Origin of the sequence: Nonomuraea jiangxiensis (assembly GCF_900099965.1) — a bacterium.
GTDB lineage: Bacteria > Actinomycetota > Actinomycetes > Streptosporangiales > Streptosporangiaceae > Nonomuraea > Nonomuraea jiangxiensis.
On sequence record NZ_FNDJ01000003.1, the window covers coordinates 1 to 57,671 of the forward strand.

36 protein-coding genes (1 of these 36 running past the window's edge) are annotated in these 57,671 nt (G+C 72.9%); 21 read left to right on the top strand and 15 right to left on the bottom strand.

Going from position 1 to position 57,671, the window contains the following annotated elements; genetic code table 11:
* Window positions 1-1,320 (top strand): carboxyl transferase domain-containing protein (locus BLS95_RS06430; protein WP_281249953.1); only part of this gene is annotated, 1,320 nt, incomplete at its 5' end.
* Window positions 1,321-1,585: 265 nt separating this feature from the next.
* Window positions 1,586-3,439, top strand: coding sequence for a gamma-glutamyltransferase (gene ggt / locus BLS95_RS06435; RefSeq protein ID WP_090929963.1), 1,854 nt, complete (start codon window positions 1,586-1,588; stop codon window positions 3,437-3,439).
* Between the two features lie 51 nt (window positions 3,440-3,490).
* On the opposite strand, the gene BLS95_RS58905 is transcribed toward ggt, so the two are convergent.
* The gene (locus BLS95_RS58905; protein ID WP_143043606.1) at window positions 3,491-3,751 is read right to left on the bottom strand and encodes a hypothetical protein; all 261 of its coding nucleotides are present in this window, start codon (window positions 3,749-3,751) and stop codon (window positions 3,491-3,493) included.
* Window positions 3,752-4,727: 976 nt separating this feature from the next.
* On the opposite strand from BLS95_RS58905, the gene BLS95_RS06445 reads away from it, so the two are divergent.
* From BLS95_RS06445 to BLS95_RS06475, 8 genes are read left to right on the top strand one after another with little or no spacing between them, the layout of a single operon-like run.
* Window positions 4,728-5,984 carry a thioesterase domain-containing protein gene (locus BLS95_RS06445; RefSeq protein ID WP_090929965.1) on the top strand — a complete coding sequence of 419 codons (1,257 nt, stop codon included), beginning with the start codon at window positions 4,728-4,730 and terminating at the stop codon, window positions 5,982-5,984.
* A 12-nt stretch (window positions 5,985-5,996) separates the two neighbouring features.
* Window positions 5,997-10,979: a non-ribosomal peptide synthetase gene (locus BLS95_RS06450; protein ID WP_090929966.1), complete on the top strand. Its 4,983-nt coding sequence runs from the start codon at window positions 5,997-5,999 to the stop codon at window positions 10,977-10,979.
* Window positions 10,976-16,465 (top strand): type I polyketide synthase, encoded by a 5,490-nt coding sequence (locus tag BLS95_RS06455; protein WP_090929967.1) that lies wholly within the window; start codon window positions 10,976-10,978, stop codon window positions 16,463-16,465. The genes BLS95_RS06450 and BLS95_RS06455 overlap by 4 nt, the downstream gene beginning before the upstream one ends.
* 1 nt (window position 16,466) lies before the next feature.
* Window positions 16,467-16,658 (top strand): MbtH family protein, encoded by a 192-nt coding sequence (locus BLS95_RS55460; RefSeq protein ID WP_176993054.1) that lies wholly within the window; start codon window positions 16,467-16,469, stop codon window positions 16,656-16,658.
* Window positions 16,659-16,674: 16 nt separating this feature from the next.
* Complete coding sequence (locus BLS95_RS06460) at window positions 16,675-19,812, top strand: non-ribosomal peptide synthetase (RefSeq protein ID WP_176993055.1); 3,138 nt, start codon at window positions 16,675-16,677, stop codon at window positions 19,810-19,812.
* Window positions 19,809-26,513, top strand: coding sequence for a non-ribosomal peptide synthetase (locus BLS95_RS06465; protein WP_090929969.1), 6,705 nt, complete (start codon window positions 19,809-19,811; stop codon window positions 26,511-26,513). The genes BLS95_RS06460 and BLS95_RS06465 overlap by 4 nt, the downstream gene beginning before the upstream one ends.
* A complete protein-coding gene (locus BLS95_RS06470) occupies window positions 26,510-30,571 on the top strand; it encodes a non-ribosomal peptide synthetase (RefSeq protein ID WP_090929970.1) in 4,062 nt (1,353 codons plus the stop codon). The genes BLS95_RS06465 and BLS95_RS06470 overlap by 4 nt, the downstream gene beginning before the upstream one ends.
* Window positions 30,549-31,817, top strand: coding sequence for an MFS transporter (locus BLS95_RS06475; protein WP_090929971.1), 1,269 nt, complete (start codon window positions 30,549-30,551; stop codon window positions 31,815-31,817). The genes BLS95_RS06470 and BLS95_RS06475 overlap by 23 nt, the downstream gene beginning before the upstream one ends.
* Before the next feature lie 155 nt (window positions 31,818-31,972).
* Here the strand turns inward: BLS95_RS06475 and BLS95_RS06480 are convergent, their stop codons facing one another.
* From BLS95_RS06480 to BLS95_RS06510, 7 genes are all read right to left on the bottom strand, one after another.
* On the bottom strand, window positions 31,973-33,010 hold the full coding sequence (locus tag BLS95_RS06480; RefSeq protein ID WP_090929972.1) for an LLM class F420-dependent oxidoreductase: 1,038 nt from the start codon (window positions 33,008-33,010) through the stop codon (window positions 31,973-31,975).
* A 64-nt stretch (window positions 33,011-33,074) separates the two neighbouring features.
* Entirely contained in the window at window positions 33,075-34,208 is a 1,134-nt protein-coding gene (locus BLS95_RS06485; RefSeq protein ID WP_245764887.1) for a cytochrome P450 family protein, read from the bottom strand.
* A complete protein-coding gene (locus tag BLS95_RS06490) occupies window positions 34,196-35,521 on the bottom strand; it encodes a cytochrome P450 family protein (RefSeq protein ID WP_176993056.1) in 1,326 nt (441 codons plus the stop codon). Before BLS95_RS06490 ends, BLS95_RS06485 begins: the two co-directional genes overlap by 13 nt.
* Complete coding sequence (locus BLS95_RS06495; RefSeq protein WP_218135638.1) at window positions 35,518-36,096, bottom strand: GTP-binding protein; 579 nt, start codon at window positions 36,094-36,096, stop codon at window positions 35,518-35,520. Before BLS95_RS06495 ends, BLS95_RS06490 begins: the two co-directional genes overlap by 4 nt.
* Complete coding sequence (locus BLS95_RS06500; protein WP_090929974.1) at window positions 36,077-36,427, bottom strand: DUF742 domain-containing protein; 351 nt, start codon at window positions 36,425-36,427, stop codon at window positions 36,077-36,079. Before BLS95_RS06500 ends, BLS95_RS06495 begins: the two co-directional genes overlap by 20 nt.
* Window positions 36,424-36,879: a roadblock/LC7 domain-containing protein gene (locus BLS95_RS06505; protein ID WP_090929975.1), complete on the bottom strand. Its 456-nt coding sequence runs from the start codon at window positions 36,877-36,879 to the stop codon at window positions 36,424-36,426. Before BLS95_RS06505 ends, BLS95_RS06500 begins: the two co-directional genes overlap by 4 nt.
* A gap of 7 nt (window positions 36,880-36,886) precedes the next feature.
* The gene (locus tag BLS95_RS06510) at window positions 36,887-38,596 is read right to left on the bottom strand and encodes a hypothetical protein (protein ID WP_090929976.1); all 1,710 of its coding nucleotides are present in this window, start codon (window positions 38,594-38,596) and stop codon (window positions 36,887-36,889) included.
* 896 nt (window positions 38,597-39,492) lie between these two features.
* Here BLS95_RS06510 and BLS95_RS06515 point away from each other — a divergent pair.
* The 3 genes from BLS95_RS06515 to BLS95_RS06525 all read left to right on the top strand — a co-directional run bounded on the left by BLS95_RS06515 (window position 39,493) and on the right by BLS95_RS06525 (window position 41,116).
* A complete protein-coding gene (locus tag BLS95_RS06515) occupies window positions 39,493-39,831 on the top strand; it encodes a hypothetical protein (protein ID WP_090929977.1) in 339 nt (112 codons plus the stop codon).
* 102 nt (window positions 39,832-39,933) lie between these two features.
* Window positions 39,934-40,701: a hypothetical protein gene (locus BLS95_RS06520; protein ID WP_090929978.1), complete on the top strand. Its 768-nt coding sequence runs from the start codon at window positions 39,934-39,936 to the stop codon at window positions 40,699-40,701.
* A 4-nt stretch (window positions 40,702-40,705) separates the two neighbouring features.
* Window positions 40,706-41,116 (top strand): YbaB/EbfC family nucleoid-associated protein, encoded by a 411-nt coding sequence (locus BLS95_RS06525; RefSeq protein WP_090929979.1) that lies wholly within the window; start codon window positions 40,706-40,708, stop codon window positions 41,114-41,116.
* 67 nt (window positions 41,117-41,183) lie between these two features.
* Here the strand turns inward: BLS95_RS06525 and BLS95_RS06530 are convergent, their stop codons facing one another.
* The 3 genes from BLS95_RS06530 to BLS95_RS06540 form a co-directional block, all read right to left on the bottom strand.
* Complete coding sequence (locus BLS95_RS06530) at window positions 41,184-42,617, bottom strand: MFS transporter (protein ID WP_090929980.1); 1,434 nt, start codon at window positions 42,615-42,617, stop codon at window positions 41,184-41,186.
* A gap of 71 nt (window positions 42,618-42,688) precedes the next feature.
* Entirely contained in the window at window positions 42,689-43,168 is a 480-nt protein-coding gene (locus BLS95_RS06535) for a MarR family winged helix-turn-helix transcriptional regulator (protein WP_090929981.1), read from the bottom strand.
* Window positions 43,169-43,211: 43 nt separating this feature from the next.
* The gene (locus tag BLS95_RS06540; protein ID WP_090929982.1) at window positions 43,212-44,306 is read right to left on the bottom strand and encodes a threonine aldolase family protein; all 1,095 of its coding nucleotides are present in this window, start codon (window positions 44,304-44,306) and stop codon (window positions 43,212-43,214) included.
* Between the two features lie 144 nt (window positions 44,307-44,450).
* Between BLS95_RS06540 and BLS95_RS06545 the strand changes: the two genes are divergently transcribed.
* Genes BLS95_RS06545 through BLS95_RS06555 form a run of 3 tightly spaced genes read left to right on the top strand, consistent with a single transcriptional unit; the run spans window position 44,451 to window position 46,416 of the window.
* A complete protein-coding gene (locus BLS95_RS06545) occupies window positions 44,451-44,825 on the top strand; it encodes a BlaI/MecI/CopY family transcriptional regulator (protein ID WP_090929983.1) in 375 nt (124 codons plus the stop codon).
* Window positions 44,826-44,882: 57 nt separating this feature from the next.
* Window positions 44,883-45,479 (top strand): TetR family transcriptional regulator, encoded by a 597-nt coding sequence (locus BLS95_RS06550; RefSeq protein ID WP_245764888.1) that lies wholly within the window; start codon window positions 44,883-44,885, stop codon window positions 45,477-45,479.
* Window positions 45,480-45,525: 46 nt separating this feature from the next.
* A complete protein-coding gene (locus tag BLS95_RS06555) occupies window positions 45,526-46,416 on the top strand; it encodes an SDR family oxidoreductase (RefSeq protein ID WP_090929984.1) in 891 nt (296 codons plus the stop codon).
* Here BLS95_RS06555 and BLS95_RS06560 read toward each other — a convergent pair.
* The gene (locus BLS95_RS06560) at window positions 46,413-47,609 is read right to left on the bottom strand and encodes an MFS transporter (protein WP_090929985.1); all 1,197 of its coding nucleotides are present in this window, start codon (window positions 47,607-47,609) and stop codon (window positions 46,413-46,415) included. The two genes, BLS95_RS06555 and BLS95_RS06560, sit on opposite strands and share 4 nt — an antisense overlap.
* 266 nt (window positions 47,610-47,875) lie before the next feature.
* On the opposite strand from BLS95_RS06560, the gene BLS95_RS06565 reads away from it, so the two are divergent.
* On the top strand, window positions 47,876-50,482 hold the full coding sequence (locus tag BLS95_RS06565; protein ID WP_090929986.1) for a DUF7824 domain-containing protein: 2,607 nt from the start codon (window positions 47,876-47,878) through the stop codon (window positions 50,480-50,482).
* 2 nt (window positions 50,483-50,484) lie between these two features.
* Window positions 50,485-51,387, top strand: a complete 903-nt coding sequence (locus tag BLS95_RS06570; protein WP_143043607.1) for a hypothetical protein — start codon at window positions 50,485-50,487, stop codon at window positions 51,385-51,387.
* A gap of 63 nt (window positions 51,388-51,450) precedes the next feature.
* On the opposite strand, the gene BLS95_RS06575 is transcribed toward BLS95_RS06570, so the two are convergent.
* The 3 genes from BLS95_RS06575 to BLS95_RS06585 form a co-directional block, all read right to left on the bottom strand.
* Window positions 51,451-53,055: an amidase gene (locus BLS95_RS06575; RefSeq protein ID WP_218135639.1), complete on the bottom strand. Its 1,605-nt coding sequence runs from the start codon at window positions 53,053-53,055 to the stop codon at window positions 51,451-51,453.
* Window positions 53,056-53,111: 56 nt separating this feature from the next.
* Window positions 53,112-53,849 (bottom strand): SDR family oxidoreductase, encoded by a 738-nt coding sequence (locus BLS95_RS06580; protein ID WP_090929989.1) that lies wholly within the window; start codon window positions 53,847-53,849, stop codon window positions 53,112-53,114.
* A 143-nt stretch (window positions 53,850-53,992) separates the two neighbouring features.
* On the bottom strand, window positions 53,993-54,805 hold the full coding sequence (locus tag BLS95_RS06585) for a helix-turn-helix transcriptional regulator (RefSeq protein WP_090929990.1): 813 nt from the start codon (window positions 54,803-54,805) through the stop codon (window positions 53,993-53,995).
* A 434-nt stretch (window positions 54,806-55,239) separates the two neighbouring features.
* Between BLS95_RS06585 and BLS95_RS06590 the strand changes: the two genes are divergently transcribed.
* From BLS95_RS06590 to BLS95_RS06600, 3 genes are all read left to right on the top strand, one after another.
* Window positions 55,240-56,184 (top strand): LLM class flavin-dependent oxidoreductase, encoded by a 945-nt coding sequence (locus tag BLS95_RS06590; RefSeq protein WP_090930467.1) that lies wholly within the window; start codon window positions 55,240-55,242, stop codon window positions 56,182-56,184.
* A gap of 136 nt (window positions 56,185-56,320) precedes the next feature.
* Window positions 56,321-57,181 (top strand): TauD/TfdA family dioxygenase, encoded by an 861-nt coding sequence (locus BLS95_RS06595; protein WP_090929991.1) that lies wholly within the window; start codon window positions 56,321-56,323, stop codon window positions 57,179-57,181.
* Between the two features lie 25 nt (window positions 57,182-57,206).
* On the top strand, window positions 57,207-57,671 hold the 5' end (the start) of the coding sequence (locus BLS95_RS06600) for a pyridoxal phosphate-dependent aminotransferase (RefSeq protein ID WP_218135640.1). It continues 1,095 nt past the right edge of the window; 465 of the gene's 1,560 nt are visible here — the first part of the coding sequence; its start codon is at window positions 57,207-57,209; its stop codon lies off the right edge, out of view.

Genomic DNA, 57,671 nt, shown 5'->3' on the forward strand with positions numbered 1-57,671 from the left:
ACCGAGAACATGGACTGGGTCGCGGCCGCGCTCAAGCGGATCGTCACGTTCACCCAGGCCGGCGGCGAGATCAACGTGGTGGTCTCCGGGATCAACGTCGGCGCCCAGCCGTACTGGAACGCCGAGGCGACGATGCTCATGCACACCAAGGGCATCCTGGTGATGACGCCGGACTCGGCGATGGTGCTCACCGGCAAGCAGGCGCTGGACTTCTCCGGCGGCGTCTCGGCCGAGGACAACTTCGGCATCGGCGGCTACGACCGGGTGATGGGGCCGAACGGCCAGGCACAATACTGGGCGCCCACCATTCCGGCCGCCCGCGACGTGCTGATGGCCCACTACGACCACACCTACGTCGTGCCCGGCGAGACGTCACCGCGGCAGGCCCACACCACCGACCCGGTGGACCGCGACGTCTCTCCGTTCCCGCACGCGATCGCGGGCAGCGACTTCACCACCGTCGGCGAGATCTTCTCGTCCGAGTACAACCCGGACCGCAAGAAGCCGTTCGACATCCGTACGGTGATGCGCGCCCTGGCCGACCAGGACCACCCGGTGCTGGAGCGGTGGGCGGGCATGGCCGACGCCGAGACGTCGGCGGTGCAGGACGCGCACATCGGCGGGTGGCCGGTATGCCTGATCGGTATCGAGTCGCGCTCGGTGCCGCGGCGCGGCTTCCCGCCCACGGACGGGCCGGACACCTACACCGCGGGCACGCTGTTCCCGCGCTCGTCGAAGAAGACCGCGCGGGCGATCAACGCGGCGTCCGGCAACCGGCCGCTGGTGGTGCTGGCGAACCTGTCCGGGTTCGACGGCTCGCCGGAGTCGCTGCGCAAGCTGCAGCTGGAGTACGGGGCCGAGATCGGCCGGGCGATCGTCAACTTCGACGGGCCGATCGTGTTCTGCGTGATCTCCCGTTACCACGGCGGCGCGTTCGTGGTCTTCTCCAAGGCGCTCAACCCGAACATGACCGTGCTGGCGCTGGAGGGCTCGTTCGCCTCGGTGCTCGGCGGTGCCCCGGCGGCGGCCGTGGTGTTCTCCGGTGAGGTGAACAACCGCACCGCGACCGACCCGCGGGTGACCGAGCTGCAGACGCGGGTCGCGGCGGCCAGCGGCGCCGAGCGGGCGGCGCTGAACGCCCGGCTCGCCGAGGTGCAGTCCGCCGTGCGGGCGGAGAAGCTCGGCGAGGTCGCCGCGGAGTTCGACCGGGTGCACAGCATCCAGCGCGCGGTGGAGGTCGGCTCGGTGGACGCGATCATCAGCGTCGCCGAGATGCGGCCGCGGATCATCAAGGCCATCGAACACGGCATGAAGCGCTGACGTCTCGGTAACCACGTCAGGTTCCCGCGCTCGTCCCGAACCCGGGCGAGCGCGGGTGACCGAAACCTCTCGTACGGGTTGCCCGAAAAGCGCTGCCGTTGATGCCGGTGTACTCCCCGGGCTGGTGCCGGGTGCAGGGTGCCATCGAATGTGATGAGTCCCGACAAGGGGCCCGACTAAGTGTTCATTGCACCAGTCTGGATCACATGTCACATTCTGTATACGGTATGTGAATTTCACCGGCACCAGGCAGAGAGGGAGATCCATGAGGCGCACGGGTCGGCTATTAGCAGCCGCCGCCTTCCTCGTCCTGCTCAACGCGGCCCCCGGAATGGGGCTCGCCCAACCTCAATCAGGCTCCGAAACTCCTTTCGGAAAGCCGAACGCCGCAACGCCCAATCCCGGCGCGAACAACAAAGCGGTTCCGGCGACCCGCCCCGCCGGATACCTGGACCAGACGCGCTCGGAGGTGCTGGCCCGCAACGGGATCGCCGCCACGAGCAACCCGCTGGCCACCGCCGCCGCGGAGCGGATCCTGCTCGCCGGCGGCAACGCGGTGGACGCCGCCGTCGCCGCGTCGGCGACGCTGGGCACCGTTGAGCCCATGAGCACGGGGCTCGGCGGCGACCTGTTCGCGATCGTCTGGTCGGCGAAGGACAAGAAGCTCTACTCGCTGGCGTCGAGCGGCTGGGCGCCCAAGGCGTGGACCGTCGACTACTTCAAGAACACGCTCGGCGTCGACGAGGTCCCCGGCCGGGGAATCAACTCCGCGGTCATCCCGGGCACCGTCTCCGGGTGGGACGCGCTCCTGAAGCGCTTCGGCAGCATGGGGTTCAAGGAGGTGCTGGAGCCGGCCGCCTCCTACGCGGAGGACGGCTTCCCCATCCACGAGGTGATGCACGGCCAGTGGCGGTCGACGGTCAACTCGCTCAGGGAGGACCCCGACTCGGCGAAGACCTGGCTCCCCGGCGGGCAGGCCCCTCAGCTGTACAGCGTCTTCCAGAACCCCGACCTGGCCCGCGCGCTGCGCCTGATCCAGAAGGACGGCCGGGACGCCTTCTACAAGGGCCCGATCGCCAGGGCCATCGTGGAGAAGTCCCAGACCGCCGGCGGGGTGATCGCGGCGGACGACCTCTCCGAGTACCGGTCGGAATGGGTGACGCCGCTCTCCACCGAGTACCACGGCTACCAGGTGCACCAGTTGCCGCCGCCCGGGCAGGGCTTCGCCGCCCTGGAGATGCTGAACATCCTCGACGTGTGCGCCCCGCGGCTCGGCTTCGACCTGGCCGAGCTGGGACCGCGTGAGCCGCGCTACTGGCACCTGCTCATCGAGGCGAAGAAGCTCGCCTACTCCGACCTGCACCGCTACAACGCCGACCCCAAGTTCGACCCGGCCCCGCTCGACCGCCTGCTCTCCAAGGAATACGCGGCGACGCTGTGCGACCGGATCGATCCCGACCGGGCGACGCCGCTCGACGTCAACGGCGCCGACCAGGGCAGCACCGTCTACTTCGCCACGGCCGACCGCTGGGGGAACATGGTCTCCCTGGTCAACAGCGTCTACTCCACCTTCGGGTCCAAGGTCACCGTCCCGGGCTACGGGTTCGTCCTGGCCAACCGGGGGTCCGGGTTCACCCTCGACGAGGCCCATCCCAACGTGGTGGAGCCGCGTAAGCGGCCCTTCATCACCATCATCGCCAGTTTCATCACCAAGGATCGTCAGCCGGTGATGGCGTTCGGCAACATGGGCGGCGGCACCCAGCCACAGGCCCACGCGCAGCACATCGTCAACATGATCGATCTCGGCATGAACGTTCAGGCCACGACCGACGTCGCCCGCTTCGACCACAGCCAGGAGAACGACGTCACCAGCCTGGACACATACCTGTTCGATCTCGTCGGGCCGAAACTCCAGGAGATGGGCCACCGGCTCAACCGGGCCAACGGCCACGCGGGCGGCTATCAGGGCATCCTCTTCGAGCCGGACCCGCGCCTGCCCAAGCCCATCCTGCCCAGGGGCGACGGCCCCCGTACCGGTGAAGCCTACGAACGCCCGGTGAACGGCGTCTACCGGGCCGGCTCCGACCCGCGCAAGGACGGCCACGCCGGAGGCTGGTAACCACCCTCGACCGACCACCGGCGCACACCGCCGCCGGTGGTCGGCCCTCTTTCACGCCGACCGCACCGGCAGCTTGGCCAGGAACAGCGGGTAGAAGGGGATCTCCGCCCCGCTGTGTGCCAGGCAATAGTGCGGCCCATGGCCGAAGCCCACGTGCGACTCCCGCCGCGAGCCCCGCTCACGGGTCAGGTCGAGCCGGCCAGGGCCGTCGAAACGGCGCGGGTCGTAGTTGGCGCTCATCCCCTCCTGAACGCCGATCAGCTCGCGGATGACCGCGATCGGCAACGGGCAGGCGAAAGCTGTGCGGCGCACGGGCTCATCAAAGCGAACGGCTTCCGTCCCGTGTTCGTGGATATCGCGGTTCCGCCGGCAGCCGTGCGGGAACCGGCGTTCGCTTCTCGGATGAATTGGTCTTATTCAATGGGCCGCCCGGCGCGGTCGCCGGGAAATGAATTCGGGATTGCATATTCGGATTAATAAGCCGAATATCCGGCCGCGAGGACGGGGCCGAGCGTGGGCGTCGTCCCGATCGCGCACGTCGAGCCGGAGTTTCGGTGTGCCCCGAGCCGGGGTTAGGGCGACAAGACAATCGGGCCGCCCGATACTTGAAAGTTTCACCGCTACTTGACACGCCCGGCGACAAAGGAGTCCGGAGGCGAGTGAACACAGCGCGGGACGCCGGCGATCCGGGACGGCCGGCGGTGCTTCTTACTTTGCCGCACAGAGCTTGTGTCGAGTCGTTGTCAGGGGACGACAGAAGGCCGTGCCACACTTCGACAGGCCCTGCCCTTCCCCTTCGGCGGTTCGTGATGAACATCTCAAACCAGACAAAACCGCCACTTATCACGCCAAAGCGTTGCGGAGGAGTTTCGGTCGCCCGAATCCTGGTTACGGTCCTATTGGGGTTCGGCCGCATCTATCATCGCATGCCCGGCGGTGCAAGAGTCCCCCGGGGGTGAATCCAGTTATCCGCCAGGAGGTAAGGGGCGCCCCCTAATACGCCGTTGACTCCACCCCGAGAACATCGATATAAGAGTTGATGTCGTGCAACGGCGTGAGATCACACGCTTTGACAAGACAGATCGCACAACTCCCTATTTCGATGTTGTTTCGAGGAAATTGTCGAGGAGCGCCGTAACATGGCGGTTGACGACCTCTCTATTCAGCGACGAATCACCCAATCGACATCGTTACCCAGGCCGCGGGCACCGCGGGTGGCGACCTCCCCCAGGGGAGGTGCTGGGCGATCAGCGGCCAGCTAGCCGCGGCGGCGCAGGACCCCCACCCCATGGATCCACGCCCCGCCCGCACGTTGTTCTGCCTGCCGTACGCCGGAGGAGGCGCCAGCGCCTACGCCGGGCTCCTCCGCGAACTCGCCGACCTCACTGTGGTCCCCATCCAGCTCCCCGGCAGGGAGAACCGCATCGCCGAACCGCCGGCCTTCACCATCGACGAGATCGCCGACGAGGTGGCCCCCGCCACGGACGAGCCGTACGCCCTGTACGGCCACAGCATGGGCGCCCGCCTGGCCTTCGAGGTGGTCCGCGAGCTGCGCCGGCGCGGCCTGCGCCAGCCGTCGAGACTGTACGTCGGCGGCGCGCACGCGCCGGATCGCCGGGTGCCGCTGGCGGCGGCCGTCGACCTGCCCGAGGACGCCTTCATCGACCAGCTCGTCCGCAGGTCGGGCGCGCTACCCGAGCTCAAGCACATGCCGGAGCTGCGGGAGCTGATGATGCCGGTGCTGCGGTCGGACTTCGTCTGGATCAGGAACTACGCCTTCGCCCCCGAACCCCCGATCGACTCCCCCATCGTGGCCTTCACCGGTCTGGAGGACGGGGAGGTCGGCGCGGCGGACATGCTCGGCTGGGCCAGGCACACCACCGGCGGCTTCCGCCTGCGTACGCTGCGCGGCGGCCACCTGTTCGTCAAGGACCGCCCGGCCGAGCTGGCCGCGCTCATCGCCGCCGACCTGGCGGCCGAGCCCGCCCTGCCCGAGCCGGACGAGGTCCACCTCTGGCTGGGCCGGCCCACCGACCACGGCACGGTCCTGCGCCACTACGCCGGTCGGGCCGCGGTGAGCACGAGCCACTCCGACGACCTGACCCTGCTGGCCGCGGTCAGCACGAACCCCACGGGCGACCCCACGGCAACCGGGGAACCCGGGACCGGGGTGTCCCTTCTGCGCGCGCTGGATCTCGGGGGGCCGGACGACGGCCTGTCCGAGCTGAACGGGGACGAGCACGAGCAGATCGAGGACGCCGCCGAGGAGGACCGGCGGTGGCTGGCCTCACGCGCCGTCACCGCGAAACGGGCGTTGATGGCCGCCGACGGCCGGGGGGCCGATCCCACGGCGGTCAGCTTCCCTGACCTCGCCGACCCCGGTCCCTGGCGTGCCCAGGCCGGCCCGGGACTGGACCGGCTGGCCCGCTGGCAGGTCGTCCACCTACCTCTGCACACCACCCGGGGAGAAGCGTTGGGAGCAGTCGCTGTGCCGCACGACAGGGTGCGGCTGAGATTTGACATGCCGGCAGAACAGGCGGGGTAACGGGGGGACTGGGTGACCAACGGGGCGCTTCTTCATGACCTCGTCCTGGCGCAGGCCGGGCGCACTCCGAACGCGACGGCCGTGTGGCAGGGGGACGAGGGCCTGACCTACCGCGAGCTGGTCTCCGCCGCCGCGGCGCTGGCCCACCGGCTGCGCGAGCTCGGCGCCGGGCCCGAGGTCCGGATCGGCATCTGCCATCGCCGCACTCCTGAGCTGCTGGTCTGCGTTCTGGGCGTGCTCATGTCCGGGGGCGCGTACGTGCCGCTGGACCCCTCGCACCCGCGCCGGCGGCTCGCCGGGATCATCGAGGACGCCGGGATCACCACGGTCGTCACCGACGAGACCGGCGCGGACCTGCTGGCCGGGCTGCCCGTCCACGTCGAAACGGCGACCCGGCCGGGGGACGGCGAGCCCGTCATCGCCGCCGGCGCGAGCGAGCCGCCCACGGGCGTCGCGCCGCCGGGTGCGGCGGCCTACGTGCTCTACACCTCGGGCTCGACCGGGCGTCCCAAGGGGGTGGTGGTCAGCCATGCCTCGGCGGTGACCTTCGTGACGATGGCGGGCGAGGTGTTCGGGCTGGACGCCGGATGCCGGTCGATCGGGTTCGCGGCGCTCGGGTTCGACGTGTCGGTGCTGGACGTCTTCGCCCCGCTCGCGCGGGGCGGGTCCGTGATGCTCATCCCCGAGGAGGACCGGGTCGATCCGGTCCGGCTCCAGCGCTTCCTGGAGCGGCACCGGGTGACCTGGGGCACGATCCCGCCCGCGCTGCTGCCGCTGCTGGAGCCGGAGCGGCTGCCCTGGCTACGCGATCTGCTCACCGCCGGTGAACCGGCCGGGCCCGAGCAGGTGGCCCGCTGGGCGACGGGCGGGCGGCGCTTCCACAACTGGTACGGGCCGACCGAGACCACGGTGTGCGTCGTCGGCACCGAACTGGCGGGTGCCTGGGACCGGCCGCTGCCCATCGGGTACGCGCTGCCGGGCTGCCAGGCGTACATCCTCGACGACCAGCTCCGGCCCTGCCCGCCCGGCACGCCGGGAGAGCTGTGCATCGGCGGCCCGCAGCTGGCCCGGGGCTACCTGGACCGGCCGGGGTTGTCGGCCGAGCGGTTCGTGCCCGACCCGTACGGCGGGCCGGGCGCGCGCATGTATCGCACCGGGGACCTGGTCGTACTGGAGGAGGACGGCCGCATCGGCTTCATCGGGCGGCTGGACCGGCAGGTGAAGGTCCAGGGGCAGCGCGTCGAGATCGGCGAGATCGAGGCGGTGCTGCGTGCGCACCCCGACGTGCGGCAGGCGGTGGCGGACGTGTCGCCCGGTCCGGCGGGGCTGAAGGAGCTGACCGCCTACCTCGCCCCGGAGAACGCGCCCGGCATCGACGAGGTGCGGGCTCATTGTCTGGAGAGCATGCCCGCGTACATGGTGCCGACCAGGGTGGTACGGCTGGCCGTGCTGCCGCTGACCGTGGCGGGCAAGATCGACATGGCGGCCCTGCGCGCCCACCGCGCCGCGACCCCGGCGACCGGCACTTCCCCGGCGGGCGAGAACGCGCGTGGCGTCCTGGCGAGCGAGACCGAGCGCGGCGTCGCGGCGGCCTGGGCCGAGGCGTTCGGGAGCGAGGAGCCGGGACCGGAGGACGACTTCCTGGCCTGCGGCGGGCACTCCCTGGTGGCCATGCGCCTGACCGCCCTGCTGCGTGCGGGGCTGGGCAGGGAGATCGAGGTCAGCGACGTGCTCGCGGGCCGTACCGTGGCCGGTATCGCGCGCCGGGTCGAGCTCGCCCCGCCGGTGCGGGACGAGCCGCTCGCCGACGCGTCGGCCGCGCTGTCGGCGGTGCAGCGGCGGATGTGGTTCGTGGAGCGGCTGGCGCCCGGCACGCCCGTGCACAACATCGCGATGGCGCAGCGCCTGTCCGGCCCGCTGAACGTGGCCGCCCTGCGCGCCGCCCTGGCGGCGGTGGCCGAGCGGCACGAGGTGCTGCGCTGGCGCGTCCCGCAGTCGGACGGGGTGCCCGCCGTCGCCGTGTCGCCACCCGGCCCGGTGCCGCTGCCGGTGGAGGACGTGACCGAGCCGGAGGTGGCCGAGCGGCTGGAGGCCGAGGCCAGGCTCGCCTTCGACCTGGCGGAGGGGCCGCTGTGGCGGGCCCGGCTGCTGCGGATCGCCGGCGACGAGCACGTGCTGGCCATCACGGCGCACCACCTGGTGTTCGACGGCTGGTCGCAGCAGGTGCTCTACGACGACCTCGGGCGCGCCTACCGCGACGCGGCGCTCCCCCCGCTGCGCACGTCGTTCGGCGGGTACGTGGCCTACCTCGACGGGCGGAACAAGGAGGCGGACCTGGAGTGGTGGCGGGACCACCTGGAGGGCGCCCCCAGCGTGCTCGACCTGCCCCGCGACCATCCGCGCCCGGCCGTGCAGACGTTCGAGGGGGCCGGCGCCACCGCGGAGGCCGACGCCGCCGTCAGCGCCGGGGTGCGCGCGCTGGCCACGCGGCTGGGCGGCACCCCGTACTCGGTGATGCTGGCGGCGTTCGCGCAGGTGCTGCGGCGACTCACCGGACAACACGACCTGATCGTCGGGGCGCCCGTCGCCGACCGGCGCGACCCGGCCTTCCACCCGCTCACCGGGTGCCTGGTACAGGTGCTGCCGGTACGGTTGCGGGTCGAGGACGGCGAGACCTTCGAGGCGCACGTGACGCGCTGCCAGGAGACGCTGTCCGGCGCGCTGGCCCATCTCGACGTGCACCTGGAGCGGCTGGTCGACCGGCTCGGCCCCGGCCGCGACCTGTCCAGGAACCCGCTGATCCAGGTCCTGTTCAACATGTACGACTTCACCGAGCCGCGGCTGGACCTGCCCGGCGTCACGGCCGTCCCGCTGCCGCCCGGGCTGCCGGGGGCACTGTTCGACCTGACCCTGTACGTCGGCGAACGGGACGGGCGTTACGTGCTGCAGGCCGTGTACAACCCGCGGCTGTTCCGGGGCGAGCGGATCGAGGAGTTGCTCGCGGGCTACCTCCGCATCCTCGGCGACCTGGTCACCGCTCCCGAGCGGCCGGTCCGGCGCGCCTCCCTCCGCCCCGGGCAGCCTCTGCCCGGTCAGGACGGCCGGACGAGGCTCCCCGACGGGACCGGCCCGCTGCCCGCCTGGGACGGCCCCGGCGTGGTGGAACGCGTTCTCGCGCAGGCCGGGCTCGACCAGGTCACGCTCGCGGGGACCGGCGGGGATCGGGTGGCGGTCGCCGGTGAGGAGGGCGAGCTGACCTATGCCGAGCTGGCCCGCCTGGCGGCGGCGACCGGTGACGCCGTGTCCGCGGCGGTACGGCCGGGCGACACGGTCGCGATCCTGGCCGCCCGGACCTACGAGCTGCCCGCCCTGATGCTCGGTGTCCTGGGGGCCGGAGCCCGCTGGGCCGTGCTCGACTCGGCCCTGCCGCCCGCCCGCCTGGCGGCCCAGGCCCGCTCCGCCGGGGCCCGCGCCCTCATCGCCTGCCCCGGCGTTCCCGTGCCCCCCGAGCTGGCCTGGCTTCCCGAACTCGCCTGGCCTCCCCGGCCGGCGGGCGGGACCGGGGAGGCGTCGTTCCCGGTGGCGTTCGAGGGGCGGGGATATCTGGCGTTCACCTCCGGCACCACCGGCGAGCCCAAGCCGGTACGGGCCGCCGAGCGCCCGCTGGCCCGCTTCCTGGCCTGGTACGCGGCCGAGTTCGAGCTGACCGCGGACGACCGGTTCGCGCTGCTGGCCGGGCTGGCGCACGACCCGCTGCTGCGGGACGCCTGGACACCGCTGACCCTGGGGGCGACGCTGCACGTGCCGGGCCAGGACCGGGTCCGCGACCCGGCCCGGCTGGCGGCGTGGCTGCGGGAGCGGGCCGTCACGGTCGCGCACCTGACCCCCCAGCTCGCCACGCTGATCGCCGCGGCCGGGGTGGAGCTGCCCGACCTGCGGCTGGTGCTGTTCGGCGGGGACCGGCTGACCTACGCGGACGTGGCCAGGTTCGCGGCGGTGGCGCCGAAGGCCCGCCTGGTCAACACCTACGGCACCACCGAGACCCCCCAGGCGCAGGCCGTGTACGAGATCACCGGCCCGGTCCCGCAAACCGGCGACCCGGTGCCGGTCGGCCACGGCGTGGACGGGGCGGAGCTGCTGGTGCTGGACGCCGACGGCGCCCCGGCCGCCGTGGGCGAGCTCGGCGAGGTGGTGATCAGGAGCCGCCGGCTGGCGGAGGCGTACCTGGACGACGAGCTCACCCGGCTGCGTTTCACCCGCGAGCCGGACGGCGAGACGGCCCGCTACCGCACCGGGGACCTCGGCCGCCACGACCCTGAGGGCCGGGTGGTGCCGGCCGGGCGGGCCGACGGACAGGTCAAGATCCGGGGCTACCGGGTGGAGCTGGGCGAGATCGAGGCGGCGCTGACCGCGCACCCCGGCGTCCGGGCCGCCGCCGCGAAGGTGGCCGAGCAGCCGGGAGGCCGGGTGCTGCACGCCTACGCGGTGCCGGAGAGCGCGGCCGTGCAGGCCGGCGAGCTGCGCCGTCACCTCGCGGCCGGCCTGCCCGACTACGCCGTCCCCGCCGAGCTGGTGCTCCTGCCGGCGCTGCCGCTGACGCCGAACGGCAAGGTCGACCGGGCCGCCCTGCCCGCCCCGCCCCCGCGGGCCGCGCCCGGGCACGGTCAGGAGCCCACCACCCCGACCGAGCGCCTCGTCGCCGGGATCTGGCGGGAGGTCCTCGGCCTGCCGCGGGTCTCCGCCGACGCGAACTTCTTCGAGATCGGCGGGCACTCGCTCGCCACCGCTCAGGTCCAGGCCCGCCTCGCCGCCTCGCTCGGGCGCGAGGTGCCGATCGTGGACCTGTTCCGCTTCCCGACCGTACGGACGCTCGCGGCGCACCTCGACGGCGAGCGGCGCACCGCGGGATCGGAGCGCGCGGCCCGGCGGGTCGCGGCGCGCCAGGCACGACCCTCAACTCGGCCCCACCGGGCCAGACGGGAGAGTAAAGAATGACCGCTGCGCTGAACCACGACGACGAGGGACCCGGGGTCGAGCCGATCGCGGTCGTCGGCCTGGCCTGCCGTCTCCCCGGTGCCGAGGACGTCTCCGCCTACTGGCGCAACCTGGTCGGGGGCGTCGAGTCGGTGCGCTTCTACACGCGGGAGGAGCAGCAGGCGCTCGGCGTCCCTGACTACCTGGTCGACGATCCGACGTGGGTCTCGGCGTGCTCCATCGCGGCCGACTACGGCGCCCTCGACGCCGCCTTCTTCGGCATGTCCCCGCGCGAGGCGGAGTTGCGGGACCCGCAGCAGCGGATGTTCCTGGAGCTGGCCAGCACCGCCCTGGACGACGCCGGGTACGATCCGGCCCGGTATTCCGGGGAGATCGGGGTCTACGGGGCCATCGGGTCGGACGAATACCAATGGATGTACATCCGGCCCAACAAGAAGGTGTTCTCCTCCGTCGGGAACCTCGCCGTCTACACCGGCAACCACCCCGACTATCTGGCCACGCTGGTGTCGTACAAGCTCGACCTGCGCGGCCCCAGCCTGACCCTGCACACCGCCTGCTCCTCCTCGCTCGTCGCCCTGCACGTGGCGTGCGAGGCGCTGCGCAGCGGCGAGTGCGACATGGCGCTGACCGGCGGCGCCTCCCTGGAGCTGCCCGCCGAGTGGGGATACCACTATCACCAGGACGGCATCTACGCCGCCGACGGGCACTGCCGCGCGTTCGACGCCTCCGCGGCCGGCACGATCTGGGGCGGTGGCGGCGGCATGGCCGTGCTGAAGCGGCTGTCCGACGCCGTCGCCGACGGCGACCACATCCGCGCCGTGGTGATCGGCAACGCGATCAACAACGACGGCGCCACCAAGGTGGGCTTCTCCGCGCCGAGCTCCGAGGGCCAGGCCGCGGCGGTCTCCCAGGCGCTGGGCGTCGCCCAGGTCGACCCGCGTACCGTCACCTACGTCGAGGCGCACGGCACCGGCACCGCGCTGGGCGACCCGATCGAGGTGGCGGCGCTGTCCAGCGTGCTCGGCGCGGACACTGACGAGGCTGGCTGGTGCGGCATCGGCTCGGTCAAGACCAACATCGGCCACCTCGGCCCCGCCGCCGGCATCGCGGGCTTCATCAAGACCGTGCTCGCGCTGGAGCACGGCATGATCCCGCCGAGCCTCAACTACGAGACGCCGAACCCGCGCATCGACTTCGGCACCAACCCCTTCCACGTGGTCTCGACGCTGACCAAGTGGGAGACGAACGGCTTCCCGCGCCGGGCGGGCGTCAGCTCCTTCGGCATCGGCGGCACCAACGCGCACGTGGTCGTCGAGCAGGCACCGCCCGCGCCGCTGCCCACCACCCAGCCGCGCCCCGCCCAGCTGCTGCTGCTGTCGGCCCGCACCGCGACCGCGCTGGACGCCGCCGTGGCCGGGCTGGCCGACCACCTCAAGGACCGGGAGACCGACCTGGCCGACGTGGCCTACACGCTGCGGGCGGGCCGCCGCCGGTACGCGCACCGGGCCGCCGTGGTGGCCACCGACGCCGCCGACGCGGTCACGGCGCTGACCACCCCGCGCCGGCTGGTCAAGGGCAAGGCGGGCACGCCCAAGGTGGCCTGGCTGTTCTCGGGCCAGGGCGCGCAGTACGCGGGCATGGGCGCCGGGCTCTACCGGAGCGAGCCCGTCTTCGCCGCCGCGGTCGACGAGTGCGCGGCGATCCTGCACGAGGAGCTCGGCCTGGACCTGCGTACGCTGCTCTTCCCCGCCGAGGACGAGCGGGAGGCCGCCGACGAGCGGCTGCGGCAGACGGCGCTCACCCAGCCCGCGCTGTTCACGGTGGAGTGGGCGCTGGCCGCCCTGTGGCGCTCCTGGGGTGTGGAGCCGGCCGCGATGATCGGCCACAGCATCGGCGAGTACGTGGCCGCCACCGTCGCCGGCGTCTTCCCCCTGCCCGACGCGCTGCGCCTGGTGGCCGCCCGGGGCCGGCTCATGCAGAGCATGCCGCCCGGCGCCATGCTCGCCGTACGCCGTGACCAGGAGGAGGTGCGCCGGGACCTGCCGGAGGGCCTGTCGATCGCCACCGTCAACGGCCCCGGCACCTGCGTCGTCGCCGGACCCGGCGAGCTGGTCGCCGCCTACGCCGCCACCCTCGGCGAGAAGGGCGTGGAGCACACCGCGCTGCGCACGTCGCACGCCTTCCACTCGGCGATGATGGACCCCATACTCGGCGACTTCCACGAGGCCGTCGCCGCCGCGGCCCGGCACGCCCCCACCCTGCCCTTCCTGTCGAACGTCACCGGCACCTGGATCACCGCCGAACAGGCCACCGACCCCGCCTACTGGACGCGCCACCTGCGCGAGACCGTCCTGTTCGGGGACTGCGTGGCGACGCTCGCCGCCGAGGGCGAGTGGCGGCTGGTGGAGTGCGGGCCTGGCCGCCAGCTCGCCGGCCTGGCCAGGACCCAGCTCCCCCGCACCGCCCCGCGGCCGCTGCCCAGCCTTCCCGGCCCCTCCGACGGCAGGCCCGACCTGGAGATCCTCTACGCGGCGGCCGGTGCCCTGTGGACGGCGGGCGTCCCGCTGGACACCGACGCGCTGACCGAGCCCGCCCGCCGCGTCCCGCTGCCGGCCTACCCGTACGAGCGCTCCGACCACTGGGTGCGGACCGCGTTCGACCCCGAGCTGATCTTCCCCCGGCCGCCGCGTACGGGGGCCCTGCCGGTGGAGGAGTGGTTCTCGGTGCCCGCCTGGCGTCAGGCGCCCGTCACCCCGGCCGGGACCGCCGCGCTCGCCGGCCTCCGCTGCCTGGTGTTCGCGGGCCCCGCCGCCGAGCCGCTGCTGGACGGGTTGCGCGCGGCCGGTGCCGACGCCGTCCGGGTGGTCCCCGGCAGCTCGTACGGCACCGCCCCCGACGGCACGATCACCATCCGCCCGGCCGAGCGCGACGACTACGAGGCGCTGCTCGCGGAAACCGGGGTACCGGGCCGGATCATCCACGCCTGGGCGCTGGACGGCGCCGCCGCGACCACGGCCGCGGCGGCCACCGCCGCCCAGGACCTCGGCTTCCACAGCCTGCTGGCCCTGGTGCAGGCGCTGGCCGGCGCCGAGCGCGAGGCGGGGGTCCAGCTCGACATCCTGACCGCCGGCACGCAGGGCGTCACCGGCCAGGACGTCAATCGGCCCGAGCACGCCACCGTCGCCGGCATCACCGGCGTGGTCCCGCTGGAGGCCCGCTGGCTGACGGCCCGCCACCTCGATCTGGAGACGGGACCGTACGACGCGGCGAAGGTGCTCGCCGAACTGGCCGCCGAGCCCGGCGAGCCGGCCGAGGGCGAGCCGCCGTCCCCCGTCGCGCTGCGCGCCGGCCGCCGCTGGGTGCGCGGCTTCGAGCCGGTGCCGCTGCCGCCGCAGGACGACCCGCTGCGCCCGAACGGCGTGTACGTCATCACCGGCGGCCTCGGCGGCATCGGCCTCACCCTGGCCGAGGACGTGGCCACGCGCGTCCAGGCCAGGCTGGTCCTGCTCGGCCGCTCCGGGCTGCCGCCCCGGGCGGACTGGGGCGCGCTCGACGGGGCACCGGAGCGGGTGCGGCGGGCCGTCGCCGCCGTCCGCCGCATGGAGCAGGCGGGCGCCGAGGTCCTCGTGGTGGCCGCCGACGTGACCGACCCCGAGTCGCTGCGCCGGGTCAGGGACGAGGCGCTCGCCAGGTTCGGGCGCGTCGATGGCATCGTGCACGCGGCCGGGGTGCCCGGCGGCGGCATGGCCGAGGTCAAGGAGCGCCGGGCCGCCGACGACGTCATGGCACCCAAGATCGCCGGCACGCTGGCGCTGCATGAGGTGTTCGGCGACCAGCCGCTCGACTTCGTCCTGCTCTGCTCGTCGATCACCGCCGTCGCGGGCGGGTTCGGCCAGGTCGACTACTGCGCGGCCAACAACTTCATGGACGCGTACGCGCACGTCTGGCCCGGCCGGGTGCTGTCGGTGAACTGGGGTGCCTGGCTGGAGGTCGGCATGGCCGCCGAGGTCGCCGCCCCGGTGGCGTTCCGCGCCCTGCAGCGCGGCGACCGGGTGACCAGGCTGGACCACCCGGTGCTCAGCCACCGGCACGAGAGCGCCGGCCGCCAGCCCTGGTACGCCGCGACCCTGTCGCCCGAGACGCACTGGCTCCTGGACGAGCACCGGGTGGCCGGGGTGCCGGTGATGCCCGGCACCGGCTATCTGGAGACCGCCCGCGCCGCGTTCGAGGCGGCCGTGCCGCGTCCCGCGCCCGGACACGTGATCGAGCTGCGCGACGTCGCGTTCGTCGCGCCGCTGCCGGTCGCCGAGGGGGCCAGCGCCGAGGTGCGGGTGCTGCTCACCCCCACCGGCGACGGCATGGACTTCGAGGTGGTCAGCGTCACCGGCGGTGAGCCGACCCAGCACGCCAGGGGCTCGGCGGCCTGGGTCGTGGCGGAGCAGCTAGCCGGGGAGCTGGCCGAGGCGCGGGCGCGCTGCACCCACGGCACCGGCGACGGCAACCCGTTCGCGTCGGCGTCCGGGCTGCTCACGTTCGGGCCGCGGTGGAGCAGCCTGCGCGATGTGCGGCTAGGCCAGAACGAGCAGCTCGCCCAGCTGGTCGCCGGCCCCCAGGTCGCCGCCGAGCTGGGGATCCTGCCCCTGCACCCGGCGCTGCTGGACGAGGCCACCGCGTTCGTCGCCGTCGCCGGCGAGCACAGCTACCTGCCGCTCGGCTACGGCCGCATCACCGTGCACGCGCCGCTCCCGGACGCGGTGTGGAGCCACGCCCGGCTCCGCGACACCGGCGGCGGCGAGGTGCTGGCCGTCGACCTCACCCTGTACGACGACGCCGGCGAGCGCGTCGTGACCATCTCGGACTTCGTGCTCAGGCGCATCGACCGGCAGGCGATGACCCGCACCGTCGATGAGGGGGCCAGGCAGGCGGCCGAGGACATGACGGTGAAGGAGGAGTCCGCGACCGCGGGCGTCGCCCTGGACCTCGACGGAGCCAAGCGCGGCATCCCGCCGGCGGACGGCGCCGAGGCCTTCCGCCGCCTGCTCGCCACGGACCTGGGCACCCAGGTCGTGGTCAACGCCATCGAGCTGACCGAGTTCGTGGCCGGGGTACGCGAGCTGACCCAGGACACCGTGGCCGACGAACTGGCCACCGCCGGGGCCGCGGGCGAGGCCGGGGTGGACTCCGACGACCACGTCGCCCCCCGCAACGAGCTGGAGAGCACGCTCGCCGGGCTGTGGGGCGAGGTGCTCGGCTCCCGCCGCGTCAGCGTCGAGCAGGACTTCTTCGAGCTGGGCGGCAACTCGCTGGTGGCGGTCCAGCTCATCGCCCTCATCAGGAAGAAGATCGGCGTCCGGCTGCCCATGCGCAGCCTCTTCCAGGTTCCCACCGTGGCCGGCATGGCCGCGCTCGTGGAGGAGCTGCGCGGCCAGGACGCACCGAAACAGGCAACGACGATCACCCGGCTCCCCCGGGAGGAAAGGCGCTGACATGCGGGACGGCCAGTACAAGGTCGTGGTCAACGACGAGCAGCAATATTCCATCTGGTTCGCCGAGCGTCCCCTGCCGCAGGGCTGGCGGGAGACCGGTTACGAAGGGGCGAAGCAGAGCTGCCTCGACCACATCGATCAGGTCTGGACTGACATGCGCCCGCGCAGCCTGCGCGAGGCCATGGGGGAGTAGAGGAGGAGCAGCTTCGGTGACCGGCACGTACGCCTTTCCCGCCTCGTTCGCCCAGGAACGGCTGTGGTTCCTGACCCGGCTCGATCCCGACGCGCCGACGTACCACGTCAATGCCGTGTACGAGCTGCCCGATCGGGACGATCCGGACCGGTGCGAGCGCATACTGCGCGAGCTGGTCCGGCGGCACGAGACGCTGCGCACCGCCCTGGCGATCGAGGACGGCAACCTCGTCCAGATCGTCCAGGTCGAGCTGCCGGTCGCCCTCCCCAGGACCGACCTGCGCGAGCTGCCGCCGGAACGGGCCGAACGCGAGTTCGGCGAGCTGGCCGTGGCGGAGTCCCGGCGGCCGTTCGCGCTGGATCGGGCGCCGCTGTGGCGGGCGCACCTGGTGCTGATGCCGGGCGGGCCGCAGCGGCTGGTGTTCGTGGTGCACCACGCCGTGTTCGACGGCCGCTCCGCCACCAACTTCGCCGAGGAGCTCAGGGAGCTGCACGACGCCATCGACGAGGACCGCCCGCCACGGCTGCCCGACCTGCCCATCCAGTACGCCGACTACGCCGCCTGGCAGCGCGAGCACCTCGGCCGGGGGGTGCTCGCCGCCCAGCTCGGCCACTGGCGGGAACGGCTGGCCGGCCTGCCGCCCGACCTCGGGCTGCCCACCGACCGGCCCCGGCCGGCCACCCGCGGGCACGCCGGGGCCGAACACCACCTGGCGCTGCCCGCCGGCCTGGTCGACGAGCTCGAAGCGCTGGCCAGGCGGCGCGGCGCGACCCTGTTCATGGTGCTGCTGGCCGGGCTCAAGGCGCTGCTCTCCCGGTACGCGGGCCAGCACGACGTCGCGGTGGGCACGCCGGTGGCCGGGCGTGACCTGCCCGAGTTCGAGCCGTTGATCGGCATGTTCATCAACACCCTGGTGCTGCGTACCGACCTGAGCGGTGACCCGGCCTTCGGCGACCTGCTCGACCGGGTGCGGGAAACCGTGCTCGACGCGCTGGACCACGCCGAGGTGCCGTTCGACCGGCTCGTCGAGGCGCTCCAGCCGGTCCGCGACACCAGCCGCACGCCGCTGTTCCAGGTGGGCTTCAACCTGCTGCCGATGGGGTCGCGCGGGCAGTTCCCGAACGGCACCGCGCAACTCGACCTGAACGTGGACGTCGTCAGGACGGCCGACGGCGCCGGCGTCTACCTCGAATACAGCACCGACCTGTTCGACGCCGCCACCGTCGCCCGCCTGGCCGGCGCCTACCGGCTCGTCCTGGAGGCCGTCGCCGCCGAGCCGGGGACCCGGCTGTCCGAGCTGCCGCTGATGACGCCTGCCGAGCGGCGGGAGTTGCTGACCGGCTGGAACGACACCGCGGCACCGTACCCGGAGCTGACCCTGCACGAGCTCGTCGCCGAACAGGCGGCGCGCACCCCGGACGCGGTGGCGGTACGCGCCCCGGACGGTGCGGAGCTCACCTACGCCGAGTTGGACGCGCGTACCGGAGCGCTGGCCAGGCGGCTGGTGGCCGGGGGCGTACGGGCCGAGTCGTGTGTGGCGCTGTGCCTGCCGCGCGGGGTGCACCAGCTCGTGGCGCTGCTCGCGGTGCTGCGGGCGGGGGCGTGCTACCTGCCGCTGGACGCGGCCTACCCGCCGGAGCGGCTGGCCTACCTGCTGGCCGACTCGGGTGCCGCCCTGCTGCTCACGGACTCCGCCCACCGCGACCGGCTACCCGCGGACCGGCCTCCGGAGCTGCTGCTGGACCAACTCGCCGACCCGGAGCCCGCCGATGCCGGCCCGGAGATCCGCGATGACGGGCCGCTGCCCTCGGTGGGGCCCGACAACCTGGCGTACCTGATCTACACCTCCGGCTCCACCGGCCGGCCCAAGGGGGTGCAGGTGCCGCACCGCGGCGTGGTCAACCTGGTCACCGACGTGATCCGGCGGCTGGGCGGCGGCAGCGCGCTGTACATGACCTCGCTCTCCTTCGACATCGCGGCCCTGGAGATCTTCACGCCACTGCTGTCCGGCGGCACGCTCGTGATCGCCCCAGAGGACGCCGCCCGCACGCCCAAGGAGATCCGCCGGGCCGCCGAGGACGCGGACCTGGTCCAGCTCACCCCCTCGGTGGCGAGCCTGGCGGTCGAACACCTGCCGCCCGGGCTGCCCCGCGCCATCCTCGGCGGCGAACCGCTGCCCCTCGACCTCGCCACCCGCCTGCTCACGGTCACCGACGAGCTGTGGAACTTCTACGGCCCCACGGAGACGACGATCTGGTCCACCGCGTACCGGGTGCCGCACTCCCCCGCCACGATGCTCATCGGCTCGCCGGTGGCGAACACGACCGCGTACGTGGTGGACCAGGACCTGCGGCCGGTGCCGGTGGGGGTGCCGGGCGAGCTGCTGCTGGGCGGGGCCGGGGTGACCCGGGGGTACCACGGCCGGGCGGCGTTGACGGCCGAGCGGTTCGTACCGGATCCCTTCGGTGCGCCGGGGGGACGCCTCTACCGCACCGGAGACCTGGCGCGGTGGCGTCCCGACGGGTCGCTGGAATGCCTGGGGCGTCTGGACGACCAGGTGAAGGTGCGTGGTGTCCGGATCGAGCTGGACGAGGTGGCCGCTGTCCTCAACGAACATCCCTCGGTGCGGCGAGCCGTGGTGGCCGTCCGCGACGACGCCCCGGGCGGCCGGGGCCTGGTCGCGTATGTCATCCCCGCAGGTGAGGGCAGCGGCGCGGGCGTGGAAGGGGAGTTGCGGGCGCATCTGCGGGCACGGCTTCCGGAGGCGATGATCCCGGCCGCCTTCGTGTCCGTCCCTGACTTCCCCGTGCTGCCCAGCGGCAAGCTGGACCGCGCCGCCCTCCCGCCGCCGGGGGCCGGTGCCACGACCGCCGCGTTCGTGCCACCGCGTACCCCGATGGAGGAGACCCTCGCCGCCATCTGGGCCGAGCTGCTCGGCCGGGAGCGGGTCGGGGTGACCGACGACTTCTTCGCCCTGGGCGGCCACTCCCTGCTGGTGGTCCGCCTCGTCGGCCGGATCGACGACGAGTTCGGCGTCGAGCTGCCGCTGCGCCGCTGCTTCGACGCCACGACCGTCGAGGAGCAGGCGCTGGCGGTGCTCGAAGAGGGACTGACGGATGCCGACCTGCTGGAACTCCTTGAGGAGGAGCGGTGAGCGACGGGAACGGGGTACGCGCGCGGCTGGCCAGGCTCAGCCCGGAACAGCGCGCCGCGCTGGAGGCCCGCCTCGCGCGCACCCGAGCCGCGAGAACGAGCGGGCCCGGGACCGACGGGCCCGGGTCCGACGGGCCCATGCCCGACGGACCGGGGTCCGACGGTGCGAGGTCCGACGGTGCGGGGTCCGACGGTGCGGGGTCCGACGGTGCGGGATCCGACGGTGCGAGGTCCAACGGGGCCGGGTCCAACGGGGCGGCGTCCGACGGGGCGGTGCCCAGCGGGGCAGGGCTCGGAGGACCGGAGGCCGGGGTGGTTTCCGGATCCGCGCTGTCCGACGCGCAGCGCCGGCTCTGGGTCGTCGACCAGCTCGACCCGGGCAACCCGGCCTACACCCTCTCATGGGCGTACCGGATCGTGGGCGACCTGGACGCCGCCGCCCTGGCCGCGGCCTTCGACGCGCTCGTGGACCGGCACCCGATCCTCGGGTACGTGATCGAGACCCGCGACGGCGAGCCCCGCCAGGCTCCCGGCCCCACCCGCCCCACGCTGCGGGTCGAGACGATGTCCGCCGCCGAGGCCGACGCCGTCGCCCGCGACGAGGCCCGCTTCGCCTTCGACCTGAGCGCCGGCCCATTGACCAGGGCCCGCCTGGTGCGCGTGGCATCCGAGGCCCGGGAACACCGCCTGATCCTCACCCTGCACCACATCCTGGCCGACCGCTGGTCGGTGGCGATCCTGTTCAGGGACCTCTTCCGGCTCTACGCCGGTGAGCCGTTGCCCGCGCTTCCCGTGGCATACGCCGATCACGTCGCCCAGCAGGAGGACCGGCCGACCCGGGAACGCGACCTGGACTACTGGCGCAAGGCCCTCGACGGCCTGCCCGACGTGCTCGATCTGCCCGCCGACCGGCCCCGCCCGCCCATGCAGTCGAACCGGGGCCGCCGCCTGCTGTTCGAGCTGGACGGCACGCTCGCCGCAGGGCTGCGCGACCTGGCCGCCGGCCGGCGTGCCACTCCCTTCATGGTCCTCGTCACCGCCCTGCAGGCGCTGCTCGCGCGCTACACCGGCCAGCCCGACATCCCGATCGGCACGCCGATGTCCGCCCGGCCGCATCCCTCCCTGGACCAGACCGTCGGGCTGTTCCTCAACACGGTGGTGCTGCGCGGCGACCTGTCCGGCGACCCGACCTTCATTGAACTGGTGGGGCGTACCAGGGAGCGCACGCTGGCCGCGTTCGACCATGCGGGTCTGCCGTTCGAGACGCTGGTGGAGGAGCTGTCCAGCGGCCGGGACCTGTCCCGCAACCCGCTCTTCCAGGTCATGCTCGCCTACCAGAACACGCCCGAGCTGCCCGGCGACCCGCGCGGCCTGCGGCTGGAACGCCTGGACGTGCGTCCCGGCACCGCCATGTTCGACCTGGACCTGATCGTGGAGGAACGCCAGGACGGGTCGCTGCTGTGCGTGCTCGACTACTCCACCGACCTGTTCGACGACGACCGCGCCCACCGCCTGGCCGCTCACCTGCGCACGCTGCTGAGCGCCGCCGTCGCGAACCCGGATCTGCGGCTCTCCGAGCTGCCGCTGATGGACCCGGCCGAGCTCCGGAACGTCCTGCACGACTGGAACGACACCGCGATCCCGTACCCCGATCTCGGCCTCCACCACCTGGTGGCCGAGCAGGCCGCCCGCTCTCCCGCGGCGCCGGCCGTCGAGGGCCAGGACGGCACCTGCCTGACCTACGCCGAGCTGGAGTCCCGCGCGAACGACCTGGCCGCCGAGCTCCGCGCCCTCGCCGTCGGCCAGGAGACCAGGGTCGCGGTATGCCTCCCCCGGGACCCGGACGTGGTGGCGGCGCTGCTGGCCGTCCTCAAGGCCGGCGGCTGCTACGTCCCCCTGGACCCCGGCTATCCGCAGGACCGGCTGGAGCAGATCATCACGGACTCCGGCGCCGCCCTGGTGATCACCGTCACCTCCCTCCGGGACCGCCTGCCGTCGGCCGTGCCCCTGCTCCTCCTCGACGAGCGCACCGCCGGCGCCCCCCAGGCAGGCCCGCCTGCGGTGCCCGCCTTCCACCCGGGCCAGGCCGCGTACCTGATCTACACCTCCGGCTCCACCGGACGGGCCAAAGGCGTGGTGGTGCCGCACCGGGGGCTGGTCAGCCTGCTCCAGGACGTGCGCGAGCGTCCCGGCCTCGCGCCCGGCGCGCGTTTCCTGTTCCTGACGTCGGTGTCGTTCGACATCGCGATGATCGAGATCTTCGGCCCGCTGGTCACCGGCGGCACGGTCGTCCTGGCCTCGGCCACCGGCATCGAGCGGGTCCACGACCTCATCCAGCGCGGCGACCTGCACACCGTCCAGGCCACCCCCTCCGTCCTGGAAGGGCTGCTGCCCGCGCTGAAGCACCGGGTCCCCCGGGTGATCAGCACGGGCGAGGCGCTCCCCGGCCCGCTCGCCGCCCGCCTGCTCACCGTCACGGACGAGCTGTGGGACCTGTACGGCCCCACCGAGACCACCGTGTGGTCCACCAGGCGCCGCGTCACCGACGGCCGGGGCGGCTCGATCGGCGGGCCGGTCGCCAACACCGCGACCTACGTGGTGGACCGTGACCTGCGCCCGGTCCCGGTGGGCGTGCCGGGCGAGCTGCTGCTCGGAGGTACGGGGGTGACCCGGGGCTACCACGGCCGGGCCGCGCTGACCGCCGAACGCTTCATCCCCGACCCCTTCGGCCCGCCGGGCGGACGCCTCTACCGCACCGGCGACCTGGCCCGCTGGTGCGCCGACGGAACCCTGGAATACCTCGGCCGCCTGGACGACCAGGTGAAGGTACGCGGCGTCCGCATCGAACTGGACGAGGTCGCCGCCGTCCTCAACGAACACTTCCTGGTACGGCGAGCCGTCGTGGCCGTCCGCGACGACGCCCCGGGCGGTCGCGGCCTGGTCGCCTATGTCATCAGCACAGACCCGGAAGACGACACAGGTGCGGAGAACGGCTCAGGCGCGGAGGGCGATCTGCGGGCTCACCTGCGGGCCCGGCTCCCGGAGGCGATGATCCCGGCGGCCTTCGTGTTCGTACCGGACTTCCCCGTGCTGCCCAGCGGCAAGCTGGACCGCGCCGCCCTCCCGCCGCCCGCCAGGCCCACCGGCGAGGCGACCCGGCGCATCCCCCCGCGAACCCCGGCAGAACACGTCCTCCACGCCATCTGGACCGAGCTGCTCGAACGCGACGACATCGGCATCGAGGACGACTTCTTCACCCTGGGCGGCCACTCCCTGCTGGCCATGCGCCTGGTGGTCCGGCTCAGGGAGGCCTTCGGCGCCGAGGTGACGCTACGGCGTTGCTTCGCGACCCCCACCATCGCCGGCCTCGCCCCCCTCATTCCCGAAGCCCAAACCGGCGGCGGCCTCACTCCCACCGACCCCAGCCCCGGCAGCGAGCCGGGCGCCGCGCGGTCGATCCCGCCCGCGCCCGACGGACCGGCGCGGCCCTCGCATGCGCAGACCCGCCTCTGGTTCCTCGACCAGCTCGACCCCGGCAACCCCGCCTACAACGTCGCCTGGGCGGAGCGGCTGGCCGGCCCGCTCGACGTGGCGGCGCTGACCGCCGCGTTCGACGACCTGGTGGCCCGGCACGACGCGCTGCGCCTGGTCATCGTGGACGACGACGGAGAGCCCGCCCTGCGCGAAGGCGCCCACCGGCCGCGGTTGACCGTGCGGTCCGCGGGCCCGGACGTGGGACGGGAGGAGGCGCGGCACCGCTTCGACCTGGCGGCCGGACCGCTGGTACGGGCCACCCTGGTACGCCGCGACGCGACCGAGCACGAGCTGTACCTCACCCTGCACCACGTCATCGCCGACCGGTGGAGCCTGTCGATCCTGCTGCGCGACCTGATGGAGCTCTACCGGGCACGAGTCGCCGGCGCGACGGCCGAGCTGCCCCCGCTCCCGGCCCGCTACCGGGACTTCGCCGCCTGGCACCGGGCGCGGGTCTCCGAACGGACGGCCGACCTGGCGTACTGGAAGGATGCGCTCGCCGACCTGCCCGCCACCCTGGACCTGCCCGCGGACCGGCACCGTCAGGGGCTGGCGAGCATGGCCGGGCGGCGGCTGACGTTCCCGATCGACGCCCGTACGGTGGCGGCGGTACGGGCGCTCGCCCTGGAGCGGCAGGTGACGCCGTTCATGGTGCTGCTGGCCGCGTTCCAGGCGGTGCTGGCCCGCTACACGGGACGCACCGACATCCCCGTCGGCACCCCGGTCTCCGGCCGGGGCCACCCCGACGTGGAGGAGATGGCCGGGCTCTTCCTGAACACGCTCGTGCTGCGCGGCGACCTGTCGGGCGAACCGAGCTTCGCCGAGCTTCTCTCACGCACCCGCGAACGCGTACTGGACGGGCACGACCATGCCGAGCTGCCGTTCGAGGTGCTGGTGCAGGAGCTGGCCGAGGAGCGTGACCTGGCCCGCAATCCGCTGTTCCAGGTGATGCTCGCCTTCCAGAACGTGCCGCCGGCGCCGCCGGACGTGGCGGGGATCGCCCTGCGTACCCTCGACATCGACCCGGGGGTGACGCAGGCGGACCTGCACCTGATGATCGAGGAGGCCGGCGACCGGCTCACGGGCGTGCTCCACTACGCCAAGGACCTGTTCGAGCACGACCGGATGGAGCGCTTCGCCGACCACTTCCGGGCGCTCCTGTCGGCCGCGGTGGCCGAGCCGGAGCGGCCGGTCACCGACCTGCCCCTGCTCACCCCGGCCGAGCTGGACACCATCCACCGGGCCAACGACACGGGCGGCCTCGCCGGCCCCGCCGCGGACGCCACCCTGCCCGCGCTGGTGGCCGAGCAGGCGGCCCGGACCCCGTACGCGCCCGCCCTGGGGTACGAGACCCCGTCGGGGACCCGGGCCTGGCTCACCTACGAGGAGTTCGCCGGCCGGGTGAACCGCCTGGCCAGACGGCTGCGCGCGCTCGGTGCCGGGCCCGGCCACGTGGTCGGGGTGTGCCTGGAGCGGGGCGCGGACCTGGTCGTCGCCGTCCACGCGATCGTCGCCACCGGCGCCGCCTACCTGCCCCTGGAGCCGGACCATCCGGCCGAGCGGCTGGCGGGCATGATGGCCGACGCGGGCGCCCGCCTCGCCGTCTCGATCGAGCGCTTCACCGACCGCCTGGTAGGCCCCTCCGGGAACGACGCCACCCGGTCCGAGGTCACGACGGTGCTGCTCGACCGCGATGCCGAGACCGTCGCCGCCGAGGACGGCGGGCCCCTCGGGGTCCGGCCGCATCCCGACTCGCTCGCCTACGTGCTGTTCACCTCGGGTTCCACCGGCCGGCCCAAGGGGGTGGGCGTCTCACACCGGGCGATCGTGAACCGGCTGCACTGGATGCAGGACGCCTTCCGGCTGACCGAGGCCGATCGGGTGCTGCACAAGACGCCGTTCTCGTTCGACGTGTCGGTGTGGGAGCTGTTCTGGCCGCTGATGACCGGGGCCGGGCTGGTCGTCGCCCGGCACGGCGGGCAGGCCGACCCCGCCCACCTGGCCGGCCTGCTGGAGAGCGAGTCCGTCACCACCGTGCACTTCGTACCGTCCATGCTGGACGCCTTCCTGGCGGAACCCGGGCTGGGCGCGCGGCTCGGCGCGCTCCGTACCGTGGTCTGCTCGGGGGAGGCGCTCAGCGCCGACCTGGCCGCCCGGTTCGCCGCCGCGCTTCCCGGGGCTGGCCTGCACAACCTGTACGGGCCGACCGAGGCGGCGGTGGACGTGTCGTGGCACGTGTGCCGGCCGGGGGAGGACACGATCCCGATCGGGCGGCCGGTGGCGAACACCCGCCTGGAGATCCTCGACGAACGGATGAACCGCGTCCCCGTCGGCGTGCCGGGCGACCTGTGGATCGGCGGCGTGCAACTCGCCCGGGGGTACGCGGCCAGGCCCGCGCTGACGGCCGAGCGCTTCGTCCCCGACCCCTACGGTCCCCCGGGCGGGCGACTGTACGACACCGGCGACCTGGCCCGGTGGCGGCCCGACGGCGAGATCGAGTACCTCGGCCGGTCCGACCACCAGGTCAAGATCCGCGGCATGCGGGTCGAACTGGGCGAGATCGAGGCGGCCCTGGCAGCCCTGCCGGGCGTACGCGCCGCGGCCGTCCGCGCCATCGCGGACGGCGCCGGCCTGCGCCTGGCCGGCTACGTGGTCCCCACCGAGGAGCCCGCAAGCACTGCGGACGCGACGGACGCGGCGGGTGAGTGGGAGCGGAGGTTGCGGGGCACGTTGCCCGACCACATGATCCCCAGGACGTGGACCGTGCTCGGCGAGTTGCCGCTCAACCGCAGCGGCAAGCTCGACAGGAACGCCCTGCCCGACCCCCGGACCCCCGAGGCCGTCCGGCACACCGAGCCCGAGGGCGCTGCCGAGGTGGCCGTCGCCGCCGCCTGGCGGGGTGTGCTCGGGCTGGAACGGGTCTCGGCCCACGACAACTTCTTCGCCGTCGGCGGCGACTCCATCCGCAGCCTCAAGGTGGTCGCCCGCCTGCGCGAGGCCGGTTACGCGGTCAGGCTGGAACAGCTCTTCCGCCACCAGACCGTGCGGGAGCTGGCCGGTCAGCTCCTGACCGCACCGGCGGCCGATCCGCCCGAGGCTCCGGAGACACCGTTCGGCCTGCTCAGTCCCGAGGACCTGGCACAACTGCTGGAAGGCGAGGCGCGATGACCGTCACGACGGGAACCGCACGCGGCCTGGAGGACGCCTATCCTCTGGCCGCGCTGCAGGCGGGAATGCTCTACCACAGCGCGTACGAGCCGGACGCCGCCACCTACCACGACCTGACCACGATCACCTTGCGCGGCAGGTTCGACGCCGGGGCGTTCGAGGCGGCGCTGGCCGAGGTGACCGCCCGGCATCCCGTGTTGCGTACCTCGTTCGACCTGACCGGGTTCAGCGAGCCGCTGCAGCTCGTGCACCGCGCGGCCACGTTGCCGCTGGAGGTGACGGACCTGTCGGGCGATCCGGCGGCGGCCGACCGGTTGGCCGAGTGGTCGGAGGCGGAGAAGCGGCGGCCGTTCGACTGGGCCTCGCCGCCGCTGGCCCGCGCGTACGTGCACGTGCTGTCCGGGGAGTTGTTCGCGTTCAGCCTGAGTTTCCACCACGCCATCCTCGACGGGTGGAGTGTGGCGGCCCTGGTCACCGAGTTGCTACAGCGTTACCACGGGCACCTGACCGGCGACCGGTTACCGGTCAGCCCGCCCGGCGCGGCCTTCCGGGAGCTGGTGTCCGCGGAACGCGCCGCGGTGGCGGCGGCGGAGACGCGCGACTTCTGGCACGCCCAGGTGGCCGACGCCCCCGACACCCGGCTCCCCCGCCTGCCGGAACAGCCCACCGAGCCACCCCACCGACCAGGTCAATCCGACCAGGCCGAGGCACTCCACTCATCCGGGCAACCCGACCACGCCGACGCCGAGGCACCGCGCGCACCGGGGCAGCGCGGCGAGCCCGAGGCCGTGGTGCTGCGGTTGCCGCTGGAGGCGGCGCTGCTGGACCGGCTGGGCGCGGTGGCCAGGGAGCTCGCGGTGCCGCTGCGCACCCTGCTCCTGGCCGCGCACCTGCGCGTGCTCGCCCTGCTCACCGGCGAGAACGAGGTGATGACCGGCCTGGTCACGCACAGCCGCCCGGAGAGCGAGGCCGGCGAGGAGGTGCTCGGCCTGTTCCTGAACACCGTGCCGCTGCGCCTGGACGTGACGGCCCCTAGTTGGGCGGCGCTGGCACGCAGGGTGTTCGAGGCGGAGGTGGCGCTGCTGCCGCACCGGCGGTATCCGCTGTTCGAGATCCAGCGGGCCGCCGGCCGCTCCCCGCTGCTGGACGTGCTGTTCGACTTCCGTGACTTCCACGTCTACCGCAGCCTGCCCGGCGTCGAGATCGTCCACCAGGAGTTCTTCGAGCAGACGGACGTGCCGTTCGCCGCAGCGTTCAGCCGTTCGCGCGAGCACGGCGGCTTCGACCTGACCCTCACCTATGACCGGGCCCAGTTCGGCGCCGACCAGGTCGGCCGGATCGGCGAGCTCTATCTCACCGCGCTCCACCAGGCCGCCGATCCCACGTCCGACCCGCGCCCCGCCGACCCGTACCTGGCTCGCGACGCCGCCGCGATCGACGGCTGGAACGCCACGGCCCGGCCCTACCCCAGCGCGGCGCTGCACGACCTCATCGGCGAGCAGGCCGCGCGCACCCCCACCGCGCCCGCCGTCTGCTACGACGGGATCTGGATCACCTACCGCGAGCTGACCGAACGGGCCCGCGCGATCACCGCCCGGCTGCTGGCCACCGGCACCCGGCCCGGCGACGTCGTCGGTGTCTGCCTCGAACGCGGTCCCGACCTGCTGCCCGCCCTGCTCGGCGTGCTCGGTGCCGGGGCCGCGTACCTGCCGCTTGAGCCCGACCTGCCGCCCGAGCGGCTGGCGTACATGATCGAGGACGCGCGGGCGCGCACGGTGCTGACCGGTCCTGGCGGTGCGGAAGTGCTGCCGGACGGCGTGGCCCTGGCGCTTGACGACCCGCTCCCCGATGCTGCCGTTCCCGAGGCCGATTCGCCGCCGGACGTGCATCCCGACGCGCTGGCGTACGTGATCTTCACCTCGGGCTCGACGGGCCGGCCCAAGGGGGTCGGCGTGTCGCATCGCGCCATCGTGAACCGGCTGCAATGGATGCAGGAGGCGTTCGGGCTGACCGCGGACGAGCGCGTGCTGCACAAGACGCCGCTGTCGTTCGACGTGTCGGTGTGGGAGCTGTTCTGGCCGCTCATGGTCGGTGCCGGGCTGGTCGTCGCCGAACCGGGCGGCCACCGCGACAGTGCCCGGCTGGCCGCCCTCGCCACCGCCCACCGCGTCACCACCGCGCACTTCGTCCCGTCCATGCTGGAGCTCTTCCTCGACGAGCCCGGCCTGCCGGAGCTGCGCCGGATCATCTGCTCCGGCGAGGCGCTGGGTCCCGAACTCGCCGCCCGCTGCCACGACCGCCTCCCGCACACCGAGCTGCACAACCTGTACGGCCCGACCGAGGCGGCCGTGGACGTCACCTGGCATCCCTGCGAGCCGGGCGAGCGGCTGGTGCCCATCGGCCGTCCCGTCGCCAACACCCGCCTGGAAGTCCTCGACGCCGACGGCCGGCGGGTGCCCGTCGGCACCCCGGGCGAGCTCTGCCTGGGCGGCGTCCAGCTCGCCCGCGGCTACGTCAACCGGCCGGAGCTGACCGCCGAGCGGTTCGTGCCCGACCCGTACGGCCCGCCGGGCGCCCGCCTCTACCGCACCGGCGACGTGGCCCGCTGGCTGCCCTCCGGCGAGGTCCAGTACCTCGGCAGGACCGACTTCCAGGTCAAGATCCGCGGCCAGCGGGTCGAGCTGGGCGAGATCGAGGCGCTGCTGACCGCCGATCCCGCCGTCCGCGCCGCCGTCGTGGTGCTGCGCGGCGAACGCCTCGTCGGCTACGTCGTCCCCGAGAGCGACAAGAGCGACCAGTTCCCCGAGAGCGACCAGGCCCCACAGAGCGACCAGGCCCCCGGTGGCGACGGCCTACCGGATCTGGCCACGATGTTGCGCAGGCGGCTGCCCGACCACATGGTCCCGACCGCCTGGGTACGGCTGGACGCCCTGCCCGTCACCGCCAACGGCAAGCTCGACCGCGGCGCCCTCCCCGAGCCCGGCGACACCGGGCGGGCGCCGTACCTGCCGCCCCGCGACCCGTTCGAGGCCAAGCTGGGCACCCTGTGGGAGGAGACGCTCGGCGTCGACGCGGTCGGCGTGCACGACGACTTCTTCGCCCTCGGCGGCCACTCCCTGCTGGCCCTGCGCCTCACCATGCGGCTGCGCAAGGAGCTGGGCCGGGACGTGCCGCTGTCGACCGTGCTCACCGCGCCGACCGTCGCCCAGCTCGCCGCCGAGCTGCGCCGCCCCCAGGACAACGACGGGGCCCCGCAGCGGATCGTGCCGCTGCGGCCCGGCGGCGACCGCGACCCGGTCTTCCTGTTCCACGCGCTCGGCGGCCAGGTCTTCCGCTACCTGCCGCTGACCCGCCACCTCGGCCCCGACCAGCCGGTCTACGCGATCCAGGCGGCCGGGCTGGCCCCCGGCGAGGAGCCGCACGCCACGCTGGCGGAGATGGTGGACGACTACACCGCCCACCTGCTCAAGGTCCGCCCGCACGGCCCGTACGTGCTGGGCGGCTACTGCATCGGCGGCAACATCGCCCTGGAGACCGCGCGCCGGCTGCGCGAGATGGGCGAGGAGGTGCCGCTCGTGGTGCTGTTCTACTCCGACGCGGAGGAGCCGGTGCTGCGTGCCTCGCTGGAGGACGACGCCGTCCTGCTCACCCACGCCCTGGCCGGCGGCAAGGTCCAGGTCGACCTGGACGACCTGCACCGGATGAGCCCGGACGAACGGCTGCTGGCCGTGATCGACGCCGCCGCCCGCGCCGACACGCTGCAGCCCGACACCGCCGACCTGCGCCAGGCCCGCCGTTTCGTCGAGGTCTTCCGCGCCAACGCGCACGCCGTCGGTCATTACCGGCACGACCCCTACGACGGGGACGTCCTGCTGTTCTCGCCCGCCGCCGAGGGCGTCCCGCCCGACGACATGGGCTGGCGGAACGTCGTCACCGGCCGCCTGCGCATCTCGCCCATCCACGGCGAGCGTTTCACCGTCATGTACGAGCCCCGGGTCGCCCTGGCGGCCGCCGAATTGAGGAGCAGTGTCGACCATGGCCTCACCCCCCACGACTGAGCCCGCCACGCTGTGGAAGAATCGCGACTTCCTCAAGCTGTGGAGTGGCGAGAGCCTGTCACTGGTCGGCTCCCAGGTGACCGTGCTCGCCATGCCGATCGTCGCGTACCTGTGGCTGAACGCCTCCGTCGCCGAGATGGGCGTGCTCGGCGCGCTGGCCAGGCTGCCCATGGTGCTGTTCTTCGTCGTGGGCGTCTGGGTGGACCGGATGCGGCGCCGGCCGGTGCTCATCTGGAGCGACGTCATCCGGGCGTTCATGCTGGCCACCGTGCCGCTGCTGTTCGTCATGGACATGCTGACGCTGTGGTGGCTGTACGCGGTCGTGTTCGTGATGGGCGTCTTCGGGGTGCTGTTCGAGATCGCCTACCGCTCGTACCTGCCGGTGCTGGTCGCCCCCGAGCACCTCGGTGACGGCAACAGCAAGCTGCAGCTCAGCGACTCGGTGTCCAAGGCGGTCGGGCCCAGCCTGGCCGGGTTCCTCATCGCCACCCGCTCGGCGCCGCTGGTCATCCTGGTGGACGCGGTCAGCTACGTGCTGTCGGCGATCTGCCTGATCTCCATCCGCAAGCGCGAGGACCCGCCGCCGCCCGACAGCGGCGGCACCATGATCGCGGCCATCCGCGCGGGCTTCGGCTGGGTGATGTCCCACCCGGTGGTCCGCCCGCTGGCCATCGCCAGCGCCGTCTACTCCTTCTTCGACATCGGCATCCTGCAGACCCTCTACATCCCGTACGTCATCGACGGCGCCGGCGTGCCGGCCGGCTGGGTCGGGGCCGTGCTCGCGGTCGGCGGGGTCGGCGCCGTGGCGGGCGCGTGGTTGTCGGTGCGGCTCATGAAGGGGGTGGGGCCGGGGCCCACCATGTTCTGGTCCACGGTGATCGGCAACAGCGCGCTCATCCTGGTGCCGCTGGCCGGCGGGCCGCTCTGGCTGGCGATCGGCGTGCTGGCCTTCTCGCAGTTGCTGGTCGGCCTGTGTACGCAGGTGTTCGTGGTCAACAACATCACCGTGCTGCAGTCGTCGACGCCGCGCGAGCTCGTCGGCCGGGTCATCGCCACCATCTGGGCGATGGGGCTGGTGCCCGCGCCGATCGGCGCCCTGCTGGCCGGGCTGCTCGGCGAGGCCGTGGGCATGCGGCCGGTGGTCCTGGTCGCGGCGGTGATCGGCGCGGTCGTACCGATGATCGTGCTGGCGCTCTCGCCGATCCCCCGGATGCGCGAGATGCCCCAGGCTCCCGCCGAAAGCTGAGCCCGGCCCCGGCGCGGCGGCTTACGCGGCGCACCCTGGCCCGAACTCACGCGGCAGCGCGCCCCTGGCCAGGACTCACGCGGCGCGCCCGGCCGGGCGAGGCTTACGCCCCGGCCGGGCGGAGGCTTGCGTGGTGAGCCCGGCCGGGTGGTGGGTCAGGCGGCGAGTTCGGCCAGCCAGCCGAGTTGCTCGGCGCGGTCCTCCACGGTGGGCGCGTTCAGGCCGACGATCAGCCTGGTCGCGCCCGCCTTGCGGTAGGCCTCCAGCCGCTCGCGCACCCGCGCGGGCGTGCCGCACAGGGCCAGGGCGTCGACCAGGTCGTCGGGCACCTCCTCCATCGCCTCGCCCAGGTCACCGTCGAAGTAGGCGTCCTGCACGCGCGCCGCCGCCGGGCCGAACCCGAGGCGGTGCGCGAGCCGGTTGTAGAAGTTGACCCCCCGGGTGCCCATGCCGCCCAGGTAGAGCGCCAGCATCGGCCGGATCAGGTCACGCGCGTAGTCGGCGTCGTCGTCCACCATGGCCATGACCATCGGCGAGACCTCCACCCGGTCCGCGTCCCGCCCTGACCTGGCCGCCCCGGCCCGCAGGTGTTCCATGGTCTCGACGAGGTGCTCGGGCGGGAAGTGGATCGGCAGCCACCCGTCGGCGACCTCCCCGGCCAGCGCCACGGCCTTGGGTCCCATGGCCGCCAGGTGGATCGGCAGCGGCTGCCGTACCGGGGAGACCGTCATGCTCAGTGCCTTGCCGCGGCTGTCCGGCAGCGGCAGCACGATCTCCGGCCCGGTGTGCTCGACCGGCCGCCCTTCCAGCGCGGTGCGGACCACGGTCACGTAGTCGCGCAGGTGGGCCAGCGGCCGCTCATATCGCTGGCCGTGCCACCCCTCGGCCACCTGCGGCCCGGAGGCCCCCAGCCCGAGCAGGAACCGGCCGCCCGACACCCGGTCGATCGTGGTGGCGGCCATCGCCGTCGAGATCGCGGTGCGGCCCGTCACCTGGATCACGCCGCTGCCCAGGCCGATGCGCTCGGTGCCGGCCGCCAGCCAGGCGAGCGTCGTCGCCGGATCGACCCCGTAGCCCTCCGAGGCCCACACCGAGTCGTATCCGAGCCGCTCCGCCTCGCGCACCAGCGTGAGCTGGGCGTCATGGGTGGCCGCCACGGGACCGAGGGTGCCGATGCTGAATCCGAGCCGCACTGCCGCCTCCTCGCATACTGATCTTGCCCTACTGTCCCGCAGAAGCCGCCTTCAGACCAGAGGTTCAGCGCAGCAGCAGCGGCAGCTCGCTCCACCCGTGCGCGATGAAGGACGGGACCTGCTTGATCTCGTCGGCGGGCACGGCCAGGTGCAGGCCGGGGAAGCGGGCGAACAGCGCGGGCAGCGCGGTGAGCGCCTCCTGCCGGGCCAGCGGCGCCCCGATGCAGCGGTGCACCCCGACGCCGAAGGACAGGTGCTCGTCACGCTCCTGCGCGGCGTCGAACCGGGCGGCGTCCGGGCCGTGCTGGTCGGGGTCGTGCCCGGCGGACATGTACGTGGTGACGATGGCGTCGCCCGCCCCGATCCGTACGCCGCCGACCTCGATCTCCTGGATGGCGAAGCGCAGCGGCAGGGTGGCGATCGAGGGCGCCCAGCGCAGGGTCTCCTCGACCACCGCCTCCCACGAGATCTCCCCGGACAGCACCCGCCGGAGCTGGTCGGGATGGGTGAGCAGGGCGTGCACGGCGTTGCCGATCAGGTTGACCGTGGTCTCGTGCCCCGCTCCGATGAGCAGCAGCAGCGTGTCGCGCAACTCGTCGTCGCTCAGGCGGTCGTCCTGGTCGCGGGCGTTGATCAGCTCCGTGGTGAGGTCGTCGCCCGGGTGCGCGCGCTTGTAGTCGACCAGCGCGGGCAGCGCGACGGCGATCCGCCCCAGGGTGGCCGCCGCCGCCTCCGGGGTGGCGGTGGTGTCCATGATCTCTTCCATGATCCGCGCCATGTCGCCCCACATGTGGTCAGGGACGCCGAACAACTCGCAGATCACCCGCATCGGCAGCGGGTACGCGTACGCGGCGCGCAGGTCCACCGGCTGCCCCTGGGGCACCGCCTCCATGGCGTCGAGCAGCTCGGCGACGATCCGCTCGATGCTCGGCTGCAGGGCCTTGCTGCGGCGGGCGGTGAAGCTGGGCGAGATGAGCTTGCGCAGCCGCGTGTGCTCCTCCCCGTACGTGCTCAGCATGTTCCGCACGCCGATCCAGCCCTTGATCCAGGTCCAGGCGGGCTCGGAGTCGACCTGCGACCACAGCCGCCAGTGCTGCTTGTCCTTGCTGACCAGCGGGTTGAGTATGAGCTCCTTGAGCAGGTCGTGGCGGGTGACGGCCCAGGCCGGGATCCCTCCTGGCAGCTCTATGAGGACCACGGGGCCGAGGTCGCGTAGTCGTCCGACTTCGGCTGCGAGATCGGATCCGAAGGGGTCGAGGACGACGGGTGCTGCGCTGACCAAGGGGATTCTCCTGGTTGGTCGGGACGGATGGGGGTGAAGCGCACCGGCAGGTGGGCCAGGGACCGGTGGAAGGGGCCGGGGCGCCAGGCGAGCTCCTCGCGCGGCACGGTCAGCTCCAGGTCGCTCAGGTGGGAGGTCAGGCGCTCGATGGCGGTCATCGCGATGAGCAGCGCGGGGTCGGTGGCCGGGCACCGGTGCGGCCCCGCGCCGAAGCCCACGTAGGCGCCGCCGTCGGAGCGCAGCTCTTCGGGTACGTCGCAGGGCTCGGTGTTGGCCGCGGCGTAGGAGACCAGGACGAGCTCGCCCGGCTGGATCCAGGTGCCGTGGAACTCCGTCGGCCGCGAGACGAAGTACGGGCCGTAGTTGGCCATCGAGGGCTCGGCGCGTACGACTTCCAGCAGCGCGTCGTACGTGCTCAGCGCGCCGTTGGACAGGGAGTTGTAGTAGCGGTCGTCGCTGACCATCCGCGAGATCGTGTTCGAGATCAGGCTGGCCATCGGCTCGAATCCGGCGCCCAGGATGAGGATGAGGTGTTGCAGCACCTCCTCGGGGCTCAGCCCGGCGGGGTGGTCGATGAACCACGAGGTCAGGTCGTCGCCGCGGGCGGCGTACTTGGCCTCGATCAGCTCACCGATGTAGCGGCCGTACGCCTCGGTGCCGCGTGCGCCCACGTCGCCGTCAGCCTCCATCATGTCGGACAGGGCCGAGATCAGCGCGGAGCTGTCGGCGTCCGGCCGTCCGAGCAGGCGGTTGAAGACGCGCAGCGGGATCTGCCGGGCGAAGTCGCCGGCCAGGTCGGCCGAGCCGGTGGCGGCGAACCGCCGGATGAGCGAGTCGGAGACGTCGATCACCAGGTCCCGCAGCTTGTGCGGCTGGATCATGCCGAAGCAGTCGGCGATGACCTTGCGGTAGCGGGCGTGCTCCGCCCCGTCGGCGAACAGGACGTTGACCCGATAGCCGAGCATGCCGACCATGGCCGCGGCCTCGGGGGTGTCGGGCAGCCGGGCCTGCCAGGCACGCGCGTCCTTGATCCAGACACCGGCGGCGTTGGTGAGCACGTCGATGGCCGCCTGGTAGCCGATCACCAGGTGGGCCTCGACGCCGGGGGCGATCTCGGCGGGCGCGACCGCGCCGTGCTGGGCGCGCATGGCGGCGTAGATCGCCTGAGGGTCACGGGCGAACTCCGGCCCGTACAGTTTGCCCGCGTCGGGCAGATAGCGCAGAGTCATGTCAGCATCAGCTCCCTGATGTGCTCCACCAGGGCGATCAGCGAAGCGCGGGCGGAGACGGGGTCGCGTGCGTCGCACACCACCAGCGGGGTGTGCGGGTGCAGGTCCAGGGCCTGCCGCACGGCCTCAAGCGGGTATTCGGGCGAGTCGGGGAAGTTGTTGACGGCCACCGCGTACCGGACCCCGGTGCTCTCCACCAGGTCCAGTACGGCGAAGCTGTCGTCGATGCGCCGGGTGTCGGCCAGCACCAGCACGCCGAGCGCGCCGCGGGCCAGCTCCTGCCACAGGACCTGGAACCGGGCCTGCCCCGGCGCCCCGAACAGATAGAGCACCACGCCGGGCAGGGTGAGGCGGCCGAAGTCGATGGCGGTGGTGGTGGTCGTCTTCTCGTTGACGCCGGTGAGGTCGTCGACCAGGGTGCCCGCCTGGGTCAGGACCTCCTCGGTGTTGAGGGGCTTGATCTCCGACAGGGCGTCCACCATGGTCGTCTTGCCCACGCCGAACGGCCCGGCGATGATCAGTTTGACGGGTATGTGATCGGTACTGATACGAGTGTCAGAGGGCGCGGAGGCCACTGAGCACCAACTCCAAGATCTCGAGGTCGGGTGCGTCCGCGCGGAGCGGCGCCCGCGTCAGCAACGTCCCGGTTTCCGCCAGACCCGCCACCAGCAGCCGCACCACGCAGTACGGCAGGCCGAGGTAGGCCGCGCACTCGTACACCGACAGGGGACCCTCGCGCAGCAGGGCGATCAGGTGCGAGCCGGGCGGGTCCAGCCCGTCGGTGACCGCCTCGGGGGCGACGACGACGATGGTGGTCCGCTCCACACTGATGTGCTCGGGCACGGTCAGCTTGGCAGCGGCCATGTAGTCGGGGACGACCCGCCGCCGCTGCCGCCCGGAGGTCATGCCGGGATGTCCGGTGTCCTGGCGGCGCTGGCGTCGTTGAGCGCCTTGATGAGCTTCTGCACCTGGTGCTGAACCTCGTAGGCCAGGGAACCGACGTTGACCGCCCCGGTGGCCGCCACCACGATGGCGGCGCGGTCACCCGCCGGGGCGATGTAGTAGTAGCCGGAGCCCGCGGAGATGACGATGTCCACGACCTCCCCGTCGGCGCCGTTGCTGAGCCCCTCACACAGCGCGCGGGCGGCCCCGAGCACGGAGCTGGTCATGGCGGCCGTACGCTCTCCGGTCTCGACGCTCACGTCCGGGGAGCCGCCGAGGATGAGCCCATCGCGGCTCAGCACCACGCCGCTGGTGACTCCGGGCAGCGCCAGCAGCGGCGACAGGACCCAGGACACGTCGAGCGACAGCGGCCGGCGCCGGCCTTGAGCGGCGGCGGCGGTGGTGTGGGCGTCCATGGAGCGGTCAGTTCCCTTCGGTTGCGTCGTGCGGCTGTGACGGCATCGCTGCGCGGCGGCCGGCTTCGGCCCCGGTCTGGAAGTCGCCCCACCGCCTCTGGGCCTCCTCGGGGGTGGTGCGGGCCTGCCCGTCGGGGGAAGGGGTGGCGGCGGGGCGCGTGGGCTGGCGGCGGCGCTGCGGCAGCCGGGGCAGCGCCGCTCCCGTCCCCACGGGCTCCGGCTGCGCCACGCCCTCCCCCACCGCCGCATGCTCCCCGTCCACGTGCTCCTTGTCCACGTCCCAGTCCGCGCGGTCCCAGTCCGCGTACGGCTCGTCGGCGGTCTGCCATCCGGGTGACTCGGCGGTGGCGGGCTGCCGCACGGGGAGCTCCGCCGTCGCGGGCTGCCGCCCGGGAAAGTCCCCCATCGCGGGCTGCCGCACGGGCAGTTCCTCGGCCGACCGGTGCTGGGCCTGTGTGGTGGGGGCGGACCTGACGGGCTCGGGCGCCAGCACCGAGGGCCGGCTGGTGTCCGGCATCTCCACCAGCAGCCCCGCGGGCACGCTGACCACGGCCTGGACGCCGCCGTACGCGCTCTTCTTGACCGTGACCTGCATGCCGTAATGGCTCACCTGGCGGCCGATCGCCGCCCAGCCGGTGCGCGGCGGGTTGCCCAGGTCGACCAGGCGCACGGGGTGCTGCCCGCTCAGCAGACGGGTGGCCCGGGCGTACTGCTCCTCGTTCAGGCCCACGCCGGCGTCGTCGATGACGATGGCCGCCCCGGTGTTGGTCTCGTGAATGGCGATGGTCACCTTGAGCGTGCCGTGGGAGTGGTGGACGGCGTTGGCCAGCAACTCCGAGGTGATGAACAGGATCGGCTCCGCGGCCCGGGCCGCGACCCCGACCCGGCGGCGCAGGTGGTTGGCCGGTCCATCGATGCGCTGCTCGAAGTTCTCCACCCGGGAGATCGCGCCCACGACCAGGTCCACCAGGTAGGTGTCGTCACGCGACAGGCCCGTGGTGGCGCCGCAGGCGATGCCGCTGGCCTGCGCGCGGCGCACGATGAGCTCGTTGAACATGTCGAGCCCGAGCACCTCACGCAGCAACGCGGTGTGCTCGTCGCCGCTGTAGCGCCGCTGCACCCCGGCCAGCAGGTCCTGGGCCCGCAGCGCCTGGGTCTGCACGCGTGACATGGCACCCCGGACGACAGCCTGGGCCGCCTCGTCGATCCGCTCCCCCTCCTCGCGCACGCTGCGGGCGAGCGCGTCGAGGATGGCGCGGTGCTGCTTGTCGACGTCGGTGCCGGCCAGCGCCGCGTTGTGCAGGCCGGGCACGATCACGTGCGGAGCCCTCAGGTGCGCCACCAGGGCGGGGATGCGGCTGGTCAGCAGGTGGTCGGTCTCCTCGCGTACGAGGTCGTGCCGGGCGCGGGCCCTGCCGACCTGCTCCGCGGCCTCGGCGACCTGCCGCTCGGCCTCCTGCGTCCGCCGCTCGGCCTCCATGGCCTTCCGCTCGGCCTCCTGGATCTGCCGCTCGGCTTCCTTGGCCTTCCGCTCGGCCTCCTTCAGCCGCCGATCGACCTGCTGCAGCCGCTGGTCCCGCCCGCTGCCCTCGCGGGACAGGCGTTCCTGCCCCCGCCGCGCCTCGGCCAGCTGTTTACGGGTCTGGGCGAGCTCCTTCTGTACGCGGTTGCGGTAAATCAGCACGCCCACGACGGCAACGACGATGACGCCGATCACTATCGCAAAGCTGAGGAAATCTGGCGGCATGACAGTCCTGGGGTCTGAGGGGGCGGTGAGAACCGGCGCCGTGCGCCACCCAGTATTGCCATCGTGTCAACATAGTCAAACGATCAGCAAACCCCCGACAGGTGCCCACGCACACCCAAAATTCAGGGCAAACCACCACTTAATGGTCACGTCACGTGACTTAGCGTGACATTTTGCGCACGGACAGCCCGGCACCGCAAGGGCACTCCCCAAACCCCCTCCAACCTGCGCGAACCCCAGGATCACCGCCGAATCCCTCAACTCCTGGCCACACCCCGACCGCCACCGCTCCACCCCGAATCGGCTGTCCGGAACTGGCGCTTTACCCGGCCCTCATGGCAGCGGCCTGTCTCGCGCCGGAGCGGGGCATCGATTCATCCCACGAAACGGACGGTGATTTCCATCCACTGGAACCAGCCCACTCCACCGACACCCTTAAAGCCACCCATACACGCATTTATCCGTTTTGTACGAGAAAGCCATCAAAAAGCCGTATATGTCGCTTGCGATACCCGGGGGCGGCGCCGCATAGTGGAGGGCGCTGACACTTCCTGAGGGTCCTTCCCAGAGACGTGCAGCGCGGGCCGGAGCGAATACGGCCCGCGGCGTGCCGGCCACCTTCGTCACAGGCACCACGGCACGAGGCCTCCCGGTGCATTCGCGGCCGGCCACGACACACGGTCGGGCAGCCGTGTCACGGCCGGCTTCCTTTCTCGGGAGGCCCTTCCTCCACCCGGCCGCCCGGCCGGCGTCAAGACCGCGACAGTGAGCACACGGTTCGCGTAGGCGTTGTGTCAGAACCACCCCACAGCGCCCCTTCCCGGGACAGGCTGCAAGAGATCATTCCAGCCATCCGAAGGCCACACATGTCGCAGCTCCTGAATCCCTGGGCACCCGAGGAACCGGTCGATCCCCACGTGGTGGAGATCGAGCGGGCCCGGCTGCGGGAGATCATCTCCCACCTGCCAGAAGCCGCCCGGCCGCTCGACGACGCGATCCCCCGGCTGGTCTCGCTCACCGTCGCGGAGTCGAGCTTCACCTCGTTCACCTATTCGCTGGCCATCGCCTACGGGGAGGTCGAGGCGTACACGCTGCAGGAGCTGCGCCACCGCACGCGGGACACCACGCGGATCAGGGAGGGCGTGGCCGTCTCCCTCCAGACCTGGCAGGACGCCGAGCATGCGAGCACCGTGAGATGGACCTGAACCTGGCCCTGCTGGGCCGGCGGAGCCTGGAGCTGGGCACGGGCGCGGCGTTGACGCTGTCGGCTGCTCGGCGTCCCGGCGGGCTGGCCCTTCGTCGGGAGGATGTACTGCCACCAGTACGACCCGCGGTCGTTCTTCGACGGCGCCGGCACCTGGCTGGCGGTGCACGACGACGTGGTGACCGCCCGGCTGAACGTCGAGGCGCTCGTCTTCGGGGCGACCGGGGCGGGCTGGCGCGGCGAGGACGGCCGGGCCTTCCAGCGCCGCATGGACGCCTACCTGTCCGACCTGCGCGGCATCGAGATCCGGGCGGTGGTCACGGCCATCACCCTGTACGTCGCCGGGGCCGTACTGGCGGCGTTGCTGCTGTTCCAGTTCCTGGTCGCCGTGGCCATGACGGCGGTGGCGGCGTGGGTGCTGGTCGCGGCCGTCACCCCGCTCAGCCTGGCCTCGGCCCGGCTCGTGGCCCTGCAGTGCCTGATCAAGCTCTTCGAGGGCTTCCGGGCGGTGGAACGGCTGGTGGACACGGTCATGCACGGGTGCGCCGCCGTCCTCGGCGCGGCCGTGGTCGTGGACGTGGGGGTCGAGGCCGCGCACGGCGACACCAGCGGCCTGCGCGACCTGGCCGCGGGGACCTTCGCCCAGGGCCCCCTGTTCATCTGGGGCACGGCGAACCGGGTCGAACGCGACCTGACCGCCCACGGCGTCGACGGCGTCCACCCGCGTTCGGGGAAGCCGCTGCCGCCCGGCCTGCCCCAGCTCGCGGGCGCCAAGGCGGTCAACGACATCGTGAGCGGCAGCCAGACCGTGACCGGCCGGTACGTACCCGAGCAGGCCGGGGACGGCTCCTACACCTTCCCCTGGGAGTGAATCCATGGACCTCAGGCACGAGCTCGGCTTCGACCCCGAGCGGCTCGCGGCCGACGCCGACCACCTCTTCCAGCGGATGCGCGACCTGCACGCCCAGCCGGAGTCCGTGGCGCGGGCCGAGTCCGACGACGGCCGGGTGACGGTCGAGTGCGGCAGCACCTCGGGCGTGCGGAAACTGCACCTCGACCCCCGAGCCATGCGCATGAGCTCGGCGGACCTTGCCGAGACCGTGGTCGAGCTGATCCACCGGGCCAGGCAGCGGGCCGAGGCGGAGGCCCGCGCGGCGGCCGAGGCGTTCGGCGGCTACGGCCCGCTCGCCGCCGATCGGCTGCGTGCGACCAGCGGCGATCTACGGCAGAACCTGGAGCACGCCGCCGCCACCATCGACCGCCTCCGCGCCCTCCTGCGCCCCTGACCGACGCGCGGCGGTCCCCGCCGCCCTGGCTCAGGCGACGGGGACCCCGATCCCTTAGGGAAGCCGTTCAGGAGGCGGTGACGGCGACGTTGTCCGCATCCGCGGCGGGTGCGGGAGCCGGGCGTCGCAGCACGGCCAGGCTGACGACGAGGGCGGCGGCGAGCAGCCCGGTCGCGAACATGAACGCCAGCCGGTACCCGCCCGCCAGCGCCGCCGCCTCGGAGGCCCCGGACGAGAGCATGGTGCCGGTACGCGAGGCGGCCAGCGTGGACAGAACCGCGACGCCGAGCGCCATGCCGATCTGCTGGGTGGTGTTGAACAACCCGGACGCCAGCCCGGCGTCGTCGGCCCTGGCGCCCGACATGCCGAGCGTGGTCAGCGCGGGGAGCACCAGCCCTCCGCCGGCGATCAGCAGCATCACCGGCAGCAGGTCCGTGGCGTAGGAAGCCTGCACGGGCACCCTGGTGAGCCAGCCCATCGCGAGCAGCAGCAGCACCAGGCCGGCCGCCAGGACGGCGCGCTCGCCGAAGCGGGTGTTGAGGCGGGCGGAGACGAACAGCGACACCGCGCCGATGGACACCGCCGCGGGCAGCATGGCCAGCCCGGTGGCCAGGGCTCCGTAGCCGAGGACCCTCTGCATATAGAGGGCGACGATGATCTGGAAGGCGAACATGGCCGACAGCGACAACATCTGCACGAGGTTGCCGCCGACGACACCGCGCGATCGGAGGACGCGCAGGGGCATCAGCGGGGTGCGCGCGGTCGCCTGGCGGACGAAGAACGCGGCCAGCAGGGCCAGCGACAGGGCGCCGAGGCCCAGGGTGTGGGCGGCCAGCCAGCCGTACTCCTCGATCTTGACGACCGTGTAGATCCCGAGCATCAGCCCCGAGGTGACCAGCACGGCGCCGAGGACGTCGGCGCCCGCCGCCAGGCCCAGGCCGCGGTCGGCGGGGAGTGCCCTGAACGCCAGCGCGACGGTGGCCAGCCCGATCGGCACGTTGATGAAGAAGATCCAGTGCCAGCTCAGCGCGTCGGTGAGCACTCCGCCGAGCACCTGGCCGATCGACGCGCCGGCGGCGCCGGTGAAGCTGAAGACGCCGATGGCCCTGGCCCGCTGCCGCGGGTCGGTGAACAGCGTCACCAGGATGCCCAGCACCACCGCCGAGGCCATCGCGCTGCCCACGCCCTGCAAAAAGCGCGCGGCGATCAGCAGGCCGGAGGACGTGGCCACCCCGGCGAGCAGGGAGGCGCCGGTGAAGACGACGTTCCCGGCCAGCAGCATCATCCTGCGCCCGAGAAGGTCGCCCAGCCGGCCGGCCAGCAGCAACAACCCGCCGAACGCGATCAGGTAGGCGTTGACGGTCCAGCTCAGCCCGGCGGCGGTGAAGCCGAGATCGCTCTGGATCGCGGGCATGGCCACGGTCACGATGCTGCCGTCGAGGATCGTCATGAGCATGGTGACCGACAGCACGGTCAGGGCGAGGCGTTGGGTTTGCGACATGGCTTCTCCTGTCATCACGAAACAGAAGAAACCGTAGCAGATAGTTTTGTTGTAGACGATCCTTTGCGGACCTATTGTCGTGCCCGGCGTGCCACCGGCGGCGCCTCCACGGGGGTGGACAGGTGCCCCTCGACCAGCCGGTCCAGCGCCTGGAGCAGCGCCTTGGCATCCTCGGCGGGCAGCGAGCCCAGGGCGGCGCGGTGCACGCCGTCGACGACCTCCTGACTGCGCCTGGCCATCTCCCTGCCCTTCTCGGTGAGCGCGATGATCCTGGCCCGGCGGTCGACGCTGGACGGGCGGCGCTCCGCCAGCCCCGCCTCCTCCAGGGCGTCGACCGTGACCACCATCGTGGTCTTGTCCATGTCGCCGAGCTCCGCGAGCTGGGCCTGCGTACGCTCCTCCTCGATGGCGTGCACGAGCACGCAGTGCATGCGGGCCGTCAGGCCGATCTCGGCCAGCGCCGCCGCCATGCGCGTGCGCAACACGTGGCTGGTGCGGTCGAGCAGGAACGACAGGTCGGGCTCCGCGCGCGATGGCGCCATGGCAGTCATAGATAACATTATAGTTTCGTTGCGGATTATCCCCGGCTGCCGTTCAGGGCTTCCCCGCCGACCCGTCGTGGGCGCGTTTCAGAAGGTCGTGGAGGAGGGTGACCACCTCGCCCGGGGTGAACTCCATGGCGTTCGCCCCGACGCTGAGCTCGAAGCTGCAGCGGGTGGGGTCCGGCGCGGAGCGCACTCTGCCCCAGAGCTGGATGCCGTGCTCGGCGAGGATCTCCGCGCCGGCCCGTTCGACGTCCCGCCTGGCGGCCGGCAGGTGGACGTGGAACATGGCCGCCTGCGGCGGGTCGGGGTGGGCCCGCGCGGCGCCGTCGGCGTTGATGGCCGCCGCGACGGCGATGGCGTGCTCGTGGTAGCGGGCCATGTCCGAGCCGAGGGTGTCCAGGTGGACCAGGGCGGCCAGGGCGAGCGGCCAGGCGTCGGCGATCGCGCCGCCGAGCCGCCGGCGCCACACCTCGGCGGCCCGTACGGTGCCGGCGTCCGCGGCGAGCACCGCACCGCGCACTCCTTGCAGGCTCTTGTAGAGCGAGACGTACACCGAGTCGAACAGGCCGGCGATCTCGTCCATCGGCCGCCGGTAACCGGCCTGGGCCTCCCAGATCCGGGCCCCGTCCAGATGCGCGGCGGCGCCGGTGGCCCGGACGAGGTCGACCTGGGCACGGAGGTCGTCCCAGGACGGCAGCAGCCCGCCGAGGTCGCGCTGCGGCAGCTCCCAGACCGCCGCCGCGAGCGGCTCGCCGATCGCCGCCAGGTCGCCGGCCGTCATCAGCTCGTTGGGGTCGCCGGCGCGGTGCATCCACAGGCCGTGGACCGCGTTGTAGCCCTGCCCCTCCCACACGTCCAGGTGCGACTGCGGGTGGGCGGCGAAGGCGCGGCGCCCGCGCAGGTCTGCGTGGACGCGCAACGCGGCCTGCTGCGCCATCGTCCCGCTCGGGAAGAACAGCGCCCGCTCCTTGCCGAGCAGCTCGGCCAGCCGCCGCTCCAGCACCGCGACCGGGCCGTCGGGCCCGTCCGCCGGGGTGTCGTCGTCCACCAGTGCGAGCATCCGCTCCAGCATCGCCCGCGGCTTGCGCCGGATCGGCGCGTGCAGGAACAGCGCCCGCCGGACAGAGGGGGTTGGATCGGACATACACCGCTCCTTTATCATTACCTCACATAGGTGGCGCTACTACGGTACCCCGGTAGCGTATGTTCCAGCCCTGCGCCGGGTTCGTGGTTGCGCCTCAGCGATCGCCGCTAGCATGAGGCAGACCACGCACGGAGGGGCTGTCAGATGATGCGCGGCCTGGGAGAACTCGAGTCCACGATCATGGACCGCATGTGGGCCACCAAGGAGCCCGCCTCGGTCAGAGACGTTCTGGAGCACCTGCGGCAGGAGCGCACGCTCGCCTACACGACCGTGATGACCGTCATGGACAAGCTCCACACCAAGGGCCTGCTCAAGCGCAAGCCCGTCGGGCGGGCCTACGTCTACGAGGTGGTCTCCTCCAAGGAGGCCTACACCGCCGACGTGATGCGCGAGTCCCTGGCCAACAGCGGCAACCGGGCCGCCACGCTGGTGCACTTCCTCGAACGCCTCAGCCCGGAGGAGGCCACGGCCCTGGAGGCGGCCCTCCAGGTCTACCCGCCGAAGGGGCTGCCCTCCTGACACGTCACCCGCGAGCCGACCTCCCAGCGGCTGCCCCTTGTGAGAGGAGGCTCTCACATGAGGGTGCAGTACAGTGAAGGCATGGCGACCGGCGGGCTGCGCGAGCGCAAGAAGGCCAGGACCAGGGAGACGATCCTGCGCGAGGCGTTCAGGCTCTTCCGCGAACGCGGCTACCACGCCACCACCATCGAGCAGATCGCCGAGGCCGCCGAGGTCTCCCCCGCCACCTTCTTCCGGTATTTCCCGACGAAGGAGGACCTGGTCACGCTGGATGACTTCCCGCCGCTCCTCGCGTCCATGGCGGCCCAGCCGCCGGGCCCTCCGGTCACCGTCATGCGCGGCGCTTTCCGTACGGCGTTCGCCTCCCTGACCGCCGAGGAGATCGCCGCCGGGCACGCGCGGGAGGTGTTCGCGGTGACCGTCCCCGAGCTGGTGGCGGCCAACCTGCGCAAGAGCTCCGGCCTGCTGCGGCAGGTCCACGAGATCCTGGCGGAGAAGGCGGGCCGCGACGTGGACGACCCCCGGACCAGGAACGCCGTCGGCGCGGTCTTCGGCATCGTGGCCCTGGTCTGGCTGCAGTGGGCCAGGGATCCCGGCATGGACGGCCCCGCCGAGGTCGACCGGGCGCTGGCTGACCTGGAGTCCGGCCTGTAGGGGCACTATTTGACCTCAACGTTGGTTGATGTTCGAGCATGGTCGTATGCCTGAGCGAAACGAGCACACCAAGATCCTCATCACCGGCGCGACCGGCAACGTGGGCCGCCCGCTGGTCTCCCTGCTGGTCGAGGCCGGATACAAGCCACGCGCGCTGACCAGGGACCCGGCCTCGGCCCGACTGCCCGCGGGCGCCGAGGTGGCCGGCGGCGACCTGACCGACCCGGGCTCCCTCGACGCGGCGCTCGACGGCGTCGACGCGGTGTTCCTGCTGTGGCCGTACTTCACGGCCGAAGGAGCCGCACCCGTCGTGGACCGCATCACCAAGCACGCCCGCCGGGTGGTGTACCTGTCCGCCCACTCCGTGCGCGACGACCGCGAACCGGCGGAGAACGGCGTGTGGGGCGAGGTCGAGCGGCTGATCGAGGACTCCGCGGCGCAGTGGACGTTCCTGCGCGCGGGCGGGTTCGCCACCAACACCCTGGCCTGGGCCGGCCAGATCCGGGACACCGGCGTGGTGCGGGCCCCGTACGCGGGCGCGGCCAGATCGCTCATCCACGAGGCCGACATCGCGGCCGTGGCGGCGCTGGCGCTGACCGAGGAGGGGCACGCGGGCAAGCGGTACGTGCTCACAGGCCCGGAGGTCCTCACCCAGGCCGAGCAGGTACGCGTCATCGGCGAGACCATCGGGCGCGGGCTGCGCTTCGACGAGCAGTCACGCGAGGAGGCCCGCGCGGAAATGGTCGCCGCCTGGGGCGAGCCCGCCTTCGTGGACTCCTCGCTCGATTACTGGGCCCACCTCGTCGACGAACCAGAGTCGGTCTCCCCGGCCGTCCGGGAGCTGACCGGCCGCCCGGCCCGTACGTTCCGGGAGTGGGCCGAGGACCACGCGCCCGACTTCGGGAACGTACGGGACGCCGCCGGACGACCGCGCTAGGCGACGGACGGGCGACGCCACCAGAGCGTCAGGACCAGCAGCGTCACGCCCCCCACCACGGCCCCGGAGGTGACCGGCACCAGCGTGTGCCAGCCGCCACGCTCGGCCAGCAGGCCGAACAGCGGCGGGCCCAGCATCGAGCCCAGGCTGCCGAACTGGGCGACGATGCCGGTGGCGAGGTCCATGTGCGCCAGGCTGACCAGGACGTACGGCAGGGCGGCGAAGACGATGGCCGCCAGGATGCCGTTCGCGAAGGAGATGACACCCGTCCCGACGGCGGTGGCGGTGACCGATGCCTCCTCGTGGAAGGCCAGCCAGGCCGCCGGGACGATCGAAATCCCACTCAGGGCCAGCACGCCCGGCGCCACCGTACGGAGCAGGCCGGCCGCGACGATCCCCCCGGCGACGCTGATGAGGGAGATCACCGACGTGAGGGCGCCGGCGGCCGCCGCCGCCTGACCGTGCCGCTCCACCAGGAAGGCCGGCAGCAGCACGACGACGGAGAGCGTGGCCATCACGATCAGGCAGAACGACAACGCCAGCAGGGCGGGCCGGACCAGCGCGCCGGCCCGGACGGGCACCCCAACGTGTTCGGCGACCCGGCCGGGCGGCAACCGGCGCCAGGTCACCAGGGTGCACGCCAGGGTGACGGCCGCGACGACGCCGAGCCAGACGCGCCAGCCGGCGGCGGTGCCGACCAGCCCGCCCAGCAGGGTGCTCAGCCCGAGGCCGACCGGCACGAACGTGCCCCAGATCGACAGCGCCATCGCCCGGTCCCGGTCGCCGGCCAGGCGCGCGATCAGCACGGGGCAGGCGACGGTCACCAGCAGGTATCCCAGGCCCTCGACCAGCCGGACGGCCAGCAGCGTGCCGAACCCCGTCGCCGCCACGCTCAAGGCGCTGGCCGCCGTCACCACGGCCAGGCCCGCGACGAGCATCCGGCCAGTGCCGTAGCGGCGGTTCAGCACCCCGCCGGCCAGCCCGACCGCCGCGCAGACCGCGGTGATGACGGAAATGAGCCAGCCGAGCTGGGAAAGCGTCAAGCCGAGCGCGTCGGAGACCTGCGCCCCGACGGCCGAGATCTTGCCCAGGCCGAGGGCGGCCACGACGCCCGCGACGTAGACCACGAAAATCCGCGGCCAGTCGGACCCGCCGGTCTCGGGCCGCCCGGGCGGGAACGGTTGCTGATCCATGGATTCCGCTCCCTTGGGCGACCCGTTCGGCGGGATGCCGAGCACCTGACCCCGCCCCGCGGCCACACCTTCGCGGCACAGGCCCCGCGCAGGTCGGCGGAACCCGTGGACGGCCACAGCCTGCCACACTCCCCCAAGATCGACCCGCACGCAAGACCGAGGGACTTTCACACCCGACCACGCGCCCCAGGCGGCCCCGCACCTCGGTCGCCGCGGCCACCATCACCGGGGCCAAAGTGTCGGCAGTGGCCGTTAGGGTCCCCGCCATGGATCACTGGGAACAGATCAGGAAACTGATCGAGGCACGACGTGCCGACCAGCTCGTCAAGCGGATCAGGACGCTCGACGGCGCGGCCCGCAAGGAGGTCGCGGCTCGCTTGCCGGAGTTGCTGAAGGCGCTGCGAGGCCGGTTCGACCGGTGGGACGACCGCCTGGTCGACTACTCGGTCGTGCTGCGGGTCGCGGGGGCCGGCACGATCGGCGGGGCGGCGGGCGTGGCGTCCTGGCTCTACCGGCGCGACTTCGCGCCGCGGTGGGCCGGCCGCGACAACGACGTGGACCTCCTCCTTGACGTGCTCGCCGACCGGCCCGCCGCCTGGCGTGCCGACCTGGCCAACAGGCTGGTGCTGCGCATGCGCGCCGCCGACGACCGCGGCATGGCTCTCACCCTGGCGCTGCTGCGCGAGACCGGCGTCGAGCCACCGCAGCACGACCCGCTGGTGGCCGGCTGGGCCGCGCTCGGGACGACGCTCCCCGGCGGGCCGCTGCGCGACGACCCGCTGCTCGACCACCTGCTGCCGCGCCTGTTCGAGGCCGAGGGCGTGGGCCGGGAGCTGCAGTGGGAGCAGGAGCCGCACAGCGGCTGGCTGGGCGCGCTGACGGCGCAGGCCGCGGCCGGCCGGGTGAAGCGCGAGGCGCTGATCGAGGGCTGCGTACGCCGCTTCCTGCGCGGTGGCACGCCCATCGACCTGCGCTTCTTCGTCCGCCTGCACGAGGCGCTGGACCCCGCACCGGCCGAGGTGGCCCCGCACGTCCGCGACTACCTGAGCCTGCTGCCCGCCTCCCCCGGCCCGGTCGCCGAGCTGGCGACGAAGCGCCTGCGCGCCTGCGACGGCCTGGCGGCCGACGACCTCGCCGAGGCGTGGGAGTCGCTGCTGTTCCGCTCCGAGCGCAAGCTGGTGCGCGCCGGGCTGTCCTGGCTCGACCGTTCCGTACGCCGTGCGCCCGAGCTGGCCGCCGTGGTCGCCACGCCGCTGACCCGGGCGTTCGCCGCCGACTCCGCCGAGTTGCAGGAGAAGGCCGTCGAGCTGGCCCTCGCCCACGCGGCCGGCATGGGCGAGGAGGGTCGCGCCACCGTACGCGAGGCGGTGGAGCTGCTCCCGCTCCGGCTCGGCCACCGGGTCGCCGCGGCCTTCGCGGGCGGCACGGTGACCCCGGCCGAGCCCGCGTTCGTGCCGCCGCCACTGCCCGCCGCGCCGCAACGCGCCCATGCCCTCGCCCCGCCGGCCGAGCTCTCCCCGGGGAGCGAGGTGGAGCGCCTGCCGGCCCAGGGAGATCTCATCCTGTTGCTGGAGGAGGCACGCTCCTGGCAGGACTACGAACGGCTGCTGGCCGACCTCGTCACGCTCGCCGGCCGTGACCGTGCCCGCGTGGCGGCGGCGCTGCACCCCCGACTGCCGCACAACCCCTGGGGCTACGGCCGCCAGGCCTGGCTGCACCTCGGTCAGTGGCTCCAGGGCGCCGCCAACTCCCTGGCCAGGATCGCACCGATCCGGCGAGCCTGGCATCGCATGATGCCGCGGGAGAGCCTGGCCGCGCCGCACCGGCTGCTGCTGCACCGCGGGGCCGAGATCCTGCGGGCCGTCGAGGAGGACACCCTGCCGCCGCTGCTGCTGGCCACGCCCACGCACAGCACCGGACACGTGGCGGCGGCCGAGCTGGTGCGCCGCATGGAGGTCATCGAGGCCGCCGGCGCCAAGCCGCTGGCCGCCGACTTCCAGCAGGCCCTGCTGCGCCTGCCCCGCACCCCGGATCCGGAGGCGACGGCCCGGGCGGCCCGGCTGACCTCGGCAGCGGGCCGGGTCCTCGCCGGGTGGACCTGCCCGGAGGTCGCGGTCGAGCTGGAGTGGACCTGCGGGAGTCACCACGGCACGCACGACTGGCACGATCGCGACCACAATCACGACATCCAGCCGGTGCCGACGGCCACCTTCGTCCCCACCGGCCTGCCGCTGGTCGACATGGTGCTCGGCGTCGAGCGGCGTTGGGCAGAGGCCGAGCACCTCGCATGGTGGCCCTCGACGTTGCCCTCGCACCGGGAGGTCGCCGCCGCGCACCTCATGCCGTACGTGAACCGCCGCTTCTACGGCGAAACCCGTGTCGGGCCGGAGATGGCGCGCGAGCTCGCCCGGGCCGAGGGGCCGGTCGGGGCGGCGTTCGCGATGGTGCTCGCGCGCATCCTGGGCGACCCAGACATGCCGGAGTCGGTGGACGTCCTGCTGGAGACCGCCGCGCGGGACGAGTTGCCCGCGGCGGAGGTCGGCAGGCACGTCGGGCTGCTGGTGGCCGCCGGCGAGGTCAGAGTGATCGACGTGACCACCGCGCTCGACGCCGCGGCCAGGCGGGGCGCCCACGAGCACGTGTGGCGGATCGCCGCGGCGGCGCTGCCCACCCTGCTGCCCCCGCCGGGCGTACGCCCGCGCAACGGCCTGGCCGGCTTCGTCACGCTCGCCGCCACCACCGCCGAGTGGTGCGGCGCGCGCGGCGAGATCCCCGAGGTGGGCGACATGGCGGCCCGCAAGGGAACCAGCGGCCTGCTCCGCGAGGCGCGCCGACTCCACGACCTCCTCACCGGCACCGGTCAGGAAGGATGACCATGGCGTCCAGACGATCCGCCCGCGCCAGGAAATGGCGCTCCCGGCACGACGAGAGCCACAGCATGCGCCTGGCGATCGGCGACCTCGCCCGCGCCGCCGCCGCTCCCGGCTGGTCGCGCCTCACCGTCCACCGCGCCCAAACCGGCCAGTACGCCAGGACCACCGTCACCCGCGACGGCCAGGAGATCGCCGTCGCGGGCCTGGACGACCCGTTCCAGCGCCTGCGCGAGCTGGCCTACCGAGCCGACGCCGGCACCTGGTTCACCTGCGAGCTGGTGTTCTCGCCCGGCACCAGGGGCTACACCGGCCACGTCGACTCCGCCGCGCCGCCGTTCGAGGACGTGCCCCCGGTGGCGGCGCTGGCGGAGCTGACCACGTTCCCCCGGCCGGAGCCGCCCGGCTGGCTGCTGGCCGCGCTGCCCACCGCCGCGCCCATCGGGCTGCCCACCACCTACGGCGACCACTACGAACGCCGGTCCCTCATGCACCGGGAGCCGCCGCCTCCCCCGCCGCCGATCTCCGGGACGCTGAGCTACCTCCCGGCCACGACCCTGACCGTCCGTGCCTTCGAACACGGCCGGCGGCACGGCCGCAACCACTTCCACCTGACGGACCAGGCCGGGCACCACGCGGACGAACGGCTGGTGGTGCTGTCCGGCGAGGACGTCTACTGGGTGGCGCGCCACGGCGAGCGCGTCACCGACCGCGGCGTGCGCTCGATCACGCTGGACGGCGGGACGCTCCGGCTGGAGCTGACCCCGGAGGCCGCCGACGCGCTGGAGACGGAGACCTCGTTCGAGACCCACCTCGACCTGCCACCGGAAACCATCGACGCACTGCGAACGGTCCTGCCGGGCATGCTGCGCACGGTCACGGACGCACCGCGGCTGATCGGCTTCTGACGCGCGGGTCCGGCGCCGGCGCGGGGAAGCGCACCCCGCCACCGGCACCGAGAGTCAGGCCGGTCAGGGCAGCGTGCGCAGGTAGGTCGGCGGCTTGCGTACCTTGCCGGCCTGCTCGAACGCGTACCCCAGGGCGATCAGGGTGGATTCGGAGAAGCGGGGACCGAAGAAGGTGACGCCCAGCGGCAGCACCTCGCGGGCATAGCCGGCCGGGACCGTGATCGCCGGATAACCGGAGACGGCCGGGGGCGCGGAGGAGGAGACGAAGTCGCTGAAGTCGTCGCCCTTGACCAGGTCGGTGAGCCAGGCCCCGCTGTTCGTCGGCGCGAGCACCGCGTCCAGCCGGTCGGCGGCCACCACGGAGTCGATCGCCTGCCGGGCGAGCGAGGTCGCCTTGTCCCGCAGGGCGCGGTATTCGGGATCGTTCAGGTCGCCGGTGGTCGCCTGCGCCTGCTCGAACAGCTCCTGACCGAAGTAGCGCAGCTCGGTCGAGGCGTGCTCCTTGTTGAACTCGATCAGCCCGGCCAGGTCGTCCGGGTGCCGTCCGGGGGTCTGGGCCAGGTAGGCGTTCAGGTCGTGCTTGAACTCGGTCAGCAGGGCCGCGAACTCCGCCTCGCCGGCCTCGTCCATGCCCTCCAGCTCGACGTTGTCGACCACAACCGCGCCGCGCGCCCGGAGCGTGGCGACGGCGGCGTCCAGGGTCGCGAGCACGTCCTGGTTGTCCCCGGCCACCGAGCGCCAGACGCCGATGCGCTTGCCGGCCAGCGCGCCCGGCTTCAGCGCCTTGAGGTAGTCGCGGTCACCGCCCGGCCGGGTGGCAGGGTCGCGCGGGTCGACGCCCTGGATGGCCGCGAGCACGGCGGCGGCGTCGGTGACGTTCCTGGTGATCGGGCCGGCGGTGTCCTGCTGCGCGGAGATCGGGACCACGCCGGACCGGCTGACCAGGCCGATCGTGGGCTTGATGCCGACGACGCCGTTGATGCCCGCCGGGCAGACGATCGAGCCGTCGGTCTCGGTGCCGATGGTCACCGCGGCCAGGCTCGCGGCGGCGGCGACCGCCGAACCGCTGCTCGACCCGCAGGGGTTGCGGTCCAGGACGTAGGGGTTGTTGACCTGGCCGCCGACCGCGCTCCAGCCGCTGGAGGAGGGGGCGGAGCGGAAGTTGGCCCATTCCGACAGGTTCGCCTTGCCGAGGATCACCGCGCCCGCCGCCCGCAGCCTCTCGACCAGGAAGGCCTCGCGGGCCGGGCGAGAGCCGAGCAGTGCCTCCGAGCCGGCGGTCGTACGGAGCCGGCCGACGGTGTCGATGTTGTCCTTGAGCAGGACCGGAATGCCCTCCAGCACGCCGCGCCCGCCGTGGCGCCGCCGCCGGTCGCTGCGTTCGGCCTCCTCCAGCGCCGCGGGGTTAGTCTGGATGACCGAGTTCAGCAGCGGGTCCACCTTGCGGATGCGGTCCAGGTAGAAGCGGGTCAACGCGACCGCGTCGAACCGTCCCCGGTCCATGGCGCGCTGCAGGTCGAGGACCGTCGCGCGGTCGAGGTCCAGTCCACGCAGAAAGGTGTCGGAGGGTCGGGTGCCCGCGCCGTCGGCGTGGGCGGGGGGTGCCACGGATAACCCGGCGGTGAGGGCCACCACCGCCAGCCATCGCGCGGGATGCATGGGCTTCATGAGCCATGAGCGTAGCTTTGATGCTTTCTGTTGAAAATATTGTGCATTCAGCCTTGTCAGCCCTGAACGGTGGGCCGGATGACGATCTCGTTGACGTCGACATCGCCGGGCCGGCCGATGGCGTACCCGATGGCGTCCGCGACGGCGGAGGCCGGGATGGCGAGCTGCTCCATCGCGGCTCGCGCGGCGGCCTGCGCCTCCGCGGCGCCGCCACGATCGGTGAGCTCCGTACGGGTGAAGCCGGGGCTCACGACGGTCACCCGGATGTCCCGGCTCTCCTGGCGTAGCCCCTCGGACAGCGCCAGGACGGCGTACTTGGTGGCGCAGTAGACCGCCGCCGTCGGGTCGACCCGGTGGGCGGAGGTGGAGGCGACGTTCACGATGTGACCCGTGCCCCGCTCGCGCATGAGCGGCAGGACGGCCGCGATGCCGTGCAGGACACCGCGCAGGTTCACGTCGATCATCTGGTCCCACTCGGCCACGCGCAGCGCGTCCACCGGCGACAGCGGCATCACGCCCGCGTTGTTGACCAGCACGTCCACCCGGCCGTACCGCTCGTGGGCGGCCGCGGCGAAGGCACGCACGCTGCCGAGGTCCGTCACGTCCAGCTCCCGGTGGTCTGCCTGGCCGCCGGCGGCGCGGAGCTCGGCGGCCAGCGACGCGAGCCGGTCCACCCGGCGCGCGCCGAGCACGACGTGGTGACCGTCGGCGGCCAGGCGGCGGGCGGTGGCCGCGCCGATCCCGCTGCTCGCTCCGGTGATGAGAACGACCTTGCCGGTCGTGGGCTCGCTCATGAGGACTCCTGGAAGTGCTGGATGCCGGGGTTTCGCGGCGGACGCGCCGCGGCAACCAGCGTGCGGCCCCGGCCAGGACCGGGAGAAGGCCGCCTCTTCCTGGGTGCGGCACGCCCAGGAAGTGCCGCAGGAGGGTCCTCCGGTTATGCGGCGGTCAGGCGGGTGAGAGCGGAAGCGCTGGGGCTGCCCGGCTCCGGGGTGCCGACGAGCAACTGCTGGCCGGGCGCGTCGCGGACGTCGAACGTCTGGTACGTCAGCTCGATCCGCCCGGCCACCGGATGAACAAAAACCTTGGCCATCCGGGCGAGCCCTGCGACGCTCTGGCCCTCCTGCCACCGGGTCCGGAAGCCGGGCGAGGTCTGCACCAGATCCTCCACCAGCGCCGCGATCCGGGGGTCGTCCGGGTAGGCGCCGGCGTTGAGGCGCAGGGCCTGGACGACCCGCTCCACCAGGGACGGCCATTCGGCGAACACGGACTTCGCCCGCGGGTGCCGGAACAGCACCTGGACCATGTTCGTCATGCCCGGGAAGGGGGAGAGCAGCGCGGCGGCGACGGCGTTGGTGGCCAGCACGTCGAACGCCGGGCCCAGGACGTATGCGGCGGCGTTCGGGAAGGAGTCGAGGAGTTGCAGGAGCGCCGGGTGGACCGGCTCCCGGGAGCGATCCGGGGCCGGGCTCAGCCGGGCCAGCCGGAAGAGGTGGGCGCGGGCGTCGAGGCTGAGGTCGAGGGCGCGCCCGATCGCGTCAAGGACCGGCGCGGACGGGTTGCGCTCGCGCCCCTGCTCCAGCCGGGTGTAGTAGTCGATGCTCACGCCCGCGAGCACGGCGACCTCCTCGCGGCGGAGCCCGGCGACCCTGCGGTCACCTCCCCCGGCCAGGCCGACGTCAGCGGGCCCGAGTCGCGCACGATGAGCCCGCAGGAACTGCCCGAGCGTGTGCGTGGCGGCGACCGACATGCCCGCCAGCCTACCTAGGCCGCCCATGACCTGCGCTTACTCGGGGTTCCGCACCAGGCGGTCCTGGCGGTCTTCGCCCCCGTACGCGCCGGCCACCGCGTCCTGTTCCTCAGCCCCACCGACCCCCCGGCACGGCTGCGCCGGCAGACCGAGGCGCTCGGCGTCACCACCGTCCTCAGGTCGGCCGCCGTGCCCGACGACGCCTACCCGGGCGCCTCGGCCATCCCCGCCCTCCTGCCCCGACCATGAGCCTCCGGCAGCGGCCGTGCCCGCCCGCGACGACGAGGTGTTCTACTTCGGCACGTCGGGCTCCCCGGCCGTCCGCCCCACGGCCGTACGGACGATCCTCATGGCCGGTCTCCGGCAAGGCCATCGTGTGGCACGTGGCCTGCTGAACAGGCATGACGCGGGCGATCCCCGGGGACCGGACAGGCATGCTGAGATTCGGAGTTCACTCAGGCCAGCAGTACAGCACTTTCGCGGACTGTCTGGAGCTCTGGCAGCGCGCCGAGGAGCTGGGACTCGACTGGGTGTCCGTCTTCGACCACTATCGACCGCCGCTCGGCGGGCCCGACGGACCCTGCTTCGACGGCCCCTCTCTGCTGGCCGCGCTCGCGGCCCGGACGAGCAGGGTCAGGTGCGCCATCCTGGTCTCGGCCGTCACCTGGCGGCACCCCGCCACGGCCGCGGCCATCGCCGCCACGATAGACCACGTCTCCTCCGGTCGCCTGGAGTTCGGCCTAGGCGCCGCCGGCCCCGACCTCGCCTACGAGCAGTACGGCCTGCCCTTCCCCGGCGCCGGCGTCCGCCTCGACATGCTGGAGGAGGCGTGCCAGGTCATGCGCGGCCTGTGGGGCGGGGGACCGTTCACCTTCCACGGCGAGCACTACCGGCTCACCGACGCCCGCCTGAGCCCAAGGCCGGTCCAGGAGCGCCTGCCGCTGGTGATCGGCGGGGGCGGCGAGCGGCGTACGTTGCGGGTCGCGGCCCGGCACGCCGACGTCTGGAACACGCTGGCGGGCGACCTGGCGGGCTATCGCCGCAAGGTGGGGCTGCTGGCCGGCTACTGCGCCGAGGAGGGCCGCCCGCCGGCCGACATCCGCCAGTCGTTGACCTTCAGGGCCGTGCTCGCCGCGACCCCGGCGGACGTCGAGCGCCGCCGCGCCGAGCGGCTCGCCCTGCTCCCGGCCGGCTCCCCCGACCTGGCGGAATACCTCACGTTCGGCACTCCGGAGCAGTGCGTCGAGGACCTGCTCGGCTACGCCGCGCTGGGCGTGCGGGACTTCCTGCTGGGGTGTCGCCCGCCGCTCGACTGGGAGACGATCGAGCTGTTCGCCAGCCGGGTCGTTCCGGCCGTCAGGGCGAGGGTGGAAAACTAACTTTTACCGATAAATCGTTTCTTAATTCGCTATTTCTGGAAATGGACGCCGCCGACCAGACAGGCCGGATGTAAATGCTCGACTCGGCATATCCGATCCGGATAGCATGCGCTGGGGTTACCGGGGAGTATGACGCATGCTATATGGTGCATTCACCGAGAATTCGACCGACCAGCATGTCGCATTCAGGCGCGACCTGCTCGACAGTGGCAAAGTCCTGCCGCCGCCCCCGGTGCCCGTGACCCATTCGTCCGCCGCGGATTTCCTGGACGGCCCCGTACACGATGCCCTACGCGAGTTGGCCACCACGGGCACGGCCATCGTGCAGCTGGACGAGCCCTTGCATACCCGGCGGTTTCTCGCTCTTGGCGCATTGCTCGGGCAGGCCATGCCGAGAATGGATCCCGCCGTCCAACCTTATGTGGAAAACGACGTCATTTTGCATCTCCGCCGCGAGCACGTGGCCACCGCAAACGTTTCCTTGCAACCCTTCGCCACCAACTCGCTGTCGCTGCACACGGAGAGCAGTGGCAGGAGGGCCGAGGAGCAGCCCCGCTACATCGTGCTGATGTGCGTGACCCCTGGCGACGATCCGACCGCCGCCCAGACCGTCCTGGTGCCCATGACCGCCATCGAGCGGGCGCTCACACCGGAGTCGCTGTCCGTGCTGGCACGCACCCGATATCGGCACAGCACCGATGGGCCCCGCATCCTGCGCACGGTGGAGGGCCGCCGGGTCTTCTCCTTCCGCGACTTCCTCTCCCAGCCGCTGCACTGGGCCCATCCGGGAGACGACGCGGACGAGACCGTGGTCAACCGGAGCATCCTCGACCTGCTGGCCGCCATGTACGGCTCGACCGCCGCCGGCGTCCACTGGTCACGCGGCATGATCGTGATCATCGACAACGCCCGCTACTTCCACGGCCGTACGGCGAGCCCCTCCCGAGCCGCGGTCACCGACTCCCCGCGCCATCTCAAGCGCCTGCGTATCACGTGATCGCCGAGCACAAGGACCACTCTTAATGCGGCTATTCGAAACCGTTCATCCGGCCTGTCCGCCCACGCCTCCCGCCCCGGCCCCGGCCACCGCGGGCCCGGACGGCTTCGCCGACGGCTTCGTGCCCACGGTCGACGAACGCATGCTCGACGTGTACTCCCGCGCGCGCAACCCGGAGGACCCACTCGAACTGCGCGACCTGTGGCTCGGCCGGGTGGAGTGCGAGCTGGGGCCGCGGGCCCACCGGCCGGCGCTGGCCCGGTTGTGGCGCACGGCCACCCCGCTCCGCGTGGTCGAGCCCGCCGAGGTGCTGGGCTCGCGGGCCACGGTGCGCTTCGTCAAGGAGCTCTTCAACTGGTTCTTCCGCGACGACCTCTACGGCGACCTGCGCTCGCAGGCCACCCACATCCTGTCCGCGGGATCGATCGACGAGCAGGCGTGGGGGCTGCCCCAGACGTTGAAGGACTGCCTCCGCCACGCCCTCGACCTG

Coding starts and splice junctions, on each gene's coding strand:
- BLS95_RS06500 (WP_090929974.1), bottom strand. CDS start 36,427: ATGACCTCCGGGCGGCAGCGGCGGCGGGTCGTCCCCGACTACATGGCC.
- BLS95_RS06590 (WP_090930467.1), top strand. CDS start 55,240: ATGCTGAGATTCGGAGTTCACTCAGGCCAGCAGTACAGCACTTTCGCG.
- ggt (WP_090929963.1), top strand. CDS start 1,586: ATGAGGCGCACGGGTCGGCTATTAGCAGCCGCCGCCTTCCTCGTCCTG.
- BLS95_RS06455 (WP_090929967.1), top strand. CDS start 10,976: ATGACCGCTGCGCTGAACCACGACGACGAGGGACCCGGGGTCGAGCCG.
- BLS95_RS06525 (WP_090929979.1), top strand. CDS start 40,706: ATGGACCTCAGGCACGAGCTCGGCTTCGACCCCGAGCGGCTCGCGGCC.
- BLS95_RS06520 (WP_090929978.1), top strand. CDS start 39,934: ATGTACTGCCACCAGTACGACCCGCGGTCGTTCTTCGACGGCGCCGGC.
- BLS95_RS06475 (WP_090929971.1), top strand. CDS start 30,549: ATGGCCTCACCCCCCACGACTGAGCCCGCCACGCTGTGGAAGAATCGC.
- BLS95_RS06530 (WP_090929980.1), bottom strand. CDS start 42,617: ATGTCGCAAACCCAACGCCTCGCCCTGACCGTGCTGTCGGTCACCATG.
- BLS95_RS06565 (WP_090929986.1), top strand. CDS start 47,876: ATGGATCACTGGGAACAGATCAGGAAACTGATCGAGGCACGACGTGCC.
- BLS95_RS06555 (WP_090929984.1), top strand. CDS start 45,526: ATGCCTGAGCGAAACGAGCACACCAAGATCCTCATCACCGGCGCGACC.
- BLS95_RS06560 (WP_090929985.1), bottom strand. CDS start 47,609: ATGGATCAGCAACCGTTCCCGCCCGGGCGGCCCGAGACCGGCGGGTCC.
- BLS95_RS06445 (WP_090929965.1), top strand. CDS start 4,728: ATGGATCCACGCCCCGCCCGCACGTTGTTCTGCCTGCCGTACGCCGGA.
- BLS95_RS06505 (WP_090929975.1), bottom strand. CDS start 36,879: ATGGACGCCCACACCACCGCCGCCGCCGCTCAAGGCCGGCGCCGGCCG.
- BLS95_RS06575 (WP_218135639.1), bottom strand. CDS start 53,055: ATGAAGCCCATGCATCCCGCGCGATGGCTGGCGGTGGTGGCCCTCACC.
- BLS95_RS06515 (WP_090929977.1), top strand. CDS start 39,493: ATGTCGCAGCTCCTGAATCCCTGGGCACCCGAGGAACCGGTCGATCCC.
- BLS95_RS06580 (WP_090929989.1), bottom strand. CDS start 53,849: ATGAGCGAGCCCACGACCGGCAAGGTCGTTCTCATCACCGGAGCGAGC.
- BLS95_RS06545 (WP_090929983.1), top strand. CDS start 44,451: ATGATGCGCGGCCTGGGAGAACTCGAGTCCACGATCATGGACCGCATG.
- BLS95_RS06490 (WP_176993056.1), bottom strand. CDS start 35,521: ATGACTCTGCGCTATCTGCCCGACGCGGGCAAACTGTACGGGCCGGAG.
- BLS95_RS55460 (WP_176993054.1), top strand. CDS start 16,467: ATGCGGGACGGCCAGTACAAGGTCGTGGTCAACGACGAGCAGCAATAT.
- BLS95_RS06595 (WP_090929991.1), top strand. CDS start 56,321: ATGCTATATGGTGCATTCACCGAGAATTCGACCGACCAGCATGTCGCA.
- BLS95_RS06585 (WP_090929990.1), bottom strand. CDS start 54,805: ATGTCGGTCGCCGCCACGCACACGCTCGGGCAGTTCCTGCGGGCTCAT.
- BLS95_RS06470 (WP_090929970.1), top strand. CDS start 26,510: ATGACCGTCACGACGGGAACCGCACGCGGCCTGGAGGACGCCTATCCT.
- BLS95_RS06535 (WP_090929981.1), bottom strand. CDS start 43,168: ATGACTGCCATGGCGCCATCGCGCGCGGAGCCCGACCTGTCGTTCCTG.
- BLS95_RS06550 (WP_245764888.1), top strand. CDS start 44,883: ATGAGGGTGCAGTACAGTGAAGGCATGGCGACCGGCGGGCTGCGCGAG.
- BLS95_RS06570 (WP_143043607.1), top strand. CDS start 50,485: ATGGCGTCCAGACGATCCGCCCGCGCCAGGAAATGGCGCTCCCGGCAC.
- BLS95_RS06540 (WP_090929982.1), bottom strand. CDS start 44,306: ATGTCCGATCCAACCCCCTCTGTCCGGCGGGCGCTGTTCCTGCACGCG.